At 64.5% G+C, this 57,362-nt stretch carries 57 protein-coding genes, 1 pseudogene and 3 riboswitches (2 of these 61 only partly in view); of the genes and pseudogenes, 28 read left to right on the top strand and 30 right to left on the bottom strand.

Translation table 11 applies throughout. The features are described from left to right. Positions 1-170 carry the 3' portion of an O-methyltransferase gene (locus ATJ78_RS13075; protein WP_098408646.1) on the top strand. Its footprint begins 460 nt before the window's first position, so 170 of the gene's 630 nt are visible here — the last part of the coding sequence; its start codon lies beyond the left edge, outside the window; the stop codon is at positions 168-170. 82 nt (positions 171-252) lie between these two features. On the opposite strand, the gene ATJ78_RS13080 is transcribed toward ATJ78_RS13075, so the two are convergent. The 3 genes from ATJ78_RS13080 to dapE form a co-directional block, all read right to left on the bottom strand. Continuing rightward, entirely contained in the window at positions 253-423 is a 171-nt protein-coding gene (locus ATJ78_RS13080) for a DUF3117 domain-containing protein (protein ID WP_098408647.1), read from the bottom strand. 82 nt (positions 424-505) lie between these two features. Next, complete coding sequence (locus ATJ78_RS13085) at positions 506-1,708, bottom strand: hypothetical protein (protein ID WP_245836324.1); 1,203 nt, start codon at positions 1,706-1,708, stop codon at positions 506-508. 7 nt (positions 1,709-1,715) lie between these two features. Continuing rightward, positions 1,716-2,798, bottom strand: coding sequence for a succinyl-diaminopimelate desuccinylase (gene dapE / locus ATJ78_RS13090; RefSeq protein ID WP_098408648.1), 1,083 nt, complete (start codon positions 2,796-2,798; stop codon positions 1,716-1,718). 75 nt (positions 2,799-2,873) lie between these two features. Between dapE and dapD the strand changes: the two genes are divergently transcribed. Both dapD and ATJ78_RS13100 read left to right on the top strand, forming a co-directional pair. Continuing rightward, positions 2,874-3,836, top strand: coding sequence for a 2,3,4,5-tetrahydropyridine-2,6-dicarboxylate N-succinyltransferase (gene dapD / locus ATJ78_RS13095; RefSeq protein WP_098409381.1), 963 nt, complete (start codon positions 2,874-2,876; stop codon positions 3,834-3,836). A 49-nt stretch (positions 3,837-3,885) separates the two neighbouring features. Beyond that, complete coding sequence (locus ATJ78_RS13100; RefSeq protein ID WP_098408649.1) at positions 3,886-6,444, top strand: penicillin acylase family protein; 2,559 nt, start codon at positions 3,886-3,888, stop codon at positions 6,442-6,444. 91 nt (positions 6,445-6,535) lie between these two features. On the opposite strand, the gene ATJ78_RS13105 is transcribed toward ATJ78_RS13100, so the two are convergent. The 8 genes from ATJ78_RS13105 to typA all read right to left on the bottom strand — a co-directional run bounded on the left by ATJ78_RS13105 (position 6,536) and on the right by typA (position 13,402). Beyond that, the gene (locus ATJ78_RS13105; protein WP_281253395.1) at positions 6,536-7,843 is read right to left on the bottom strand and encodes a citrate synthase; all 1,308 of its coding nucleotides are present in this window, start codon (positions 7,841-7,843) and stop codon (positions 6,536-6,538) included. Between the two features lie 136 nt (positions 7,844-7,979). Next, positions 7,980-9,101: a succinyldiaminopimelate transaminase gene (dapC, locus tag ATJ78_RS13110; RefSeq protein WP_098408650.1), complete on the bottom strand. Its 1,122-nt coding sequence runs from the start codon at positions 9,099-9,101 to the stop codon at positions 7,980-7,982. 7 nt (positions 9,102-9,108) lie between these two features. Beyond that, complete coding sequence (fdxA, locus tag ATJ78_RS13115) at positions 9,109-9,432, bottom strand: ferredoxin (protein WP_098408651.1); 324 nt, start codon at positions 9,430-9,432, stop codon at positions 9,109-9,111. Positions 9,433-9,467: 35 nt separating this feature from the next. Next, on the bottom strand, positions 9,468-9,926 hold the full coding sequence (locus ATJ78_RS13120) for a hypothetical protein (protein ID WP_141897078.1): 459 nt from the start codon (positions 9,924-9,926) through the stop codon (positions 9,468-9,470). A gap of 59 nt (positions 9,927-9,985) precedes the next feature. Then, the gene (locus ATJ78_RS13125; protein WP_098408653.1) at positions 9,986-10,297 is read right to left on the bottom strand and encodes an AzlD domain-containing protein; all 312 of its coding nucleotides are present in this window, start codon (positions 10,295-10,297) and stop codon (positions 9,986-9,988) included. Next, positions 10,294-10,998, bottom strand: a complete 705-nt coding sequence (locus ATJ78_RS13130; protein WP_098408654.1) for an AzlC family ABC transporter permease — start codon at positions 10,996-10,998, stop codon at positions 10,294-10,296. The genes ATJ78_RS13125 and ATJ78_RS13130 overlap by 4 nt, the downstream gene beginning before the upstream one ends. Before the next feature lies 1 nt (position 10,999). Then, a complete protein-coding gene (locus ATJ78_RS13135; protein WP_098408655.1) occupies positions 11,000-11,440 on the bottom strand; it encodes a hypothetical protein in 441 nt (146 codons plus the stop codon). 54 nt (positions 11,441-11,494) lie between these two features. Further along, the gene (gene typA, locus ATJ78_RS13140; protein WP_098408656.1) at positions 11,495-13,402 is read right to left on the bottom strand and encodes a translational GTPase TypA; all 1,908 of its coding nucleotides are present in this window, start codon (positions 13,400-13,402) and stop codon (positions 11,495-11,497) included. A gap of 459 nt (positions 13,403-13,861) precedes the next feature. On the opposite strand from typA, the gene ATJ78_RS13145 reads away from it, so the two are divergent. The 5 genes from ATJ78_RS13145 to ATJ78_RS13165 all read left to right on the top strand — a co-directional run bounded on the left by ATJ78_RS13145 (position 13,862) and on the right by ATJ78_RS13165 (position 20,267). Then, on the top strand, positions 13,862-14,845 hold the full coding sequence (locus tag ATJ78_RS13145; RefSeq protein WP_098408657.1) for an ABC transporter permease: 984 nt from the start codon (positions 13,862-13,864) through the stop codon (positions 14,843-14,845). 1 nt (position 14,846) lies between these two features. Then, on the top strand, positions 14,847-15,767 hold the full coding sequence (locus ATJ78_RS13150; protein WP_098408658.1) for an ABC transporter permease: 921 nt from the start codon (positions 14,847-14,849) through the stop codon (positions 15,765-15,767). Beyond that, on the top strand, positions 15,764-17,824 hold the full coding sequence (locus tag ATJ78_RS13155) for a dipeptide ABC transporter ATP-binding protein (RefSeq protein WP_098408659.1): 2,061 nt from the start codon (positions 15,764-15,766) through the stop codon (positions 17,822-17,824). Before ATJ78_RS13150 ends, ATJ78_RS13155 begins: the two co-directional genes overlap by 4 nt. Positions 17,825-17,933: 109 nt before the next feature. Beyond that, positions 17,934-19,646, top strand: a complete 1,713-nt coding sequence (locus tag ATJ78_RS13160; protein ID WP_098408660.1) for an ABC transporter family substrate-binding protein — start codon at positions 17,934-17,936, stop codon at positions 19,644-19,646. 102 nt (positions 19,647-19,748) lie between these two features. Further along, positions 19,749-20,267, top strand: coding sequence for a PH domain-containing protein (locus ATJ78_RS13165; RefSeq protein WP_098408661.1), 519 nt, complete (start codon positions 19,749-19,751; stop codon positions 20,265-20,267). 1 nt (position 20,268) lies between these two features. On the opposite strand, the gene ATJ78_RS13170 is transcribed toward ATJ78_RS13165, so the two are convergent. From ATJ78_RS13170 to ATJ78_RS13190, 5 genes are all read right to left on the bottom strand, one after another. Further along, the gene (locus ATJ78_RS13170) at positions 20,269-21,981 is read right to left on the bottom strand and encodes a dipeptide ABC transporter ATP-binding protein (RefSeq protein ID WP_098408662.1); all 1,713 of its coding nucleotides are present in this window, start codon (positions 21,979-21,981) and stop codon (positions 20,269-20,271) included. Beyond that, a complete protein-coding gene (locus tag ATJ78_RS13175) occupies positions 21,978-22,916 on the bottom strand; it encodes an ABC transporter permease (RefSeq protein WP_098408663.1) in 939 nt (312 codons plus the stop codon). Before ATJ78_RS13175 ends, ATJ78_RS13170 begins: the two co-directional genes overlap by 4 nt. After that, complete coding sequence (locus tag ATJ78_RS13180; protein WP_098408664.1) at positions 22,909-23,835, bottom strand: ABC transporter permease; 927 nt, start codon at positions 23,833-23,835, stop codon at positions 22,909-22,911. The genes ATJ78_RS13175 and ATJ78_RS13180 overlap by 8 nt, the downstream gene beginning before the upstream one ends. Positions 23,836-23,959: 124 nt before the next feature. Beyond that, positions 23,960-25,570: a peptide ABC transporter substrate-binding protein gene (locus tag ATJ78_RS13185; protein WP_098408665.1), complete on the bottom strand. Its 1,611-nt coding sequence runs from the start codon at positions 25,568-25,570 to the stop codon at positions 23,960-23,962. A 298-nt stretch (positions 25,571-25,868) separates the two neighbouring features. Further along, a complete protein-coding gene (locus ATJ78_RS13190) occupies positions 25,869-27,656 on the bottom strand; it encodes an ABC transporter family substrate-binding protein (protein WP_098408666.1) in 1,788 nt (595 codons plus the stop codon). Positions 27,657-27,719: 63 nt separating this feature from the next. Here ATJ78_RS13190 and ATJ78_RS13195 point away from each other — a divergent pair, with 63 nt between their 5' ends. The 5 genes from ATJ78_RS13195 to ATJ78_RS13215 all read left to right on the top strand — a co-directional run bounded on the left by ATJ78_RS13195 (position 27,720) and on the right by ATJ78_RS13215 (position 31,340). Then, complete coding sequence (locus tag ATJ78_RS13195; RefSeq protein WP_098408667.1) at positions 27,720-28,505, top strand: CPBP family intramembrane glutamic endopeptidase; 786 nt, start codon at positions 27,720-27,722, stop codon at positions 28,503-28,505. Positions 28,506-28,650: 145 nt separating this feature from the next. Further along, positions 28,651-28,980 carry a DUF485 domain-containing protein gene (locus tag ATJ78_RS13200; RefSeq protein WP_434061514.1) on the top strand — a complete coding sequence of 110 codons (330 nt, stop codon included), beginning with the start codon at positions 28,651-28,653 and terminating at the stop codon, positions 28,978-28,980. Beyond that, entirely contained in the window at positions 28,977-30,590 is a 1,614-nt protein-coding gene (locus ATJ78_RS13205) for a monocarboxylic acid transporter (protein ID WP_098408669.1), read from the top strand. The genes ATJ78_RS13200 and ATJ78_RS13205 overlap by 4 nt, the downstream gene beginning before the upstream one ends. A 145-nt stretch (positions 30,591-30,735) precedes the next feature. Beyond that, complete coding sequence (locus tag ATJ78_RS13210; protein WP_098408670.1) at positions 30,736-30,981, top strand: AbrB/MazE/SpoVT family DNA-binding domain-containing protein; 246 nt, start codon at positions 30,736-30,738, stop codon at positions 30,979-30,981. Continuing rightward, positions 30,978-31,340 carry a type II toxin-antitoxin system VapC family toxin gene (locus ATJ78_RS13215; protein ID WP_098408671.1) on the top strand — a complete coding sequence of 121 codons (363 nt, stop codon included), beginning with the start codon at positions 30,978-30,980 and terminating at the stop codon, positions 31,338-31,340. Before ATJ78_RS13210 ends, ATJ78_RS13215 begins: the two co-directional genes overlap by 4 nt. A gap of 8 nt (positions 31,341-31,348) precedes the next feature. Here the strand turns inward: ATJ78_RS13215 and gcvP are convergent, their stop codons facing one another. Genes gcvP through gcvT form a run of 3 tightly spaced genes read right to left on the bottom strand, consistent with a single transcriptional unit; the run spans position 31,349 to position 35,780 of the window. Next, positions 31,349-34,348, bottom strand: coding sequence for an aminomethyl-transferring glycine dehydrogenase (gene gcvP / locus ATJ78_RS13220; protein ID WP_098408672.1), 3,000 nt, complete (start codon positions 34,346-34,348; stop codon positions 31,349-31,351). After that, entirely contained in the window at positions 34,267-34,641 is a 375-nt protein-coding gene (gene gcvH / locus ATJ78_RS13225; protein ID WP_098409383.1) for a glycine cleavage system protein GcvH, read from the bottom strand. The genes gcvP and gcvH overlap by 82 nt, the downstream gene beginning before the upstream one ends. A gap of 5 nt (positions 34,642-34,646) precedes the next feature. Further along, positions 34,647-35,780, bottom strand: a complete 1,134-nt coding sequence (gene gcvT / locus ATJ78_RS13230; protein ID WP_098408673.1) for a glycine cleavage system aminomethyltransferase GcvT — start codon at positions 35,778-35,780, stop codon at positions 34,647-34,649. Between the two features lie 44 nt (positions 35,781-35,824). After that, positions 35,825-35,915, bottom strand: a riboswitch (glycine riboswitch). Continuing rightward, a riboswitch (glycine riboswitch) is annotated at positions 35,916-36,003 on the bottom strand. Between the two features lie 209 nt (positions 36,004-36,212). On the opposite strand from gcvT, the gene ATJ78_RS13235 reads away from it, so the two are divergent. Continuing rightward, the gene (locus ATJ78_RS13235; RefSeq protein ID WP_098408674.1) at positions 36,213-37,772 is read left to right on the top strand and encodes an HNH endonuclease signature motif containing protein; all 1,560 of its coding nucleotides are present in this window, start codon (positions 36,213-36,215) and stop codon (positions 37,770-37,772) included. Positions 37,773-38,049: 277 nt separating this feature from the next. Here the strand turns inward: ATJ78_RS13235 and ATJ78_RS13240 are convergent, their stop codons facing one another. Further along, positions 38,050-38,607, bottom strand: coding sequence for a TetR/AcrR family transcriptional regulator (locus ATJ78_RS13240; RefSeq protein ID WP_211288468.1), 558 nt, complete (start codon positions 38,605-38,607; stop codon positions 38,050-38,052). 133 nt (positions 38,608-38,740) lie between these two features. On the opposite strand from ATJ78_RS13240, the gene ATJ78_RS13245 reads away from it, so the two are divergent. The 7 genes from ATJ78_RS13245 (at position 38,741) to ATJ78_RS13275 (ending at position 45,559) form a co-directional block, all read left to right on the top strand. Continuing rightward, entirely contained in the window at positions 38,741-39,652 is a 912-nt protein-coding gene (locus ATJ78_RS13245; RefSeq protein WP_098408676.1) for an aldo/keto reductase, read from the top strand. A gap of 115 nt (positions 39,653-39,767) precedes the next feature. Next, a complete protein-coding gene (locus ATJ78_RS13250) occupies positions 39,768-40,445 on the top strand; it encodes an NUDIX hydrolase (protein ID WP_098408677.1) in 678 nt (225 codons plus the stop codon). 25 nt (positions 40,446-40,470) lie between these two features. Continuing rightward, entirely contained in the window at positions 40,471-41,751 is a 1,281-nt protein-coding gene (gene nadA, locus ATJ78_RS13255) for a quinolinate synthase NadA (protein WP_098408678.1), read from the top strand. Between the two features lie 2 nt (positions 41,752-41,753). Next, positions 41,754-43,262, top strand: coding sequence for an L-aspartate oxidase (gene nadB, locus ATJ78_RS13260; RefSeq protein WP_098408679.1), 1,509 nt, complete (start codon positions 41,754-41,756; stop codon positions 43,260-43,262). Continuing rightward, positions 43,256-44,113, top strand: a complete 858-nt coding sequence (gene nadC / locus ATJ78_RS13265) for a carboxylating nicotinate-nucleotide diphosphorylase (protein ID WP_098408680.1) — start codon at positions 43,256-43,258, stop codon at positions 44,111-44,113. Before nadB ends, nadC begins: the two co-directional genes overlap by 7 nt. A gap of 1 nt (position 44,114) precedes the next feature. After that, positions 44,115-45,248, top strand: a complete 1,134-nt coding sequence (locus ATJ78_RS13270; protein ID WP_098408681.1) for a cysteine desulfurase family protein — start codon at positions 44,115-44,117, stop codon at positions 45,246-45,248. Positions 45,249-45,316: 68 nt separating this feature from the next. Then, complete coding sequence (locus ATJ78_RS13275) at positions 45,317-45,559, top strand: hypothetical protein (RefSeq protein ID WP_098408682.1); 243 nt, start codon at positions 45,317-45,319, stop codon at positions 45,557-45,559. 50 nt (positions 45,560-45,609) lie between these two features. Here ATJ78_RS13275 and ATJ78_RS13280 read toward each other — a convergent pair whose 3' ends face one another. Continuing rightward, positions 45,610-46,203 carry a TetR/AcrR family transcriptional regulator gene (locus tag ATJ78_RS13280; protein ID WP_098408683.1) on the bottom strand — a complete coding sequence of 198 codons (594 nt, stop codon included), beginning with the start codon at positions 46,201-46,203 and terminating at the stop codon, positions 45,610-45,612. Between the two features lie 83 nt (positions 46,204-46,286). On the opposite strand from ATJ78_RS13280, the gene ATJ78_RS13285 reads away from it, so the two are divergent. The 6 genes and pseudogenes from ATJ78_RS13285 to ATJ78_RS13300 all read left to right on the top strand — a co-directional run bounded on the left by ATJ78_RS13285 (position 46,287) and on the right by ATJ78_RS13300 (position 50,886). Further along, positions 46,287-47,510, top strand: a complete 1,224-nt coding sequence (locus ATJ78_RS13285; RefSeq protein ID WP_098408684.1) for an FAD-dependent oxidoreductase — start codon at positions 46,287-46,289, stop codon at positions 47,508-47,510. 160 nt (positions 47,511-47,670) lie between these two features. Continuing rightward, the gene (locus ATJ78_RS16235; protein ID WP_342744799.1) at positions 47,671-48,156 is read left to right on the top strand and encodes a hypothetical protein; all 486 of its coding nucleotides are present in this window, start codon (positions 47,671-47,673) and stop codon (positions 48,154-48,156) included. Between the two features lie 21 nt (positions 48,157-48,177). Further along, a pseudogene (locus tag ATJ78_RS16240) lies at positions 48,178-48,789 on the top strand (chorismate-binding protein); the annotation flags it as partial. 153 nt (positions 48,790-48,942) lie between these two features. After that, positions 48,943-49,518: an aminodeoxychorismate/anthranilate synthase component II gene (locus ATJ78_RS16245; protein WP_342744810.1), complete on the top strand. Its 576-nt coding sequence runs from the start codon at positions 48,943-48,945 to the stop codon at positions 49,516-49,518. A 4-nt stretch (positions 49,519-49,522) separates the two neighbouring features. Further along, positions 49,523-50,122: a hypothetical protein gene (locus tag ATJ78_RS13295; RefSeq protein ID WP_098408685.1), complete on the top strand. Its 600-nt coding sequence runs from the start codon at positions 49,523-49,525 to the stop codon at positions 50,120-50,122. 119 nt (positions 50,123-50,241) lie between these two features. Continuing rightward, positions 50,242-50,886, top strand: coding sequence for a hypothetical protein (locus ATJ78_RS13300; RefSeq protein WP_098408686.1), 645 nt, complete (start codon positions 50,242-50,244; stop codon positions 50,884-50,886). A gap of 93 nt (positions 50,887-50,979) precedes the next feature. Here ATJ78_RS13300 and ATJ78_RS13305 read toward each other — a convergent pair whose 3' ends face one another. From ATJ78_RS13305 to thiO, 9 genes are all read right to left on the bottom strand, one after another. After that, entirely contained in the window at positions 50,980-51,360 is a 381-nt protein-coding gene (locus tag ATJ78_RS13305) for a VOC family protein (protein WP_098408687.1), read from the bottom strand. Positions 51,361-51,392: 32 nt separating this feature from the next. Beyond that, a complete protein-coding gene (locus ATJ78_RS13310) occupies positions 51,393-51,860 on the bottom strand; it encodes an NUDIX hydrolase (RefSeq protein ID WP_169923459.1) in 468 nt (155 codons plus the stop codon). Continuing rightward, positions 51,857-52,390: a GNAT family N-acetyltransferase gene (locus ATJ78_RS13315; RefSeq protein ID WP_098408689.1), complete on the bottom strand. Its 534-nt coding sequence runs from the start codon at positions 52,388-52,390 to the stop codon at positions 51,857-51,859. The genes ATJ78_RS13310 and ATJ78_RS13315 overlap by 4 nt, the downstream gene beginning before the upstream one ends. A 12-nt stretch (positions 52,391-52,402) precedes the next feature. Then, the gene (locus tag ATJ78_RS13320) at positions 52,403-52,939 is read right to left on the bottom strand and encodes a hypothetical protein (protein ID WP_098408690.1); all 537 of its coding nucleotides are present in this window, start codon (positions 52,937-52,939) and stop codon (positions 52,403-52,405) included. 33 nt (positions 52,940-52,972) lie between these two features. After that, complete coding sequence (locus ATJ78_RS13325) at positions 52,973-53,560, bottom strand: dienelactone hydrolase family protein (protein ID WP_098408691.1); 588 nt, start codon at positions 53,558-53,560, stop codon at positions 52,973-52,975. Positions 53,561-53,736: 176 nt separating this feature from the next. Beyond that, complete coding sequence (moeB, locus tag ATJ78_RS13330; protein WP_098408692.1) at positions 53,737-55,008, bottom strand: molybdopterin-synthase adenylyltransferase MoeB; 1,272 nt, start codon at positions 55,006-55,008, stop codon at positions 53,737-53,739. Beyond that, a complete protein-coding gene (locus ATJ78_RS13335) occupies positions 55,005-55,832 on the bottom strand; it encodes a thiazole synthase (protein WP_098408693.1) in 828 nt (275 codons plus the stop codon). Before ATJ78_RS13335 ends, moeB begins: the two co-directional genes overlap by 4 nt. Before the next feature lies 1 nt (position 55,833). Beyond that, on the bottom strand, positions 55,834-56,085 hold the full coding sequence (gene thiS, locus ATJ78_RS13340; RefSeq protein ID WP_098408694.1) for a sulfur carrier protein ThiS: 252 nt from the start codon (positions 56,083-56,085) through the stop codon (positions 55,834-55,836). After that, a complete protein-coding gene (gene thiO, locus ATJ78_RS13345; RefSeq protein ID WP_098408695.1) occupies positions 56,082-57,209 on the bottom strand; it encodes a glycine oxidase ThiO in 1,128 nt (375 codons plus the stop codon). Before thiO ends, thiS begins: the two co-directional genes overlap by 4 nt. After that, positions 57,202-57,302: riboswitch (TPP riboswitch) on the bottom strand. It overlaps the preceding gene by 8 nt. Before the next feature lie 12 nt (positions 57,303-57,314). Here thiO and thiE point away from each other — a divergent pair. Then, a protein-coding gene (thiE, locus tag ATJ78_RS13350) for a thiamine phosphate synthase (protein ID WP_211288469.1) crosses the window boundary here: on the top strand, positions 57,315-57,362 show its 5' portion. The gene runs 636 nt beyond the window's last position; 48 of the gene's 684 nt are visible here — the first part of the coding sequence; its start codon is at positions 57,315-57,317; its stop codon lies off the right edge, out of view.

Below are 57,362 nucleotides of genomic sequence, written 5' to 3' on the forward strand. Positions count from 1 at the left end.
TTCTGATTCCACGCGCCCTGCACAAGGGAAAGGTCGCAGACCCGGTGCAGCGCGACGACGTGACGAGCGCCTTCCGCTCGGTCATCGAGGAGGTCGCCACCTCCGATGCCGTCGTGAGCGCCATTAGTCCCGTCGGAGACGGCCTGCTTCAGCTGACAAAGCTCGGCTGACGCTACCGGCGAGTTCGCGCACAAACGCTGTGGGCGCGCGATCCCCATCGAATCGCGCGCCCACAGCGTTGCCTTGCCAGCTCTAGCTGGCGACGACACCCGCAAGGGCGTCGTGGAGCTCTTTGGCCTCGTCATCGTTCACCGAAACGACGAGTCGTCCGCCCCCTTCCAACGGCACACGGACAATGATCAGCCGACCTTCCTTTACAGCCTCCATAGGCCCATCTCCGGTCCTCGGCTTCATTGCTGCCATTCGGCTCCCCTTTCGTGCAGTGTGTCCCCATTATCCCGTGAATTCGGAATCCGTGCCAATCCCGACGTCATGCGAGCACATGTTACGGCGGCGTCCAGTCATAGCCGCTCACACTCCAGCACGCCCACAGCCACGCCCACTGCAGCGCGAGACTGACGGCGACGGCTGCCACGCGATATGCGCGTGACCGTGGAACCGCGAACGCCCCAGCGATCGGAAAGACGGGCGCCAGAAGCCGGAACGTGCTCGACTGCGGAAAGAAGACGGCGAGCAGGTACACGAGGTACGAGACGACCCACAGTCTCAGAGTGACCCCGATCCGTCTCGCGGGTCTGCTAACCAGGCCGATGGCGACGATCGCCAGAATCGGCACGAGCGCGACAGCCCCGAAGTCGACGCCGAACCAGCGCTGCGCCCACCAGTTCGCGCCGTCGATCCACGGCTCGAATGGTACGAGGGGCCCGTAGCCGACGTACGACGACCGCCACGCCAGCTCGGTGTCGGTGTATGCCGTCATCGACCCCGTCACAGCCCAGGCTATGAGAAGCCAGGCGACTCCCATGACGGCGCTGACGATTCCCGCCACGCTGAGGCACACGAATTCAGAGAGGGAGAATGGATGCCGCGAGCGCGTCCACACGCGATGCACGAGGTGCAGCAGCAGAAAGAGCGCGAACGCCAGCCCGCTCGGGCGCGTCAGTGCCATGACCGCGATCACCGGGATCGCCGTGAGATATCGGCGTCTCATCACCAGCAGCAGCGCAAAGCCCAGCAGAAGCAGATACAGCGACTCTGCGTAGGCGACCTGCAGGATCGGCGATACGGGTGCCACAGAGAAGAGCACGACGGCGAAAAGCGCCGTCCGCCGGTCGAGCACCTCGCGCATGAGCGTGAAGAACACGACGGCGGCGCCGAAGCCGCAGGGCACCGACACGACGAGCGCTGCAACATCCCACGGCAGCTGAGTAAGGCCCATCACGATCCGCACGACGCCCGGGTACACCGGCATGAATGCCCACGCGTTCTCAGCGATGTGGCCGTCGTCGGTCACCGGAAGGTCGCTCGGGTAACCCGAGAACGCGACGATCTGATACCAGCGTCCGTCCCAGATCGACGCGAACGCCGCGTAGTCGGGCGATGGCCCTGTCCATGCGTTCGCCCGCTGGTTGGCGGCGAACCACAGCATCATGAGCGTCGTGACGAGGCGAGCGGCGCCGTAGATGAGAAGCACTCGCCCCCAGTCGGGCGTTCGCGCCCAGCGGGCGACGAGGCGCGGCACCGTCACCGGATGATCACTCTCCGAGGAGCCAGTGCCTCAGACCCGTCTCGCAGGCGCGGATCTCATCTGTCGCGCAGCGCTCATCATCGGTGTGAGCTTTCAACGGGTCGCCTGGCCCATAGTTCACGGCCGGTACGCCGAGCGCCGAGAAGCGCGCCACATCCGTCCAACCGTATTTCGGCTTTGCCTGCCCGCCGACCGCGGCGAGAAACTGCTGAGCAAGTGGAGCGTCGAGCCCCGGTCTGGCGGACTCTGCGCGGTCGACGACAGTGATCTCCATGTCCGGGAACAGGTCGCGCACGTGCTCAAGCGCCTCATCCACGGTCTTGTCTGGCGCGAAGCGATAGTTGACGTGGATCATTCCCTCGTCGGGAATCACGTTTCCCGCGATGCCTCCCGTGATGCCGACGGCGTTGAGGCCTTCCCTGTAGGCAAGACCGTCGACGTCGATCGTCTTCGGCTGGTAGTCGGCGAGCACGGCGAGCGCGGGCGCCAGCTTGTGGATGGCGTTCTCCCCGACCCATGCCCGGCCCGAATGCGCTCGGGTTCCGAAAGCGCGCAGCTCGACCCTGAGACTTCCGTTGCATCCTCCCTCCACCTGGGCGCTTGTCGGCTCCCCGAGAATCGCGAAATCTCCCGCAAGCAGTTCAGGGCGCGTGCGCGCGATTCGACCGAGACTGTTGAGTTCGGCGGCCACTTCTTCGTGGTCGTACCAGATCCAGGTCACGTCGACGAGCGGAGCAGACAGCTCGACAGCGAGCTTGAGTTGCACGGCGACCCCCGCCTTCATGTCAACGGAGCCACGTCCCCACAGGTACTCGCGGTCATCGATCGTCTCGACGTGCGAGGGCACATTTCCGGCGATCGGAACGGTGTCGAGATGCCCGGCGAGCACGACGCGCTGGTCGCGGCCGAGATGCGTGCGCGCGATCACGGTATCGCCATCGCGAATGACCTCGAGGTGCTCCGCCTGGCGAACCGCCGCCTCGACAGCATCCGCTATCTGCCCCTCATGTCCCGACTCCGAGGGAATGTCACAGAGCGCGCGAGTGATATCGATCGACGAGGCCGTGAGGTCGAGAACCGGTTGAGGCATGCACTCAGTCTATGGGCGCGCACTGCGTCAGCGACGAATGCGGGAGGGGCCGCCGTGTTCGGTAATCTGGTGGTCATGACCAGCGCTTCACAGGGAAATCCGACAACCGCATGGGGGTACGGCCTCGCCACCATCGCTTCTGACGGGACGGTGCTCGACACCTGGTTTCCCTCGCCGCAGCTGGGTTCCATTCCCGAGAACCGCGAGAAGTGGATCGCACCGGCCGAACTCGAGCAGCTCGCCGTTCCCGACCCTCGCCGCGCTGTGTCCGTGGACATCGTCACGATCGAGTCAGATCTGGAGCAGCCGATCTCGAGCACATCAGACGCGTACCTGCGGCTCCATCTGCTGTCGCACCTGCTCGTGCGACCCAACACGATATCGCTCGACGGCATCTTCGGGCACTTGCCCGTTGTCGCGTGGACGAACGCTGGTCCTATGCTTCCCGGCGATTTCGAGCGCATGCGGCCGGCGCTTCTGCGGCAGGGCATCCACGCGGTGAGCCTCGACAAGTTTCCGCGCCTCACCGACTATGTCCTGCCCGAGCGCGTGCGCATCGGAGACGCGTCTCGTGTCCGACTCGGCGCGCACCTCGCGCCGGGTACGACGGTCATGCACGAGGGCTTCGTGAACTACAACGCGGGAACACTCGGATCCTCCATGGTCGAGGGGCGCATCTCGCAGGGCGTCGTCGTCGGCGACGGAAGTGACATCGGCGGTGGAGCATCCATCATGGGAACGCTGTCTGGCGGAGGTTCTCAGCGGATCACCATCGGCGAGCGCGCGCTTCTGGGAGCGAACTCGGGCATCGGCATCTCACTCGGAGACGACTCGGTCGTCGAGGCGGGTCTCTACATCACCGCGGGCACGAAGATCACGGTGATCGACCCCGGCTCGACGGAGACGCGCTCCGTCAAGGCCGTCGAGCTGAGCGGAATGCCTGCCCTGCTGTTCCGGCGCAATTCGGTGTCGGGCGGGGTCGAGGTTCTGCCTCGCTCCGGTTCTGGCGTCACCCTCAACGACGCACTTCACGTCTGACCTGTCCCCCTCGCGCTCTCGCGAATCCTCGTCCCCGCTAAGGAGCACCGTGGCTCATTCCCTGTCCCGCCGCATCGGGCGCGTCGTCCTCTGGATCATCGTTGCCCTGCTGGTGCTCGGCCTGATCGGCGCCGGTTTGGCGTTCTGGACCGTCCAGCGCTCGTTCCCGAAGACTGAGGGCACCATCGACATCCCCGGTCTCGAGCACGAGGTCACGGTCACGCGCGACGCGTACGGCATTCCGCAGATCACCGCCGAGTCGGCACATGATCTGTTTTTGGCGCAGGGCTTCGTGCAGGCGCAGGACCGCTTCTGGGAGATGGACTTTCGCCGGCACGTGACGTCGGGCAGGCTGAGCGAGATGTTCGGTGAGAGCCAGGTCAGCACCGACACGTTCATCCGCACGCTCGGCTGGCGCAAGGTAGCCGAGAAAGAGGTTGACGCGCTCGACGACACGTCGCGCGCCTACTACGAGGCCTACGCCGACGGCGTCAACGCGTACCTCGACACGCACTCGGGCGCCGACATCTCGCTTGAGTACGCCGTGCTCGGCTTTCAGAACCCCGAGTACTCCCCCGAACCGTGGACTCCTGCCGACAGCGTGGCGTGGCTCAAGGCGATGGCGTGGGACCTGCGGTCGAACCTCGAGCAGGAGATCGACAGGGCGATTCTCTCAACGTCGATGAGCTCGAGCCAGATCGCGACGCTCTACCCGGAGTACCCGTACGACATACACCCCACGATCGTCAGCGAGCCGAGCGTGCAGAGTGCCGCGCCGCATGACACGCAGGGAACGGATGCTGTCGCCGACAACGCCGCGACAGACGCCATTGCGCCTCAACTCGCACAGCTCTCGGAGCTGCTGCGCGGAATGCCGACCCTGCTGGGCGACGCGGGAAGCGACATCGGGTCGAACTCGTGGGTCGTGTCCGGTGATCACACGGCCACGGGAAAGCCTCTGCTCGCCAACGACCCTCACCTCGGCCCCGTCATGCCCTCCGTCTGGTACCAGATGGGACTGCACTGCAAATCGGTCTCTGAGCAATGCCCGTTCGACGTCTCGGGCTACACCTTCTCTGGTCTGCCCGGCGTGATCATCGGTCACAACGACTCCATCGCGTGGGGCTTCACGAACCTCGGGCCCGACGTCGCGGACCTCTACATCGAGAAGATCGATACGCAAGAGGGAACGTATCGGCTCGACGGCGAAGACGTTCCGCTCGATGTGCGCACCGAGACCATCTCGGTGGCGGGAGGCGACGACGTCGAGATCACTGTGCGCTCAACAGAGCGCGGTCCGCTCGTGAGCGGTCTCACGGGTGACTACACGACGATCGCCAATGACGCTGCCAACACAATCGATCTGTCCGAGGGTGAGAGCCTCGGCGTCTCGCTGCAATGGACGGCGCTCACGCCGGGAAACACCGCCAGCGCCGTCTTCGCCATGAACGAAGCACGCGACTGGGACTCCTTCCGCGACGCCGCGAAGCTCTTCGACGTCCCCAGCCAGAACTTGATCTTCGCCGACACCGAGGGCAACATCGGGTACCAGGCGCCAGGGCTCGTTCCCGTGCGCAAAACGGGCGACGGCACGACGCCGCTGCCCGGCTGGACGAGCGAGAACGGCTGGAGCGGCTACGTCGACTTCGAGAAGCTGCCGAGCACCTACAACCCGCCGCAGGGCTACATCGTCACGGCCAACAACGCGGCCGTCGGGCCGGACTACCCCGTCTTCATTACGAGGGACTGGGATGCCGGCTACCGTGCCGAGCGCATCACCGAGCGCCTGACAGACCTCATCGACTCGGGCGACCCGCTAACGGCGCAGGACATGTCTGACATTCAGGCGGACAACCACAACGCTATCGCCGAGGTGCTCGTCCCCTACCTGCTCGAGGCGACGCCGAGCGAGCACACCCTTCAGGCGCGTGCGCTGCTCGCGGAGTGGGACTATTCCGACGACGTCGACAGCGCAGCATCCGCCTATTTCAATATCGTGTGGAAGAACCTTCTCGAGCAGGTCTTCGCCCCGAAGCTGCCCGAGACGCAGGCTCCCGAGGGCAGCGCCCGCTGGTTCCAGATCGTCACGAACCTTCTGCCGTTGAGCCAGTCGGCGTGGTGGGCCGACGACGATGTGTCGACGCGTGATGAGGCGCTCGCGCGGGCGATGGACGCCGCGTGGGACGAAGCCGTCGACCTCATGGGCGATGATCCGAGCGCGTGGACCTGGGGCGACCTGCACACCCTCACGGTGCGCAACGCGAGTCTCGGCGAGTCGGGAATCGGACTCATCGAGCAGCTCTTCAACCGCGGGCCGTACGCGGTCGGCGGCGGTTCGAGCGTCGTCAACGCGAACGGCTGGAGCGCCTCGCAGGGGTACGAGGTCAACTGGGTGCCGTCGATGCGGCAGGTGATCGATCTGTCAGACTTCGATGCCTCGACCTGGATCAACCTCACGGGTGCGTCAGGGCACGCGTATCATCCGCATTACGTCGATCAGGCACCGCTCTGGGCCGACCACAAGACCCTCCCGTGGGCGTTTACGTCCGATGCGAGGGCGGATGCTGCCGAGCACACTCTCACGCTGGCCCCGGCCTCCGAAAAATGAGTTGCAGAAAATGGCTGCCGGCTCGCATCGAGACGACAGCCATTTCCTGCAACTCACGTCACACCCCGCCGACGCGGGATAAGACTGGCGCTCAGCGCTGCGGGTACTGCCGTTCGCCCTCACCGATGTACAGCTGCTGAGGGCGACCGATCTTGGTCTGCGGGTCGAGGCTCATCTCGCGCCAGTGGGCGATCCATCCGGGGAGGCGCCCGATCGCGAACAGCACGGTGAACATGCGCGTGGGAAAGCCCATGGCCTTGTAGATCACGCCCGTGTAGAAGTCCACGTTCGGGTAGAGGCGGCGCTCCTTGAAGTAGTCGTCCTCAAGCGCGATCTGCTCAAGCTCCTGCGCGACGTCGAGCAGCGGGTCGCTGATGCCGAGCGAATCGAGCACGGCGTTCGCAGATTCCTTGACGATGCGCGCGCGGGGATCGTAGTTCTTGTAGACGCGGTGCCCGAAACCCATGAGCTTGACGCCGTCTTCTTTGTTCTTCACGCGCTCGACGAAGCGGCGAACACCCTCGCCCGACTCCTGAATCTGACCGAGCATCTCGAGAACAGCCTCGTTCGCTCCCCCGTGCAGCGGACCGGAGAGCGCGTTGATGCCGGCCGAGATCGACGCGTAGAGGTTCGCTCCCGTCGACCCGACGAGGCGCACTGTCGAGGTCGACGCGTTCTGCTCGTGGTCCTCGTGCAGAATGAGCAGCCGCTCAAGCGCCTTCGAGAGAACCGGGTTCACCTCGTAGTCTTCGGCCATGTTTCCGAAGTTGAGGCGCAGGAAGTTGTCGACGAAGCTCAGATTGTTGTCGGGGTACAGGAACGCCTGCCCCTGGGACTTCTTGTGCGCGTACGCGGCGATCACGGGCAGCTTCGCGAGAAGCCGGATGGTCGTCATCTCGACGTGCTCAGGGTCCTTGGGGTCGAGGCCGTTCTCGTAGTAGGTCGACAGCGCGCTCAGGGCGCTCGACAGCACGGACATCGGGTGCGCGGTGTGCGGCAGCGCCGAGAAGAAGTGCTTCAGGTCTTCGTGCAACAGCGTGTGACGGCGCACGCGCTCGTCGAAGTCGGCAAGCTCATCGGCCGTCGGAAGCTCGCCGTGAATCAGCAGCCACGCGACCTCAAGGTATGTCGAGTTGGAGGCGAGCTGGTCGATGGGGTACCCGCGGTAGCGCAGAATCCCCTGGTCACCATCAATGTACGTGATGCGCGACTTCGTCGCCGCGGTGTTCACGAAGCCGTAGTCGAGGGCGGTCAGGCCGGTCTGTTTTGTCAGCGTCGAGACGTCGAGGCTCGAGGCCCCGCTCGTCGCGTCGACCATCGGCAGTTCTGCCGTGCCGCCCGGAAACGTCAGCGTCGCCTTGTGTGCCTCGTCACCCGTCTGCTGTCCGACGTCGCCCACGGCGCCTCCTCTTACCTGTCCGTCACGTGTTGAGTGATGTATCGCGGCGCGCACATGGTGACGGCGCGCTGCTCCTCTTACAGCCTAATCGTGCACAAGGGCTTCTGTCACAACCGACAACTGTTCACAGCATCGCTTAGAGGGTTTCTCCACCGGATGCTGCTCGCAGCCGTGCCGCACCGGCATCGACGCGCTCGTCCGACGCCGTCAGCGAGAGGCGCACGAAGGTCGGATAGTGGTCGCCGTAGAAGTGACCGGGGCCGCCGATGATGCCGAGTCCCGCAAGTCGGTCAATGCTCTCCCACGCGTCGCGGCCCTCTGTGACCCACAGATACAGGCCGGCCTCGCTTCGCTCGATCCGAAACCCGGCTGCCGTGAGCGCAGGAACGAGAACGTCGCGCCGTCGCCGGTACAGCGCCTTCTGCTGCGCGACGTGCTCATCGTCGCGCAGGGCGACCGCCATCGCGTGCTGCAGCGGTGCGGGCACCATGAGTCCCGCGTGCTTGCGCACGTTCGTGAGCGAGGCGATCACCCGAGCGCACCCGGCCGCGAAGGCCGCACGGTATCCGGCCATGTTCGACTGCTTGCTCAGCGAATAGATCGAGAGGATGCCGCGACGGTCGCCGTCCGTCACGCGCGGATCGAGAATGCACGGCGTCGGCTCACTCACCCACGGCCCCTCCCACCCCAGCTCGGCATAGCATTCGTCGTTCACGATCACGGCGTCGAGCTCTCGAGCGCGGGCGACAGCCAGGCGAAGACTCTCGATGTCGTGCACGCGCCCGTCGGGGTTCCCCGGCGAATTCAGCCAGATGAGGCGCGTTTCGACGGGCCATTCCGCAGGGTCGTCCGACGCGAGAGCCTCCGCACCGCAGAGCGCAGCACCCATCGCGTAGCTCGGGTACGCGGCCGTCGGGTGAACGACGACGTCGCCCTCCCCCAGGCCGAGCAGAAACGGCAGTAGGGCAACGAGCTCTTTCGAGCCGATCGTCGGCAGCACATTGCGGAGCTCGAGGTCGGGCACGTTTCGCCGGCGCGCGTACCAGTCGACGATGGCCTGGCGCAGCTCGGGAGTGCCGACCGTTGTCGGATAGCCGTGAGCATCCGTCGCCGCCTTCAGCGCATCACGCACGATCGCCGGCGTGGGATCGACGGGTGAGCCGATCGACAGGTCGACGACTCCGCCCTGGTGCTCCGCCGCTTTCTCACGGTAGGGAACGAGAGTGTCCCAGGGGTACTCCGGAAGCTCTCGGGTCACCTCGCGCTCACTCGGCGTTCTGGGGCGGCAGTGCGGCGATGACGGGGTGGTCGTGGTGGATCACACCGACCTTCGCAGCGCCTCCGGGCGAGCCGATCTCGTCGAAGAACTCGACGTTCGCCTTATAGTAGTCGGACCATTCGTCGGGAAGGTCGTCTTCGTAGTAGATCGCCTCGACGGGGCATACGGGCTCGCATGCACCGCAGTCCACGCACTCGTCCGGGTGGATGTAGAGGCTGCGTTCACCCTCGTAGATGCAATCGACCGGGCATTCGTCGATGCAGGCGCGATCTTTCACGTCAACGCACGGAAGAGCGATCACATAGGTCACTGTGCTGAAACTCCTTCTCGCCGGGTCTGCCCAGTCTACGCCGGAGTGCCCGTGCGAAGGTTCCGCTCGGGCAGCCGCGGCCACGCGAGCACGATCGCGGCGACAAGCGGCACGCCGAACAGCCAGACCAGTCCGAGAACGCTCTGCGTGATCAGCACAGACCCCCCGGGACTCGGCAGCGAGAAGAGCGCGACGATGCCGACGATTCCGATGCCCGCCGCGATCGAGGGAAGCCTCTCGGCGATCACGAGACGCAGACCGAGCAGCAGGGCGAGCACGCCGATCAGGCCGAGCACGAGACCGTAGGGAATCGTGATGCCCAACGGTGTGAGCGTGAGTGTGTGTCCGACAGTTCCGACGATTCCATACACGACCCCGAGCACGAGTGTGATCAGGGCGGTGACGATGCGCGAGAGCGTGCTGGGCTCTCCGCCGACTGGTGCGTCTGCATCATCGTGGGCGTCTGGATGCTGCCATTCCGGTGCTGTGCTCACGAGAGAATCGTATCGGTGCGTGCTGTGTGCGCCGTCCGCGCGGCGGCTGGGCTCTGCCGTCACGGCATGCCAGCCATGCGCAGCAACGCGGCCACGACCGCGGCGGCGATGACGACGACGAGAAAGGGGGCACGCATGGCGAGCAGGCCCGCCGCGACCACGAGAGCCGGAAGCCGGGCATCGACGACGATCGCCTGGCCATCGCCGAGCGCCTGCACCACGATGAGCGCCGCGAGCATCGCCACGGTCATGAGGTCGGCGACGCGCGAGACCACGGGTTTCTCGAGAACGCGCGGCGGAATCGAGTACCCCGCGAGCTTGAGGGCGACACACGCGATGGATGCTGCGAGCACAATGTGCCACAGGGTCACGACTCCGCCCTCCTCGCGTGCGAAAACCAGTTGAACACCCCGACGACCACCGCCACAACGGCGGCGAGAATGACGGGAAGCCCCGGTGCGAGCACCGGAGTGAAAGCAGCCGCGACAATCGCTGCGCCGCACGCAACGGCAACGGGCTGAAGCCGCGTGAGGCGAGGCCACAGCAGCGCGAGAAACGCCGCAGCTGCCGCTGCGTCGAGCCCGTACGCGCGCGTGTCGCCGAGCACATCGCCGATGAGCGCTCCGATGAGCGTCGTGAGGTTCCAGCCGACGAACACCGCGAGTCCGGTCACCCAGAAGCCCACGCGGCGCGCCTTCGGGTCGGATTGCGCGAGCGACACGGCCGTCGACTCATCAATCGTCACCCACGCCGCGGCCACGTTCCTGAACACGCCCGCGCCCACGATCGGCTTCATGCGGATGCCGTAGGCGGTGTTGCGCACGCCGAGAAGCGCGGCACTCGCGATCGCCGAGCCGCCTGCTGCGGCACCGCCCGAGGCGAGCACTCCGACGAGGGCGAACTGCGATCCGCCCGTGAACATCAGAAGGCTGAGAACGCAGGTCTGCCAGATGTCGAGGCCCGAGGCGACGGCGAGGGCGCCGAACGAGACTCCGTATGCGGCAGTTGCAGCGCCGACGGCAAGACCCTGCTTGAGAGCAGTCTGCTCCGCCGCGCTTCTGCTGCCGCCCACGTCATCCTCGAGGCGTGACGGTGTAGAGCAGGCTGTCCGACGCCGCCACGACAGTCACGTCGTACTCGTCGCTCGAGAGGTTGACGACGCTGCCGAGCTCTGCCGTCGAAACTTCGTCGTCGACGGCGAAACCAGCATCGGACAAGCGCTGTTCGGCGTCATCCGCCGACACGTCTCCGCTCACGAGCACGACCCAGTGCGTTGTCGATCCCTGCGTCTGCGTCGCACCGCGGATCGAGCCGTCGACGAGAGGAACGGCGTCGGTCGGAAACCCTTGCGGAACGCCCTCGCTGAGTTCGACGTCACCGCCCGTGGCTTCGCGCACAGCATCCTGAACCGTCTGACTCATCGTCTGCTCAACGAGGCTGCACCCCGAAAGCGCAGGCGCGGCCACGACGGCTAGTGCGATCAGAGCGGTGCTGGTGCGACGACGAAGACTCACGGTTCAAGGGTAACCAGCGGATGCTGAGCCACACCCGAATGCCCACGGCGAACCTCAGGCGTCTTGACGCTTCTGCCGAGCAGCGGCGCGGCCGCGCTCGTGTGCATCGAGAATGACCTTGCGAATGCGCACGGCGTCGGGCGTGACTTCAACGCACTCGTCTTCGCGCGCGAACTCAAGGCACTCCTCGAGAGAGAGCTGGCGCGACGGCGTCATCGACTCGAAGGAGTCGGCCGTCGACGAACGCATGTTCGTGAGTTTCTTCTCCTTTGTGATGTTCACGTCCATGTCGTCTGCACGCGAGTTCTCACCGATGACCATGCCCTCGTACACCTCTTCTGTGGGGTTCACGAAGAATGTCATGCGCTCTTGCAGGTTGATGATCGCGAAGGGCGTCACGACTCCCATGCGGTCGGCGACGATCGAACCGTTGTTTCGCGTCGCAATCGAACCCGCCCACTCGTCGTAGCCGTGAGAGAGCGTGTTGGCAATGCCCGTGCCGCGCGTCGTCGTCATGAACTCCGAGCGGAAGCCGATGAGTCCGCGGCTCGGGACAATGAACTCCATGCGGATCCAGCCGGTGCCGTGGTTCGTCATGCCCTCCATGCGGCCCTTTCGGGCGGCGAGCAGCTGGGTGATCGCACCGAGATACTCCTCGGGAGCGTCGATCGTCAGCTCTTCGAACGGCTCGTGAATCTTGCCGTCGACTGTCTTCGTGACGACCTGAGGCTTGCCCACCGTGAGTTCGTAGCCTTCTCGCCGCATCTGCTCAACGAGAATGGCGAGTGCGAGCTCTCCTCGACCCTGCACCTCCCACGCGTCTGGCCTGCCGATGTCGAGAACCTTGAGCGAGACGTTTCCGATGAGCTCGCGATCGAGGCGGTCCTTGACCATGCGGGCCGTGAGCTTGTGCCCCTTGACCTTGCCCATGAGCGGCGACGTATTTGTTCCGATCGTCATGGAGATCGCGGGATCATCGATGTGGATCGTAGGTCGCGGCCGCACATCATCGGGATCACACAGGGTCTCGCCGATCATGATGTCGGGGAATCCGGCGACGGCGACGATGTCTCCGGGTCCAGCGCTCTCGGCGGGGAATCGGTCGAGAGCCTTGGTCATGAGCAGCTCAGTGATGCGCACGTTCGATACCGTGCCATCGCGCTTCGCCCAGGCGACGGTCTGTCCCTTGGTGATGGTGCCCTGGAAGATGCGCAGCAGTGCGAGGCGGCCGAGGAAGGGCGACGCGTCGAGGTTCGTCACGTGCGCCTGCAGGGGGTGCTCGTCATCGTACGTCGGCGCCGGGATGTGCTCGAGGATGGCCTCGAAGAGGGGCTCGAGGTTCTCATTGTCGGGAAGCGAGCCGTCTGCGGGCTTCGTGAGAGACGCGCGGCCGGCCTTGCCCGACGCATACACGACGGGCACATCGAGAATGGCGTCGATGTCGAGGTCGGGAACGTCGTCGGCGATGTCACTCGCGAGACCGAGAAGGAGGTCCTGGCTCTCGGCGACGACATCGTCGATGCGGGCGTCGCCGCGGTCGGTCTTGTTCACGAGAAGGATCACGGGAAGCTGGGCTTCGAGCGCCTTGCGAAGCACGAACCGGGTCTGCGGAAGGGGTCCTTCGCTCGCGTCGACGAGCAGGACGACACCGTCGACCATGGAGAGACCGCGCTCGACCTCTCCCCCGAAGTCGGCGTGCCCCGGCGTGTCGATGACGTTGATCGTCACGGGGCCGTGGGCGGCGTGGGCGCCGTTGTACGAGATCGCCGTGTTCTTCGCGAGAATGGTGATGCCCTTTTCCCGCTCGAGCTCGTTCGAGTCCATTGCTCGTTCTTCGACGTGCTCGTGGTCAGAGAACGATCCGGTCTGACGAAGCATGGCATCGACGAGTGTCGTCTTGCCGTGGTCGACGTGCGCAACGATAGCGACGTTTCGGAGGGTTTCACGCGTGGCGATCGCCATGGCTGTGTCCTGTCCTGCAGAGTGTGCGGTTGGTGCGCCGAGCGACGCAGCTGGCGTCGATATGAGCTCGGTGGGCTGAAGCCGGCACCGGCGGGCGCTGATGGGAAATTCACGCAGGCTTGAGAAAGCCCGACGTTTCATTCTACTCCCTCAGCTTCGCGGCTGCTGAATACGCGCTCGCTCACCGCGGTTCCACCGTGCATCGAGGGCATCCACACCCCGTGCACAGGCACGCGGCGGTTGCGCTTTCCAATGCGGGACTGCGGCGATTCAGTGATAATGTGTCGACGTCGAAGCGGCACCCTCCGCACTCGACTCGGGTGCGTTGTGTGCCTCGCCATACACGACAGGGATCTCGGTTTGCTCATTCACGAGCCTTCCGGGAAAGTGAATAACAGTTCGACCCAGCGTTGTGTCGGTCGCCGAATCAGGCGCCTGTTAAAAAGAAAGAACACCAACTTGATCAAGTACCTGACCCGCCGCTTACTGGGCTGGTTGCTGATGATCGTGGTAGCGACGAATGTCACGTACTTCCTTGCGTGGGGCTTCCTCGATCCCCGAAGCAATTACGTCGGCCGGCGACCGCCTCTCAGTCCAGAGGAAGTCACGCAGCTTCTCGAGCCGCGCAATCTGAGCGACACCGTTCCGCTTGTGGAGCGCTGGTGGAACTGGTTCAGCGGCATTCTGTTCCGCTGGGACTGGGGTGTGAGCGCGGTCGGCGAGTCGGTGAACGAGCAGGTCGCGTACCGCATGTGGATCAGCGCCGAGCTGGTTCTGGGAGCGACGATCATCACGGCCGTGCTCGGAATCGCGCTCGGCGTATACACGGCATCCCGCCAGTACAAGCTCGCTGACCGCGTCGGACAGGCGACCTCGGTCGTCACCATGAACATCAACATCGTCGTGGCGGCGCTCGGCATCGTGCTTCTCGCCATCGGGTTCAACGATCTCGTCGGCGCTCGCGTGTTCTACGTCACGGGGTCGCACAGCCGAGACGTCAGCGGCTTCTTCCCCGTCGTTCTCGACGCGCTTCAGCACCTCACTCTTCCGACGCTCGCCCTCGTGCTCGTGGGCTACGCGCAGTATCACCTGCTGCAGCGCACGCTCCTGCTCGACAACATCAATGCTGATTACGTGCGCACGGCGCGCGCAAAGGGACTCACAAAGCAGAAGGCGATTCGCAAGCATGCGCTGCGCACATCGCTCATTCCCGTCGCCACACAGGTCGCCTTCACGATCCCCGCGATCTTCACGGGCGCGATCCTCACCGAGCGCATCTTCGGCTGGAATGGAATGGGCCGGTACTTTCTCGACACGATCGGCGACAATGATATCCACGGCGTCGTCGCCATCGCGGCGTTCGGCGCCGTGCTGACCGCGGCGGGCGCGATTCTTTCAGATATCGCAATCGTCGTTCTCGACCCGAGAGTGAGGGTGAGCTGACATGTCACTAGACCAGGTCCAACCGCCCGTCGGTCCCGCGACCACGGCCACGCGGATTCCCCGCAAGCGCATGTCGCTCTGGAGCTTGTACACCCGGCGGTTCGTGCGCAACAAGCCTGCGGTCGCCGGAATCGTCATCTTCATCCTGCTCGTGCTGTTCTCGGTGGTTGCACCACTCATCGCGAAGTACGACCACGTGGAGCTGGACTTCCTCAACCTGAGCTCGCCGCCGTCGGCCGAGCACTGGTTCGGCACGACGAGCGCGGGAAACGACACATTCGCGCAAGTGGCGATCGGGCTTCAGCGCTCGCTCATGATCGCGGTTTCCGTCTCGGTCGGAACAACCATCCTCTCGGCGATCGTGGGGACGGCAGCCGCATACTTCGGCGGCATGATCGAACGCGGCATCCTTCTGGTCATTCACTTCCTCATGGTGATTCCGACCTTCCTGATCCTCGCGCTCATCTCGAATGACGCGGGCGGAGACTGGCGGGTGATCTCGCTCATTCTGATCCTGACGGGCTGGTTCTTCCCGGCTCGCGTGATCTGGACGATGGCGCTGCCGCTTCGCGAGAGCGAGTACGTGAACGCGGCGCGCTACATGGGCGTTCCCGGCATGAAGATCGTGATGCGGCACCTGATTCCCAACATCGGTTCACTGCTCGTCATCAACTTCGCACTCGGAGTCGTGACGGCGGTCATGGCCGAGACAGGCCTGTCGTTCCTCGGCTTCGGCGTGAAGATTCCCGACGTGTCACTCGGTTCGCTCATCGGCTACGGTGCGAACACCATCACGAGCGCGCCGTGGCTGTTCTACTTCCCTGCAGGTGCACTCACCCTGCTCACGGTCTCGATGGCACTCGTCGCCGACGGTCTCCGTGACGCTCTCGATCCCACGTCGGCGGCAGGAGGACAAGCATGACCGCCCCGCTTCTCTCTGTCCGCGATCTTCAGGTCAGCTTCGCCTCTGAGGCCGGTACCGTCAACGCCGTGCGCGGCGTCAACTTCGACCTCGAACCCGGTCGCACGCTCGGCATTGTCGGGGAATCCGGCTCGGGCAAGTCGGTCACGTCGATGGCGATCATGGGCCTTCTCGATGAGAACGCCAAGATCACCGGATCCATCGAGTTCGACGGGCAGGAGCTCCTGGGCAAGACCGACAAGCAGATGTCGACCATTCGCGGCAACGACATTGCCATGATCTTCCAGGATCCGCTCGCGGCTCTCACTCCCGTCTTCACGATCGGCGATCAGATCGTCGAGGCGCTCGTCACGCATCAGAAAATGTCTCAGGGCGACGCGTGGAAGCGCGGGATCGAGTTGCTGGGACTCGTCGGCATTCCGACGCCCGAGCGGCGCATGAAGTCGTTCCCCCACGAGTTCTCGGGCGGCATGCGGCAACGCGTCGTGATTGCCATGGCGATGGCGAATAATCCCAAGCTGATCATCGCCGACGAGCCGACGACAGCCCTCGACGTTACGATCCAGGCGCAGATCCTCGATCTCATCGCGACGGCGCAGCGTGAAACGGGTGCCGCTGTCGTCATGATCACGCACGACATGGGTGTTGTCGCGAAGACGGCAGACGACGTGCTCGTAATGTACGCGGGCAAGCCCGTGGAGCAGGCGCCCGTCGACGAGCTGTTCCATCGCACGCGTATGCCGTATTCCATCGGCCTTCTGGGCGCGATCCCCCGCGTCGATAAGAAAGACAAAGAGCCTCTCATTCCGATCAAGGGAAATCCTCCCTTGCTCGTGAACCTTCCCGACGCGTGCCCCTTCGCGCCTCGCTGCCCGATCGCCGTCGAGGCCTGCGTCAAGGGCGAGCCGCAGCTTCTGCCCGCCAATACCGACGCCGGCGATCGGCACAAGGTCGCGTGCATCCGAGCGGATGAGATCGACAACGACGGGCTCATCGACGGCGAACCGGTGTACCCGCCGCCGCCGGTGCTCGAGAGCAGCCTCGATCGCATTCCGCGTGAAGAGCGCGACATCACCCTCGATGTCGACAATCTGTCGAAGACGTTCCCCCTGCTCAAGGGCGCCTTCCTCAAGCGGCGCGTGGGCGACGTGCACGCCGTGCGCGGCATCTCGTTCGACATCCGCAAGGGCGAGACGATGGCAATCGTCGGTGAGTCAGGATGCGGTAAGACGACGACGCTGCTGCAGATCATGGACCTCGTCAAACAGTCGAACGGCGAGATCACGATCGGCGGCACCAAGGTGTCTGAGCTGCGCGGAGCGCGCCAGGAGCGCGCGCTTCGACGCGACATCCAGATTGTGTTCCAAGACCCGATGGGCGCGCTTGATCCGCGCATGACGGTCTCTGATGTGATCGCTGAGCCGCTGCGCGCGATCGGACGGTCTCGAGAAGAAACCGACGCGCGCGTCGACGAGTTGATGGATCTTGTCGGGCTCGACCCCGCGCACAGCGCGCGGTTCCCCTCGGCGTTCTCGGGCGGTCAGCGCCAGCGCATCGGCATCGCCCGAGCACTGGCCACGAATCCGCAGGTCGTCGTGCTCGACGAGCCGGTCTCAGCCCTCGACGTGTCGATCCAGGCTGGCGTCATCAACCTGCTCGACGAACTCAAGGCGAAGCTGGGGCTGTCGTACCTGTTCGTTGCACACGATCTGTCTGTCGTGCGCCACATCGCCGACCGCGTCGCCGTCATGTATCTCGGTGCGTTTGTCGAGCACGGCGACGTCGACAAGGTATTCGACGACCCGCAGCATCCGTATACCCGAGCGCTTCTCTCGGCGATTCCGGTGCCGGACCCCGAGATCGAGCGCACGCGAGAGCGCATCGTACTCGAGGGCGACCTTCCCAGCCCGACAGAGTGGCGCGAGGGATGCGCGTTTGTCTCGCGATGCCCGCTCTATAAGACGCTGAGTCCCGAGAAGCAACGACGCTGCGAGGGCGAGGTACCTCTGCTCACGGGAGAAGAGGGCGTGCACGTCAACGCCTGCCACTGGCGATAACGGTTCCGAAACAGTTTGCTGATTCCGGGAGGGTCCGTAGTTTATGACCCCTAACTGGATATAGTCTGCAATCAACCCTGAACAAGCCGAAAGGCATAGAAGGAGCACCATGAAAAGGCACCAGAAGCTGATGAGCATTGCCGCCGTCAGCGGGGCCCTCGCACTCGTCATGAGCGGTTGTGCGTCGGGCGATACCGGTGACAGCACCGGAGGTAATGACAAGAAGACTGAGGTCTCGCAGGCGGACTACAACCCGCAGCCGCGAGAGAATCTCAAGCAGGGCGGAGACGTCGCCTTCGCGATCAACGAGATCACCCCTCAGATGAACCCCTTCCACGGAGATGCGAGCGCCGACACCACGCGCCTTGCTTCCTGGTATACCCCTCAGGTCTTCCTGATGGACCCGGACGGCACTCCGAAGCCGAACCCCGCCTACCTTGAGTCGTGGGAGATCGGCGAAGAGGGCGGCAACACCGTCATCAACGGCACGGTCAACGCAGACGCCGTGTGGAACGACGGGTCGCCCATCGACTGGACCGCGTTCGAGCAGACGTGGATCGCCAACCGCTCCTACGACGAGGGCTACACGCCGAACGCGACGGACGGCTACAAGGAGATCGCCTCGGTTGAGCAGGGCGAAACGGCAAAGGACGTCGTCGTGACGTTCGACGGTCAATTCGCGTGGCCGCAGATGGTATTTCTGACCGGCATCATCAACCCCCACGTGAACACCCCGGAGATCTTCAACGAGGGATTCATCGAGGAGCCGCACGCCGAATGGGGTGCCGGGCCGTACAAGGTGGAGGAGTACGACTCCAAGGGCCAGGTCATGACGTTCGTTCCGAACGAGAACTGGTGGGGCAACGAGCCTCTTCTCGACGAGGTGACGTTCCGCGGTCTTGATGACTCCGCGTCGATCAACGCGTTCAAGAACGGCGAGATCGACATGGTCGGCGTCGGCACCAAGGACCGCCTTGAGCAGGTTTCGGACATGGAAGGCATCGAGATCTACCGTGCCATGCAGACGGCGAACACCCTTCTCGAGGTCGACTCCGAGAAGCCGCAGTTCAAGGACCTCGAGGTTCGCAAGGCGTTCTACATGGGCCTCAACGTCGAACAACAGATGAAGATCGCCTGGAATGGACTCGACTACACCGAGGAGCCGGGCGGATCGTTCGTGCTCTACTCTTTCCAGCCGCACTTCAAGAACTCTGTTGTGGAAGCCGGATGGGAGTACAACCCCGACAAGGCGAACGAGATCCTCGACGAGGCCGGCTGGACCCTGAATGACGACGGCGTCCGTGAGAAGGACGGCGTCAAGCTCGAGGTCACGTACCCGATCTTCGGTGACGACCCGACGCTCAAGGCTGGAGCGCAGTCGCTGCAGCAGATGATGAAGGAGATCGGTTTCAAGGTCAACATCGATGTCCGCTCTCCCCAGGACTTCTCGACGGACTACACGTCGAAGAACTGGGACATCATGTCGCTGCGCTTCACGGCGTCCGACCCCTTCGGTGCTGCCTGGTTCTGCCAGCTGTACTGCTCGAACAGTGGTCTGAACCTGTCGGCGACGGGAACGGAAGAGATCGACAAGCGCATTCACGAGGAGCTCGAGTCGATCACCGATTCCGAGGAGCAGACGGTCAAGGCCATGGAGATGGAAGCAGAGATCATGTCGGAGACATGGGGCATCTTCCCGCTCTACAACGGCCCGTCGATCTCGGCCGTCAAGGAGGGCCTTGCCAACCTGACCCCCGAGCCCTACGTGGGTCTCGACCTCTTCGGCGTCACGCCCGTTGAGAACGTGGGCTGGGAGAAGTAAGCACCTCTCATTCAGCACAGCGGGGCCGGTGGTTCAAACCACCGGCCCCGCTTTCGTGTGCCAATACAACGTCGGGCTCAGTGCAGCCGATACTCTAGAAGGATGCCGCAGCGCTCCGTCACGTACCGCTCATCGTTCAGCATCGGCCTCGTCATCATCGTGGCCGTCCTCGCCGCGTTTCTCACCGTCGATGCCGCTGTCAGAGGCTTCTGGAACATCGCGCTGCTCACGGCACTGTGGTCGATCGCGGTTGTCGCTCCCCTGACGCTGTTCCTCGCACTGCCGCGCCTCACGGCCGACGAGGCCGGGCTGACGTGCGTCGGACCCTTCACGACCTGGGTGATCCCGTGGAGCAAGGTCGACACGATTCGCACGCGCCGCCTGCTTCTCGTCGAGACGACGGAAGGCACAGTCGTCACGCTCTTCTCCGTGCCCGGACGACCGACGGGAGCTCGCGCAGCACAGTCGACGGACCTCGGCGACGAGGTCGAGGCGATTCGTCGCGATTGGGAGGGACGCAGCAGCCCCGACGCGGTGATCACGCGACGTCTTCACGTGCGCGGACTCACCATCGTCGGGGCTGCGGTGCTCGCCGCGGTTGCGGCGTCGATTGTGCTCTGAGTCAGGCTCCGAGCGGAATGTTGGCTCCGGGAATCGCGTCGAGCAGGTTGCGGGTGTAGCTCTCGCGCGGATTGCCGAATACCTCGTCAGTGGATCCGGTCTCGACGATCTCCCCCTTCTGCATCACCACGACGTTGTCAGCGATGACGCGGACGACAGCGAGGTCATGAGTGATGAACAGGTACGTCAGGCCCAGCTCCGACTGTAGCTCGGCCAGCAGCTGCAGAATCTGCGCCTGCACGAGCACGTCGAGCGCAGAAACAGCCTCATCGAGCACGACGATGTCGGGTTTGAGCGCGAGAGCACGTGCGATCGCGATGCGCTGGCGCTGCCCGCCGGAAAGCTCATTCGGGTAGCGGTTGATGAGCTGCTGCGGCAGAGCAACCTGGTCAAGCAGCTCACGCACACGCTTGCCGCGGTCTGCTGCCGAGCCAACCTTGTGAATGCGCAACGGCTCCCCGATGATGTCGGCAATGTTGCGCATTGGGTCGAGCGACCCATACGGGTCCTGGAAGACCGGCTGCATTCGCCGCCGCAGAGTCATGAGACCCGAACGCGACATCGCCGCCAGGTTGTCCCCGTCGATCGCGATGCTGCCGCTCGTGATGGTCTCGAGCCCGAGTGCCATTTTCGCGATCGTCGATTTACCGGAACCCGACTCCCCCACGAGCGCTGTCGTGGTGCCCTTCGCGACGGAGAAGCTCACGTCGTTGACGGCCGTGAAGTTCTCAGACCGGAAATTTCCCCGTCTGATCTTGAACACCTTCGTGAGGTTCGACACTTCGATGACCGGCGTCGTCGTGTCGGCGATGTCTTCGATCTCTTCGGCCCGCTCTTCTGCAGCCTGAGCGAGGTCGAACTCCCCGCCGAGGTCTTCGACCGGCTTGTGCTCGACGGCCGCCTGAATGCGCTGCGAGGCAAGACTCGGAGCGGCGGCGACGAGACGCTGGGTGTACGGATGCTGCGGGTTCTGCAGAATCTCCCTGCTGTCGCCCGCTTCGACGATGTTTCCCTTGTACATCACGATGAGCTTCTCGGCGCGCTCCGCCGCAAGCCCGAGATCGTGAGTGATGAAGAGAACAGCGGTGTTGTTGAGCATCGTGAGCTCAGCGAGGTTGTCGAGGATCACGCGCTGCACGGTCACGTCGAGGGCCGATGTCGGCTCGTCGGCGATCAGGAGCTTCGGGCTGGCCGAGAGGCCGATCCCGATGAGCACACGCTGACGCATTCCCCCCGAGAACTGGTGAGGAAACTGCTTGAGGCGCCGCTCGGCGTCGTCAAGACCGGCCTGTTTCAGCACATCGACCGCGTGCTTCTCAACGTCGCGCTTCGATGTCGCGACGCCGTTTGCACGGATCGCCTCCTTTACCTGGAAGCCGACCGACCACACGGGGTTGAGGTTTGACATCGGGTCTTGCGGAACAAAGCCGATCTCGCGCCCTCGAACGGACTCGATCTCTCGCGACGAGAGCTTCGCGAGATCACGCCCCTCGAACATCACCTCGCCGCCCGTGATTTTTCCGTTCTCGGGCAACAGGTTGATGATTCCGTGAGCGGTCGTGGACTTGCCCGAGCCCGACTCGCCGACGATGGCGACGGTCTCGCCGGGCATCACGTCGAAGGAGACGCCGTGCAGCGCTTCGGCGAAGCCGTTCTGCGTCGAGAACCCGATGGTGAGGTCTCTGATGCTCAGCAGTGGTTCTGAGGCGTTCATCGCGTCCTCGCTTTCGGGTCGAGGGCGTCGCGCAGCACTTCGCCGAGCATGATGAATGCCAGTACGGCGACCGTCAGTGCGATCGAGGGATAGATGAGTGCCATGGGCGCCGTTCGCAGCGTGGTTTGGGCATCGCTGATGTCGTTGCCCCACGACATGACAGAGGAGTCCATTCCGACACCGAGGAACGACAGCGTCGCTTCACCCACCATGGCAAGCCCGAGGTTCAACGTCGTGACCACGATGACGGGCATGAGCGAGTTGGGCAGAACGTGCGACATCATGGTCGTGAAGCGCGAGCGCCCGAGAGCGATCGCTGCCATGACGTAGTCCTGGTTCTTCACGCGGAGCACCTCGGACCGCAGAATGCGGGCGACGGAGGCCCAGGCGAATCCACCGATTGCCAGGGAGATCGTCCACACGTTGCGGTAGTCGGAGAAGACCGACATCACAACGACAGCGGCAAGGATGTACGGGATTGAGAAGAAGATGTCGCCGATGCGCGAGAGCACCGAGTCGGTCCAGCCTCCGTAGAATCCCGCGAAGATGCCGAAGAGCACGCCGAGAAAGCTTCCGAGCAGCGTCGAGATGATTCCGACGGCGAGCGATGTCTGAGCCCCCCAGACGATGCGTGCCCAGATGTCGCAGCCCTGGCGGGTGAACCCGAGGATGTGATCGCCCTGCGGTCCCGCGTTGCTGTTGGCAAGGGTGCAGCCCTGGGTCGGCGACACGTGCGTGAACCAGGTCGGGAAGAGCGCCATCGCGATGAAGACGAGAGCGATAACAGCGGAGATGTAGAACAGCGGGCGCCGACGAATGGACCGCCAGGCGTCGCGCCACATGCTGCCCGGCTTCTCTCCGAGCTTGACGGAGTCGACCTCGACGACGGGGGTCTTGTCGACGGGTGCGACATAGTGAGGTATCTGCTTAGACATAGCGAATCCTGGGGTCGAGCACGGCGTAGAGCAGGTCTACGAGAATGTTGAGGAAGACGTAGAAGATCACCAGAACGGTGACGAACGACACGACGGTCGGGCGCTCCCCTCGAACAATCGCCTGGAAGAGGGTATTTCCGACGCCGGGAACGTTGAAGATTCCCTCGGTGACGGTCGCACCCACAATGAGGATTCCGAAGTTCGTCGCAGAGTTGGTGACGACGGGAATCAGGGAGTTGCGCAGCACGTGCACGGGAATGACGCGTCTGCGACTCAGGCCTTTGGAGTACGCGGTGCGCACGAAGTCGTTGCCGAGCGTCTCGACTGTCGATCCGCGCATGAGACGCATACTCGTGGCATAGAGACTCAGCGCAAGCACGATCGCGGGAAGAAGCATGTTCCACCACGCGGTGTTGCCGCCAACGGTCGGACTCGCCAAGCCCCACTGGATCGCGACGAAGAACTGCGCGAGAAACGCAATGACGAAGATCGGGAGCGACATGAGCACGAGGCTGACGACGAGCATCGCGTTGTCGAAGAATTTGCCCTTGCGGATGCCGCTGAACAGTCCGATCGTGATCGACAGAATCAGCTCGAGCGCGACCGCCATGACGGCGAGCTTGAGAGTGACGGGGAACGTCTTGACGAGAATCGCCGAGACCTCTCGACCCGAGTAGCTGATGCCGAGGTTGCCCTGGAAGATATCGCCGATGTACAGCAGATACTGCACGATGAAGGGCTTGTCGAGGTTGTACTGGGCTCTCAGCGCTTCAAGAACCGCCGGGTTGGGGGTCTTCTCGCCGAACAGGGCCAGGAGTGGATCTCCCGGCATGGCGAAGACCATGAAGTAGATGAGGAAGGTCGTGCCGAAGAAGACGGGAACGGCCTGCAGAAGTCGAAGCAGGATGTATCTGAGCATGTGGCGCTCACCCTGCCGTTCGTCGTGGGCTCATAGGTGTACTGCCGTTTCGAGGGGGTTGTCGGGCGGCTCGCAGGTGGGGTGGTGCAGCAGAACTGCACCACCCCACGCTACGCCAGGCTCGTTATGCCTGCTTGGTGATCTGGTAGTAAAGCGGAACGGAGTTCCAGCCGAACTCGACGTTGTCGACAAGTGTCGAGTACCCGCCGACCACGTTCTGGTACCAGAGCGGGATCGCCGGAAGGTCCTTCAGAAGCACTTCCTGTGCCTCCTGGAACTTCTGGTTGGCGACCTCGGGATCGGTCGTGCTGATGCCCTCCTGGATCAGCGAGTCGAATTCCTCGCTGGAGTAGTCACCGTCGTTCGAGCCTGCGCCCGTGGCGTACAGCGGCCCCAGGAAGTTGTACAGACCCGGGTAGTCAGCCTGCCAGCCGCTGCGTGCGGCGCCGTCGATCGTGCGCTCCGTCACGTCAGTGCGCAGCTCAGCGAACGTGGGGTACGCCTTGCCCTCGGCCTTGATGCCCAGAACGTTCGAGATGCTGTTGCACACAGCGTCAACCCACGCCTGGTGGCCTCCATCGGAGTTGTATGCGATGGAGAAGGTACCCTCCCACGGGCTGATCTCGTCGGCCTGTGCCCAGAGATCCTTGGCCTTCTCTTCGTTGAACTCGAGAACCTCAGAGCCCTCAAGGTCATCGCTCCAGCCGTCGATGACCGGCGACGTGAAGTCGCTGGCCGGCGTGCGGGTTCCCTGGAAGATCACGTCGGTGATCTCGTCACGGTTGATGGCCATCGACAGCGCCTGTCGACGCAGCTGGCCCTCTTCGCCGTCGAAGTGCTCGAGGAACTGCCCGATCGTGAACGACTGGAACAGCGCTGACGGCTGGTTGACGGCGCGGTCGCCCAGGTCGCTCTCGTACGAGGCGAACGCCGAGTCGGGGATCTGGTCGAGCACGTCGAGCTGATCCGAGAGCAGGTCTGCGTAGGCAGCATCCTGGTTGGCGTAGAACTTGATCGTCAGACCACCGTTCTGTGCCTCACGCTCGCCCTTGTAGTCCTCGTTCTTGACGAGGTCGATCTTGACGTCGTGCTCCCACGCGTTCTCACCCGCGAGCTTGTACATACCATTGCCGATCGGGTTCTCACCGAACGCGTCCATGTCTTCGAAGGCGACCGAGGGAAGCGGGTAGAACGCCGAGTAGCCGAGGCGCTGACCGAAGTCAGAAGCCGCGTGCTTGAGCGTCACCGTGAAGTGGTAGTCGTCGATGATCTCGAGACCGGTCAGCTCGCTGTCTTCGTCCCAACTGAAGCCCTCGATGTCTTCGAAGAAGTACGACGACAGCTGCTCGTTGCTGAGAAGCGCGCCGTAGTTCCATGCGTCGACGAAGGACTTGGCCGTGACCTCTTCACCGTTGGTGAACTTCCAGCCCTCGTTGAGCTTGATGTCCCACACGATGCTGTCTTCGGTCTCGATCGACTTGGCGACCTCGTTGTGCACGGCGCCTTCGGCGTCGTAGTAGATCAGCCCGGCGAAGATGGCGTCAAGAATCTTGCCACCACCGACCTCGTTGGTGTTTGTAGGGATGAGCGGATTCTGGGGCTCGTTTCCGTTCGTGGTGATGATCGCAGCGTCGTCGCTCGATCCACCACCTTCGCTGCCGCCGCCATTTGAGCAGCCAGCAAGCGCGAGAGCCGCAACGCTGGCCACCGCTGTAGCGGTGAGCAGGCGCCGCATCCGCGACGTCGTATTTCTCACTGTTCCTCCTGTGCAAGGTGAATGCTGCAGCGCAAAGGGCCGCACTGCCGCAAAGTAATAGCACGACACTAGGCGCAACAGACACGTGCGCACAACGCGCACCGACGGGAATGTTACCCCCCATCCACGTATTTGAAAGAATTTTGTTTGAAATGCACGAATAGTGCGGGCTGAGGCGTCGCCGTGAAGATGCTTCGATCAGTCCCGCTTCGTTCGGGATTTCCGCCATTGATTCACGACTGCTGCTCAGCAAGCGACCAGTTACGGGTGGCGTTCGTCATGGCGCGTGCCATTTCCAGACGTTCCAGTACAGAGTCGGCGCGAGCACGATCGGGTCGACGCCCGTGACAGCATCCGGGTTGAAAGCCGTGATCGACGGAAACTGATACAGCGGCATTCCGTAGAAATCGGACCAGAGCGTCTCGTCGACGCGCGTGAGAAGTTCGGTCTTCTTCTCGGCATCCTCAAGTGTCGCGAGTTGCCGGTACGCATCGTCGATCGCGCTGCTCGCGTACCCGTTGAGGTTGTTGCGACCGTCGGTGACGTACCGGCTCGCTGAATCCGCGATGCTCGTGCTCGTCGACTCCCACGCGAACAGCGCTGCATCGTACTTGCCCGGCACGCCGAGAAGCTCGCGCCAGTTCTGCGTTCCGCAATCGGTCACCGCGAACCCGGCCTTCTTCGCCGACTCGGCGATGAGAGAGAACTCCGTCACCCGGCGAGGGTTGTTCGCAGCATAGAGAATGCAGACCTCTGGCGACTCGGTCTTTGCCTGATCGAGCAGCCGCTTTGCTCCCTCAATATCAACGTCAGCGAAGGCGGATGCTGCGTCATCTGCGTTGTCGTAGCCGGCCATGCCCGGTGTGAAGACGAACGAATTGCGAACCTGCGCGTCTGCCCCGGCGATCGGTGTGACGAGTTCGTCGACGATCTTCTGCCGCGGAATGGTCTTGAGAAACGCCTCACGCACACGGGGATCGTCGAAGACAGCGCTCGATGAGCCGTCGAATTGCAGATCGATGTGCTCAAAGCTCGCGACGAAACCCGTCAGCACGCTCGCGCCTTCGACGCTCGAGAGCGCCTCGGTCACCTCTGGCGTCGCCTGTGGCGAGATCACGTCGACATCGCCGGCCGCGAGTGCATCGACGGCTTGGGACGGCGACTCGTGATAGTCGAGCTGCACGCGCCGGATCGCGGGCGAATGGTCTCCGCGGTACTCGGGGTTCGCCGTGAGCGTGATGCCGGAGTCGGGGTCGATGTCATCGACCATGTAGGGACCGCTTGAGAGCATGACCGCACTCGGGTCGTCGACGTTCTTGAGTGAGAACCCCGTGTTCCAGAACGAAGCGATGCTGCTGAGGGCTTTGTCGTCTCCCGACGTGATCGCCTGAACAACCGCCTCTTTCGCGGACTCGGCATCGTCTTCGCCCAGCGCCTTCTTCGCAACGACGTGCGCCGGCAGCGGCGGGGGCAGCGCGATCTTCCAGCCGGTGATCGGCTGCGAATACGTGACCGTCATCGAACGGCCGTCGTCGCCCAGTTGCGGAACATCACGTGCGAGGCCCAGTCCCATGTCGGGCCGCGCCCCGGAGTCGAAGAAGACCGTGCCATCGGGAAGCGCGGCAGCGGGGTCGTCGTCGAGCGCACTTCGGTACTCCTGAACGTCGACGCCTTCTGAATCGAGAGCTCGCGAGTTCGCGGCCCAGTCGAGAAGCAGATCAGCGGCATCGACGGGCGTGCCGTCAGACCACGTTGCGTCGTCGCTGATCGTGTACCGCACGACGAGAGGCTCGTCTGAGATCTTCTCGACAGTGCCGAACGAGGTGTCCTCGACGACGTCGAGGTTCGCGTCGTATGACGTGAAATTCGACAGAGTCATTGCCGTGACGTTGCCGTTTCCGCTCGCGGCACCGGTCGGCGTCATGGTGTTATATGAACTGAATCGCTCGGCGGTCCCGATCGTGACGTCGGACTCCGGGTCCGGCTGCGGCGACGTGCACCCCGCCAGGGTGGAAACCGCGATGAGCGCGGCTGCCGCCACGGCGAATATTCGCCTGACTCGCATTCGACCTCCCCTGACGAAACGCTACACTGGCGCCATCCCTCGACCCTGGACGGAATCTCCAGAATGACATCTGCCGGCATCGAACGCTCTCGCCCCGAACGCGCTCGGCTGTGGTGGGAGATCGGGATCGTCCTCGCGCTTTCTGTCGGAGCATCCGCCGTCTACTCGATCCTCACAATCATTCGTCGCGTGGCAGCGGAAGCGGCACTCGCAGACCAGTCAGCGGCGCTCAATACGTCGCAGAGCACCGATGAGTGGGTTGACCTCACATACCAGCTCGTCGGCATCGCTCTCGGCCTCGCCCCGGTCGCGCTCGCGCTCTACCTGCTGTGGCGCCCCGGAGTTTCGGCGTTCTCTCGCGTCGGTCTCGATCTGAGCCGTCCGGCACGGGATCTCGGCTGGGGTTTCGCCCTGTTCGCCATCATCGGCGTTCCCGGAATCGCGCTATATGCCGTCGGGCGCATGCTGGGAATCACGGTGGCTGTTCAAGCATCGGGGCTCGGCGATTACTGGTGGAGCATTCCCGTACTCGTGCTCTCGGCTTTGCGCGCGGCACTCGTCGAGGAGATCATCGTCGTCGGGTATCTGTTCACGCGTTTGCGCGAACTCGCGTGGAATCGCTGGGTGATCATCGGAGCTGCGGCCGTGCTGCGGGGCAGCTACCACCTCTACCAGGGCTTCGGTCCGTTTATCGGAAACGTCGCCATGGGCGTCGTTTTCGGCTGGATGTACACACGCTTCGGACGAGTTGCGCCGCTTGTTGTCGCGCATCTTCTGCTCGACATCGTCTCGTTCGTCGGGTACCCGATCGCGGTTGCGCTCCTCCCGGGCATCTTCGGCACCGCGTAGTTTCGAAAACGCTCTTTCGCCTCACTGCTGGGGTTCGGTAGTCTCCCCACACGACACATCGTTGTGCCGCCCGATAGCCGGGTGCACATGATCAAGGAGGATCGTGGTTCCAGCAACCGACCCGCCCCGCGACACGCAGACTGCGATCGATTACCCGGCCGTTCAGGCGTCGGAGGAATTCGGCGAACTGCGCAAAAGGCATCGCAGCTTCGCCTTTCCGCTCGCCGTCGCGTTTCTCGTCTGGTATTTCGCCTACGTACTGCTCGCTGACTACGCGCACGACTTCATGTCGACGCCCGTGATCGGCAACATCAACGTCGGCGTCATCCTCGGACTCGCGCAGTTCGTCACCACGTTCGGCATCACCATGTGGTACGTCAGCTACGCGAATCGAAAGCTCGACCCATTGGCAACGAGCATCAGGAGCGACCTCGAGAATCAGGATCCGCAGGCGCGAGAGGAGGCGCGTTCATGAGCGACCATGTCGTCGCGGCCGCCGCAACGGAAACCATCGGCGAACCGCTGCTGAACATCGGCATCTTCGCCGCGTTCGTCGCCATCACGCTCATTGTCGTGCTGCGTGCGAGCCGCAACAACAAAACGGCGGCCGACTACTACGCCGGCGGACGATCATTCTCCGGGGGCCAGAACGGAACGGCAATCGCGGGTGACTACCTGTCGGCCGCGTCGTTCCTCGGAATCTGCGGCGCCATTGCCGTGAACGGATACGACGGGTTCCTGTACTCCATCGGGTTTCTCGTCGCGTGGCTCGTCGCTCTGCTGCTCGTCGCCGAGCTGCTGCGCAACACCGGCAAGTTCACAATGGCGGATGTCCTGAGCTTCCGCCTCAAGCAGCGTCCCGTTCGCATGGCCGCAGCGCTGTCGACTCTCGCGGTGTGCCTGTTCTACCTGCTCGCGCAGATGGCGGGAGCCGGAGGGCTCGTCTCGCTTTTGCTCGGTATCCACGAAGAGATCGGGCAGTCGATCGTCATCGCCGTAGTCGGGACGCTCATGATCCTCTACGTGCTCATCGGAGGCATGAAGGGAACCACGTGGGTGCAGATCATCAAGGGCGCACTTCTGATCACGGGAGCCGCGGTCATGACCGTCTGGGTTCTTGCGCTCAACGGCTTCAACCTCTCGGAGCTGCTCGGAAACGCCGCAGCTGTTGCCGGGCCGGAGATTCTCGAACCGGGCATGAAGTACGGCGCCAGCGAAACGTCGAAGCTCGATTTCGTCTCGCTCGCCCTCGCCCTCGTGCTGGGAACGGCGGGACTCCCCCACGTGCTCATGCGCTTCTACACCGTTCCGACCGCAAAGGAGGCTCGTCGAAGCGTTGTCTGGGCGATCTGGCTCATCGGGCTCTTCTACCTGTTCACGCTGGTGCTCGGGTACGGCGCCGTCACGCTCGTGGGCGCTGACCGCATCCTTGCCGCCCCCGGTGGAGTCAACTCGGCCGCGCCGATGCTGGCCTTCGAGCTCGGCGGTGCGTGGCTGCTCGGCATCATCGCCGCTGTCGCGTTTGCGACGATCCTCGCGGTCGTCGCCGGCCTCACGATTACGGCGGCGACGTCGTTCGCGCACGACATCTACACGAATGTCGTCAAGCGCGGGCAGGCGTCGCAGGGAAAGGAGGTGCGCGTCGCCCGCATCACGGTCATCGTGATCGGCATCCTCTCGATCATCGGTGGCATCGGCGTGCAGGGGCAGAACATTGCGTTCCTGGTCGCACTTGCCTTCGCCATCGCGGCGAGCGCGAACCTGCCGACGATTCTCTACTCGCTGTTCTGGAAGAGGTTCAACACGCGAGGGGCGCTCTGGAGCATGTACGGCGGACTCGGCGCAGCCCTGCTGCTGATCGTGCTCTCACCGGTGTTCTCCGGCACCGACACCTCGGTGTTCTCTGACGTCAACTTCGCCATCTTCCCGTTGCAGAACCCCGGAATCATCTCGATTCCGCTCGGGTTCGCGCTGGGCTGGCTGGGCACGATCACGTCGAAGACCCCGGAAGACCCGCGTATCGCGGCCGAGATGGAGGTGCGTTCACTCACGGGTCACGGTGCAGAAAAGGCCGTGGAGCACTAGGAGCACCAGCGCCCTGAGGCGGCTCAGGGCGAAACAGAGGATGCTGGTGTCGAAGCACTGCTTCGACACCAGCATCCTCTGTCATAACGCTCCCACAGCGCACAACGAAGTACCACTAGCTGTGTCGCGATGGTATTCTTATTCAATGGATGCCACATTCACGACGTCAATGGGGGATCGAGGTCGCCTCGTTATGCCCGCAGAGTTGCGCCGCAGGCAACGGTGGGATCAAGGCACGCCGCTCCTCGTGATCGAAGCCGATGACGGCGTCATCCTCGCCACGCGCGAGCAGGCAACCAAGATGATCCGCGAGCAGCTTGCCGGCACGAGCCTCGTCGACGAGCTGCTGACGGAGCGGCGTGCGACATCGCGCGACGAAGACGAGTCATGACCGTTCTCGATTCGTCCGCCGTCTTGGCCTTCCTCCAGGGTGAGACCGGCGCCGACCAGGCACTCGCGGCATTCGATGGTGGCGTCGTCGGTGCGGCGAACTGGTCTGAAGTGGCTCAGAAGGTGCGTTCGCGCGGCGCCGACTGGGCGCTCGCTCGGAGCCTGCTGATGAGCTACGGGCTTCGCGTCGAATCCGTGAGCATGTCAGACGCAGAGATCGCTGCCCAGCACTGGATACGCGGCTCGGGCCTTTCGCTCGCGGACCGGCTGTGCCTTGCTCTCGCCGAAAGACTGCACGAGAGCGTGCTCACCGCTGACCGCGCCTGGGGAGAATCAGAGCAAATCAAGCAGTTGCGGTGACTGCTCGCCTACTCGAATGCCTCGATCGGCGGGCACGCACACACGAGGTTGCGGTCGCCGTACGCTTGATCGATGCGACGCACCGGCGGCCAGTACTTGCCACGCACAAGCGAGTGCACGGGGTACACAGCCTGCTCACGCGAGTACGGATGCTGCCAGTCGGCCGTCGCGATGGATTCGGCCGTGTGCGGGGCGCCGACAAGCACGTTGTCGTCGGCTGGAAACTCACCTGCCCCGACAGCATCCGCCTCTGCCTTGATGCCGATCATGGCCTCGATGAACCGGTCGAGCTCTGCGAGGTCTTCGCTCTCGGTCGGTTCAACCATGAGTGTTCCCGGCACAGGGAATGACATCGTCGGAGCGTGGAAGCCGTAGTCGATGAGCCGTTTAGCGACGTCGTCAACGGTGATGCCGGTCTGCTTGGTAAGCGGGCGCAGATCGAGAATGCACTCGTGCGCGATGAGGCCGTTGTCGCCGGTGTACAGCACCGGGAAATGGTCACGGAGGCGACGCGCGATGTAGTTGGCGCTCAGCACCGCGGCGCGCGTGGCTCGCGCGAGCCCCTCGGCGCCCATCATGCGAATGTACGCCCACGTGATCGGAAGGATGCTGGGGCTGCCGTACGGCGCCGCAGACACCGGTCCGCCATCGTGCGTGTAGCCCGAGTGGTCGTTCGTCTGCGCCATCGGGTGCCCCGGCAGGTACGGTGCCAGGTGTGCCTTCGCCGCGACCGGACCGACGCCGGGGCCGCCTCCTCCGTGCGGAATGCAGAACGTCTTGTGCAGGTTGAGGTGCGAGACGTCTCCGCCGAAATCGCCGAACCGGGCGTACCCGAGCAGCGCATTGAGGTTGGCGCCGTCGATGTACACCTGGCCGCCCGCGTCATGCACGGCCTCGGTGATGCGTACGACGTCGTGCTCGTACACGCCGTGCGTCGACGGATACGTGATCATGAGCGCGGCAAGCTGATACGCATGCGTCTCGATCTTGGCGCGCAGATCGGTGAGATCGACGTTGCCGTTGTCATCGCACGCGACGACGACGACCTTCATGCCCGCGAGTACGGCGGATGCTGCATTGGTACCGTGTGCGCTCGATGGAATGAGGCACACCGTGCGCTGATCATCACCGTTCGCACGGTGGTATCCCGCGATCGCGAGCAGACCGGCGAGCTCGCCCTGGCTGCCGGCGTTCGGCTGCAGCGACACCGTGTCGTAGCCGGTGACGTCGGCGAGCCAGGCCTCGAGCTGCCCGATGAGCTCGAGCGAGCCCGCGGCATCCGCGGCCGGAGCGAACGGATGCAGACCGGCGAACTCGGGCCACGTGATGGCCTCCATCTCGGTCGCCGCGTTGAGCTTCATCGTGCAGCTTCCGAGTGGAATCATGCCGCGGTCGAGTGCGTAGTCCCGGTCGGCGAGGCGCTTGAGGTAGCGCATCATCGCGGTCTCGGAGTGGTGGATGTTGAAGACCGGATGGGTGAGGAATGCGCTGCGGCGACGCAGTTCGCGAGGGATGCGCACCGGGCTTCCGGCGCTCACCGTCTGGCCGTCGCTGCTCGTGCCGAGCATATGCCGTCCGTCATCGAGACGCGGGAGCGGTTCACCCTGTTCGGCAGAAAACACCTCGACCAGGCGCGCAACGATGTCATCGTGCTGTGCAGTCACTTCGTCGAGGCTAAGGCGCACCGTCTCGTCGTTGACCGTGTGAAGCAGAAGTCCCTGCTCTGCAGCGCGCGCTCGTACGGCATCCGCGTTCTGCACGGCGACAGTGAGCGTGTCGAAGAAGTGCTCGTTCGCCACGCGCACACCGTGTTCCCGAAGCGCTCCCAGCACCAGCGCTGTTTTCTCGTGCACGGCGTGAGCGATGCCGAGAATCCCGTTTGGGCCGTGGTAGACGGCGTACATCGACGCCATCACGGCGAGCAGCACCTGAGCAGTGCAGATGTTCGACGTCGCCTTCTCACGACGAATGTGCTGCTCGCGCGTCTGCAGGCTCAAGCGGTATGCCGGCTGACCGTCGGCGTCTTTGCTCACGCCGACGAGACGGCCGGGAAGCTGCCGCTCGAGACCACTGCGCACTGCCATGTAGCCCGCGTGCGGACCGCCGAATCCCGTAGGCACGCCGAAACGCTGCGTGGTGCCGACCGCGACGTCAGCACCGAATTCTCCGGGCGATGTGATGAGCGCAAGCGCGAGAAGGTCTGCGGCAACGACGGCGATGCCCTTCTGCGCGTGCGTCGCCTCGATCGTGGCCGCCGGGTTCCAGATCTCACCGGACGCGCCCGGGTACTGCACGAAGACGCCGAAGTGCTCCGGCAGCTCTACTCCCCCGCGCAGATCGGCGACGACAAGTTCGATGCCGACAGCCGTGGCACGCGCTTTGAGCAGCGCGAGTGTCTGCGGAAATGCGTCGGCGTCCGCGACGAAGACGTTCGACGTCGATTTCGACGCGCGTCGCGCCAGCAGCATCCCTTCGACCACTGCCGTGCCCTCGTCGAGCATCGAGGCATTTGCCGTGTCGAGACCGGTGAGGTCGGTGACCATGGTCTGAAAGTTGATGAGTGCTTCGAGCCGGCCCTGCGAGATCTCGGGCTGATACGGCGTATACGCGGTGTACCACGACGGGTTCTCGAGCACGTTGCGCGTGATGACGGCTGGCGTAACAGTGTCGTAGTATCCCTGGCCGATGAGGCTCGTGCGCACCGTGTTCTTGTTTGCGAGGGCGCGCAGCTCCGCGAGAGCCTCGCGTTCTGACGCAGCATCCGGAATCAGGCTTTCGAGGCTCTCGTCGACACGGATGCCCGGGGGTATCGCCGAGCTGACGAGATCGTCCATGCTCTCGAACCCGAGCGTCGACAGCATCTGCTGCCGCGCAGACTCGTCGATGCCGATGTGGCGGTCGGCGAAGACGTCGCCGACGGGGCCGGTCACTCGCTCACCAGCTTCGCGTATGCGTCGGCGTCGAGCAGGCCCTCGGGCAGTTCGGGAACGTCGATCGTCAGCATCCATCCCTGATCGAACGGGCTGGAGTTGACGAGCGACGGGTCGTCAACCACGGCATCGTTGATGGCGGTGACGGTTCCGGTCGCGGGTGCGAAGAGCTCGCCGACGGACTTCGTCGACTCGATTTCGCCCACGACCGTGCCTGCCTCGACCTCGTCGCCGACGTCGGGCAGCTCAACGAACACGACGTCGCCGAGCTGCTCCGCGGCATAGTCGGTGATGCCGACGGTGACAGAGGATCCCTCGATGCGGAGCCACTCGTGATCTTCGGTATAGGACAGTGCGCTGGTGTCGGTCATGACGTTCACTTCTTCCGTGAGTAGAAAGGCAGGGTGGTTACGGTGGCGGGAATGCGCTTGCCGCGCACTTCGATGTCGAGTGCTGTGCCCGGCTCGGCCTGTGCCCGGTCGACAAAGGCCATGGCAATCGGGTGTCCGAGGGTGGGCGAAAGGATGCCGCTGGTCACAGCGCCGACTTCGGAGTCGCCGGCAAGCACGGTGTATCCCGCGCGGCCTGCACGACGCCCTTCTGAGACCAGGCCGACCAGCACGCGCGCGTCGTCGTCAGGCGTGACGGCGTCTTTGCCGACGAATGCGTCTTTCGCCGTCACCACGACGCGACCGAGACCCGCCTGCGCCGGCTTGGTGTCGCGCGACAGTTCGTGACCGTACAGGGGCATGCCTGCTTCGAGGCGCAGCGAATCGCGGGCCGCGAGTCCTGCTGGGACGAGACCGTGCGACTCGCCGGCTTCGGAAACGGCGTTCCACAGGTCGGCGGCCGCGTCTGCGGCAACGAGCAGCTCAAACCCGTCTTCGCCGGTGTAACCGGTGCGCGCGAGCAGCAGCGGCGACCCCCGGAACGACGCGTTGGCCCAGGCGAAATACTTCTGTTCGTGCCACGGCACGCCGAGGTCTGTGATGTCTGCGGTCGCGGCGAGGATCTCTTCGGCACGCGGGCCTTGCACGGCGATGAGAGCGTAGTTGTCGCTCACGTCGGCGACGGCGGCATCGAAGCCGGAGGTACGCGTTGAGAGCGTTGTGCTGACAGCATCCCTGTTGCCTGCATTTGAAATGATCAGGTACTCGGCATCATTGAGCCGGTAAACGATGACGTCATCGATGACGCCGCCGTGCTCAGTGAGAAGCAACGAATACTTTGCGCGGCCCACTTTCAGGGCAGAGAGCCGCCCGGCCAGTGCGTAATCGAGAAAGTCGCCGGCCTCAGCGCCGGTGACCGTGAATTCGGCCATGTGCGAGATGTCGAAGATTCCAGCCGCCTCGCGTACGGCTTTGTGCTCGGCCAGATCACTCGAGTAGCGCACCGGCATCTGCCAGCCGGCGAAGTCGGTGAACGTGGCGCCGAGAGCCGAATGCACGTCGTACAAGGGGCTGTGACGCGGGGCATCCGCGAGTGTGGGTGACTGATCGTTGTCGGGCACGAGTTCTCCAATGTCGCTGTCTGCACAGCGTGCGAAGGTATGGGAACTCCCCCTCTGTCATGAGCCTGAGAGCTTCGCCGCTGCTGAGCGACTTTCACCGTGGGCGGGAGCAGTCGCTCCGCTTTTCAGAGTGGCCAGATCGATGCGGTATGAGACCTGAGAGATTGGCGGGGAGGCTTGCTCCTTCGGTGCTCGACGTATCGAGCTCTCCCGCATCGTGCGTGCGGCCCAGTATTCGGTTGCACGCACAGCTTATCTTGCTGCGCGACGAAACTCGATGGAGACTCTGTCGGGGTCTCTGCCCGGTTATCGCGGGCACCCCTTCGCTCGTCACTTCTCCACAGGATCGAAGAGAACACACGTTCGAGCCAAGTTATCCACATTCATAGTCTTTCTCGAATAAATGTCGGTGGTTCGTGGTGGAATTGGTGCATGGATGAGTTCAGAGATTCCCCTCCGGACCCGGGCAATTGGGGTCCGGCGGATGGGAGAGATGAGTTATATCGACCGCCGCCGACAGATTCGAACGAGCAGCCATGGGGCGATCCTCGATTCGAAGAATCCGAGCCTGACGAGTCGGCACATGCGGAATCCGAACCAGAGACGACCGGCTCGGATCAGTCGCCGCAGCCCTCTGGAGCGGATGCTGTAGCGAGCGCGTTGCGTGAGCAGTTGGATGGTGTTGTTGCTGATTCTCGTGCGATCTCGGCGGCGGAAGCGTCGCGCATGCGCGGCATCTACGGGATGCTGCAGGACGCTTTGGCACACCCGGGCGTGTTCATTCCGATGCGGGATGGGGCAACGCAGGCGGATCTTGACGCGGAGGCTGAGGGGTGGGTGCGGTCTTCTTTGGCGCAGGAGATCGGTGCGGCGATCGGTGTCACGAAGGGTCACGCGCAAGGCCTGCTCAACGATGCCGAGTTGCTGTGCGAGAAGCTCTCGTCAACATTCGGCGCTTTAGAGGCTGGTGAGATTACGCGGCAGCATGTCGACGCGATGCTGCGTCAAGCCGTCAGTCTCGATGCTGGTGAGGCGGCCGCGTTCGAAGCGGAAGCACTGCCGAAAGCAATGGTGCAGTCGGCGACGCAGTTTGCTCGTGCTGCGGTCAAGATTCGGGAGGGTTTGTTTCCGGAGACGATCACGGAACGTCGCACGGAGGCGGTGAAGCAGCGTCGGGTGGAGTGTTACGGCACCCAAGACGGCATGGCAGTCCTGTCTTTGTATGGTCCGGTCGAGGTGGTGCAGAGCCTTGTGAATGCGGCCACGCGGACGGCGCGGGCATTGAAAACCGCCGGCGACGACCGCACACTGGCGCAGATCGAAGCAGATGCTGTCACTGATGCCCTGATGAAAGGCTTCACCACCGACGGGCCTAAACCCGGTGTTGGTGCGTCCGGGGTGGGCGCTGACCGTCTGGGTGGGATTCGTCCGACCGTGCATGTCACCGTCCCCGTCATGACGTTGCTCGGACACTCCAACGAGCCGGGGCAGTTGGACGGATACGGCCCCATCGCCCCCGACATCGCACGCGAGTTGGCGGCACGGGCACCGAGTTTCACCCGGTTGTTGACGCACCCGGAGACCGGGGCGGTGCTGTCGGTGGGGCGTGACAGTTATGCGGTGCCGGCGGATCTGAAACGAACCGTGCGACTGCGCGATGAAACGTGCACCGGCATCGGCTGCGACAGGCCTGCCACGATCTGTGACCTGGATCACATCGAACAATGGCAACACGGAGGCGAAACAAAGTTGTCGAATCTGCAGCCCGGATGCGAACAGCACCACATGCTCCGACACCACACCATGTGGCAGGTCCACACCGACGGCGACCGGATCGAATGGGTCTCACCACTCGGCATCACCTACCAGGTGCCACGCACCTCCAACGTCCAATTCCTGAAGACGGGCGCCGAGGACAAGGCGACGGTGAGCGGCGAGGCCGCAGCAGATGATGATCAGCGGGAGGCGCTACCCGAAGAACCCCTGTTCTGACGAGCCATCCCCGGCCGACCATGGGCTGGCCGACGATGTCGTCGGCGGCACTGCCTGCCAGTTTTGCAGGACCGCACCGGGGAGGCGCTAAGGGAAGTTCCTGGGCCTGAACCTGAGCAGAGCCACTGCTCGGGCGGTCAACGCTATCCCAAACCTGAGCGACGAAAGCCGCCAGAGCGATCAGCGCTGCCCGGGCAATGGGCATTGCCGGAGCGATCAGCGCTGCCCGGGCAATGGGCATTGCCGGAGCGATTAGCGCTGCCATCGCAGTCGGCACTCACGCATGAACTCGAAGAGTACCGATCACAAGGTCAAGCATCCGTGAACGTTGAGGCGCATCATCGTCCGTCGGCGTTGCCAAACACACACCGAGCAGAAGTGCCGTCACGTCGTCTGCAGCAACATCGCCTCGAAGGGTGCCCTCTCGTACTCCAGCACTCAGAATGGTGTCAATAGCCGCAGTAATACGCTGCCGCGTCGATGGCGTCGCAATGCGCCCAGCCGCCCAGCCCGACCGAAGCGTCTCAATGATCCCACGCTTCGCCATCACGAATTCGGCATAGCGCCTCACCCAAGCTTCAAGCGCCTTTTCCGCTGGAAACCGCTGAAGGAGGTCGTCTGCACTCGCCGTGACTTCGTCGAGTTCCGCTGCATACACCGACTCCACGAGAGCTTCACGCGTCGCAAAGTGCCGATAGAGGGTGCCGATTCCCACACCAGCCTCGCGAGCAATGCCTTCGAGCGAGGCATTGCCATCCGTCGCAAACGCTCGACGAGCGACTGCGACGAGGTTATCTCGGTTGCGCTTCGCATCTGCCCGCAACGGCTTCGCCACGTCTCCCCCTATCTGTGCACCAGAACGCACGTCTGGAAAATCTCTTTAAGTGGAGGCGCCTCCGTTAATGCTACCGTTCGATTAAGCGGAGCCGCCTCCGCTTCTCATCATGACATATCGAAAGAAGCCACGCATGCACACGGACTCACTCTCCTCACGCCACACCACGTCGCTCCACGCCGGCGGCACCGGCAGGTTAGCGAATCACACGGTCTCACGAATCGGCTACGGCGCTATGCAACTCGAACGTTTGGCAGACGATCACCGCGCGGCCGTCGCGCTCCTTCGCCGCATCATCGAACTCGGTGTGACCCACATCGATACGGCACAGTTCTACGGTGATGGCGTGGTCAACGACATGATCCGCGATGCCCTCACACCTGACGACAACGTTGTGGTTGTGACGAAAGTCGGAGCAGACCCCAGCCACAACAGCGAGCACCCGATTCGCACGGCCCAACGCCCAGACCAGCTGCGATCGAGCGTCGAAGACAATCTGCGAAGCCTCGGGCTCGATCAGATTCCCGTCGTGAACCTGCGCCGGTTCGACGTGGGCCCCGGACTTACCGTCGAAGGCGATCAGATTGTGGATATCGACGATCAGATCGAGGTCATGACGAACCTGCGCGACGAAGGAAAGATCGGCGCCATTGGCCTGAGTTGCGTTTCCCTCGACAGTCTGCAGCGCGCACTCCCCGTGGGAATCGCGTGCGTTCAGAACTGGTACAGCCTCATAGCCCGAGACCACGAAGACATGCTCGAGCTCTGCAGCGCCGAAAATGTCGCGTGGGTACCGTTCTTCCCGCTCGGAAGCGCGTTCCCGCAGCACGCCAAGGTGACAGATGAACCACGGGTGCGCGCCGTCGCCGACAAGCTCGGCACGTCACCGGCACTTGTCGGCCTCGCCTGGCTGCTTCGCCACTCCCCCAACACGCTCCTCATTCCCGGAAGCGCGAACCTCTCACATATGGAGACGAACCTCACTGCGGGCGATGTGCCGCTCACCGACTCCATGATGAGCGCACTCGGCGCAATACCGTCGTGATAGCAGCGACACCGATTGTTACGGGATGCTGACCGGCTCCATTTTTCGTTCTGGTCAGAATGACAGTAAGATGGTTCCCGAGTAAAAGTCAGATTGACTTTAACAGGAGGTGACCATGGCGGAGTCCATCAATCTCGCCGTATCCACGGTCATCTTCGCCCTGCGTCCGCACCCGGACACACAGCATCCGGTTCTCTGGCTTCCGCTCGTACGACGCGTACGCTCGCCCCACAAGGGCCTCTGGGCGCTGCCGGGTGGACCCCTCGGCAGCACAGAGGATCTCGCAGCATCCGCTCGCCGCAACCTGCACGAGACGACGCAGCTGACCCCCCGCTACCTTGAGCAGCTCTACGCGTTCGGGCGTCCCGACCGCTCCGATGACCGGACCGTATCGATCGTGTACTGGGCCCTCGTGCACGCCGATGTGGCAAGCGCGGGCGTCGAAAGCGACAACGTGCGCTGGTTTCTCGCCGATGAGCTGCCCAAACTCGCTTTCGACCACTCACAGATCGTCGAGTACGCGCTGTGGCGCCTGCGCAACAAGATGGAGTACTCGCGCATCGCCGCCGCGCTGCTCGGTGAGACGTTCACGCTCTCAGAGCTGCGTGAGGTTCATGAGGTCGTGCTCGAACGAACGCTTGACCCCGCGAACTTCCGTCGGCAGATCGAATCGACGGGCCAAGTAGTGGCGACCGAGCAGTTCCGCACAGGCGGAAGACATCGTCCCGCGCGGCTCTATCGCCACGATCACTCGATCGAACTCGCAGACAACGGACCCCTCACCGGCCGATGACGGCCACCTCCCAAAGGACACAGCCATGAACACGACGGCATCTGTCGACCTGACCATCCGAGACATCTCAGCAGCATCGCCGGACGGTGTCTGCACGACAGACCTCCTGACTGCGCCGTGGGACGTCGACGTCTCCCCCGGCTACGGTCCGGGCGCATCGATGGACGACGCCATTCCCGCCGCCGCACCGCGTCAGGGTGAGCTGCCCGACGAGTACCGCCGGGCATCTGACGATGAGCTGGATCTGAGAATCCGCGCAGCCAAACAGACGCTCGGCGACCGCGTCGTCGTGCTCGGCCACTTCTACCAGCGCGACGAGGTCGTGCAGTACGCGGACTACGTCGGCGACTCGTTCCAGCTTGCCAACGCAGCTAAGGCTCGAACGGATGCTGAAGCCATCGTGTTCTGCGGCGTGCACTTCATGGCAGAGACCGCCGACCTGCTCTCGGGTGCCAACCAACGCGTGATCCTGCCGAACCTTGCCGCCGGCTGCTCGATGGCCGACATGGCCAACATCGATCAAGTCGAAGAGTGCTGGGAGCAGCTCGCCGAGGTCTACGGCACGGAGCCCGACGCCGACGGGCGCGTGCCCGTGATTCCCGTGACGTACATGAATTCTTCTGCGGCGATCAAGGGCTTCTGCGGGCGCAACGGCGGAATCGTGTGCACATCATCGAACGCCGAGACCGTGCTCGAGTGGGCGTTCGAGCGAGGACAGCGCGTACTGTTCTTTCCCGACCAGCACCTCGGCCGCAACACGGCAAAGCACATGGGCATTCCACTCGAGCAGATGCCGCTGTGGAACCCTGCACGCCCCCTCGGAGGCAACACGACCGAGGCACTCAACGACGCGCGAGTGCTGCTGTGGCAGGGGTTCTGCTCCGTGCACAAGCGCTTCACGGTGAGTCAGATCGAGAAGGCCCGCCAGGACGATCCGAACGTGCGAGTGATCGTGCACCCGGAATGCCCCATGGAGGTCGTCGACGCAGCAGACGAGTACGGGTCAACCGACTACATCACCAAGGCAATCGCCGCGGCGACGGAACCCACGACATTCGCGATCGGAACCGAGATCAATCTCGTGCAGCGTCTCGCTGCCGAGTACCCGCAGCACACGATCTACTGCCTCGACCCGATCGTGTGCCCGTGCTCCACGATGTACCGCATCCACCCGGGCTACCTCGCCTGGGTGCTGGAAAGCCTTGTCGGCGGCGTCGTCGAGAACCGCATCGAGGTCTCGGACGATGTCGCTGAACCGGCGCGAATCGCGCTCGAACGGATGCTCGCGGCAAAGCCGAAGGCCTGACCGTGTCACACGTGATCGTCGTGGGTTCCGGCATCGCCGGACTTACGGTAGCGCTGCGCGCCTCAGCCGAGCACGACGTGACGATCGTCACGAAAGATGCTCTCGGAGACGGCAACACTGCACGGGCGCAAGGCGGCATCGCCGGGGTGCTGTGCGATGATGACTCGGTCGACGCACACATCAACGACACCGTGCGCGCCGGGGCAGGGCTCTGCGACGAAGACGCCGTTCGCGTGCTGTGCAGCGAGGGCCCCGAGCGCATTCGCGGCCTCGCGGCAGCTGGCGTGGACTTCGATACCGACGGCACCGGTTTTGCCCAAGGCCTTGAAGCCGCACACTCGTATCCGCGCGTCGTGCACGCGGGAGGCGATGCCACAGGGCGAGCAATCGCACGCACGCTGGCACAGCGCGTGCGGGAACGCCGGATACCCGTGCTCGAGAACTCCCTTCTGATCGACCTCGTCGTGCGGGACGACGCTGTCGTCGGAACGGATGTTCTCACGCCCACCGGCCCCATCCGGATGCTGGCCGAGACCACGGTCATCGCCACGGGTGGCAGTGGACAGCTGTATGAACGAACGACGAACCCGCGCGGCGCTACCGGGGACGGTGTGGCCGCCGCCCTGCGCGCGGGCGCCCGCATCGCCGACGCCGAGTTCTATCAGTTTCACCCGACCGCCCTCGCCGGCAGCGGATTTCTCATCTCGGAGGCCGTACGAGGCGCCGGAGCTGTTCTGCGCGACAACACCGGCCGACGATTCATGCTCGACGTCGACCCACGCGCCGAACTCGCCCCGCGAAGCACCGTCGCGCTTGCTCTCGCACGCACGATGGCCGCGCAGGACGGCGCGCCGGTGCTGCTCGACGCCACGGGCGTGCCGCGGCTTGCCGAGCGCTTTCCCACGCTCACCGCGGCTGTTGCGCAGGCCGGTCTTGACTGGACGAGTGAGCCCGTGCCGGTCACTCCTGCGGCGCACTACTGGATGGGCGGCATCGAGGTGGACCTCGAGGGACGGACGACCGTTGAGGGGCTCGTCGCCGTTGGAGAAGCCGCGCACACGGGTGTGCATGGCGCAAACAGGCTCGCATCGAATTCTCTGCTCGAAGGAGCGGTCTTCGCCGAGCGCGCGGCCGCCGCTGTGCCGCGCGGCAACAAGCGACAGCATCCGCCCCTGTCACCTGCCGTGACCGAGATCGTGGCGCCTGCGCTCGACCGCAGCGATCTTCAGCGCCTCGCCTGGAGCGCGCTCGGCCTCGAGCGATGCGAATCGTCACTCAACGACGCCATCTGTCGGCTCAATGCGTGGGATGCAGAGGCATCGCTCACGCCGATCACGCGTGAGGGCCTTGAGAACCGCAACCTTCTGCTCGTCGCGCGCGTCATTGCGCGACAGGCACTCGCCCGGCGTGAGACCCGCGGGGCGCACGCGCGCCTCGACTACCCCGACGCCGACCCCGAACAGGCGCGATCCGTCACCACCGCACTAGCCCAGGAGGCTCTCGCATGCTGACCGCATCCCACATCGACCGTGTCGTTCAGCTGGCGCTCGACGAAGACGCGCCGTGGGGAGACATCACGAGCGAGACGTTCATTCCCGCAGGGACCCGAGCCACAGCCGTGCTGAGCGCTCGTGAGCCCGGCGTGCTCGCGGGCGGCGACGTCTTCGCTGCGGCTTTTCGCCTGACGAGCACTGACACCGGGGTCACGGTGCACGTCGCCGACGGCGAGCGCTTCAGCGCGGGCGAGACGCTCGCAACCGTGTCCGGCCCCGCGAGAGGACTGCTTCGAGCCGAACGCATCGGACTCAACTTCTGTCAGCGCCTCTCGGGCATTGCGACCGTGACAAGCGCTTTCGTTGCCGCCGTCGACGGAACGGGCGTGCGCATCGCCGACACGCGCAAGACGACGCCTGGGCTTCGCGCACTAGAACGTCACGCCGTGCGATGCGGCGGCGGCCACAATCACCGGTTCAGCCTCTCGGACGCCGTGATGGCGAAAGACAATCATCTCGCCGTGCTGACCTCGCGCGGCATGTCGGTGACCGAGGCGATCCGAGCCGCTCGCGCACGCCTCGGCCACACGACGACAATCGAGGTCGAGGTCGATCGCATTGACCAGATCGAACCCGTGATCGCTGGAGGGGCCGACATCATCATGCTCGACAACTTCACACTCGACGAGCTGCGCGAGGGCGTCACTATCGTCGACGGGCGCGCCGTCGTCGAGGCGAGCGGGAATGTAACGCTCGAGACGGTGCGCGGCATTGCGGAGACAGGCGTCAACGTGATCTCGTCAGGGGCGCTGACCCACAGCATCCGGTCGCTCGATCTGGGCCTCGACATGATCGTCGACGGAGTGTGACGTGTATCTCGACACCGCCGCGACATCGCCTGTGCGCCGAGAGGCACTCGAGGCGGCTTGGCCCTTTCTCACGGGCGAGTTCGGAAATCCGTCGAGTCATCATCGACTCGGCGAGCGTGCTGCCGAGGCCCTCGACGACGCCCGCGCCCGCGTCGCCCGCGTGCTGGGTATGCGTGCCGGTGACGTGTCGTTCACGAGCAGCGGCACCGAGGCCGACAATCTCGCGGTGATCGGCATCGCCCTCGCCTCAACGCGGGGCCGGCATCTGGTGACCTCCCCCATCGAGCACGAGGCCGTCTTGGAGTCGGCTGACTACCTCAGACGGCATCACGGCTTCGAGGTCACGCTCGTCGAGGTGCTTCCGGACGGAACCGTGACTCCTCAGGCGCTGCGCGCAGCTGTGCGCTCCGACACCGCCGTCGTGTCGCTCTCTTACGCGAACAACGAGATCGGCACGGTCGCCGACGTCGGCGGGCTCGCGACCGTCGCCCGCGAACACGGAATCCCGTTTCACACGGATGCTGTTCAGGCGGCCGGCTGGCTGCCTCTCGCCGATCTCGGCGCCGATGCCGTAACACTGGCGGGGCACAAGGTGGGCGCTCCGAAGGGCATCGGGGTCGCCGGTATCAGGGGCAGAGTGCCTGTCGAGCCGCTCATTCACGGCGGAGGGCAAGAGCGCGGCCGGCGGTCGGGCACCGAAAACGTGGCGTTCGCCGTCGCCCTCGCAACCGCGCTCGAGCTGGCGGAGTCTGAACGAACGGATGCTGCCGCGCGCGCTGCGCGCGTGCGCGACGCGTTCATCGCCCGCGTTCTCGCCGACGCTCCCGGAGCATTCCTCACGGGAAGCTCAACGTCGCGGCTGCCGAACCACGCGTCGTTCTGCTTTCGGCAGACGAGCGGCGAAGCCGTTCTGCTCGAACTCGAACGACGGGGCGTCACAGCGTCGTCTGGATCGGCGTGCGCGGCGGGAAGCGACGAACCGTCGCACGTGCTCACGGCGCTCGGCATCGAGCCTGACCTCGCGCAGACGAGTGTGCGTTTTACATTCCCCGCGACCGCGGAGCCGCAGCACGCCGAGGCTGCGGCGGCTGCTGTCGCAGCATCCGTCACCTCGTTGGCGTCAACGTTCCGCTGACCATCGCAAAACCGACACTCGCTCACGAAATCTTGTCGGTGACGGTGGTCGGGAGTACCGTGAGAAATATGAGCACGGCACATGAGCCGGTTCGCCGGCATGACGCAACAGCCCAGGGCGCCGGACTGCACGACCAGCAGGCCCGGCCGTCAGAGTTCGACGCCTTTCGGCAGTGGGTTCCCATTCCGACTCCTACCGAGGGACAGCCGTATCGGGCAATGAAAGAGCTCAAGGAGCATCCGCCGAGCGAGACCGATCATCCGCACATTGTGCACCCGCGAGGCATCGACGCGCACGGGTCTCTCTTCTGACCCGCGGGACTCAGCCGAGACGCCCTGCGCGCCGGTGAGAGCCGCGCCTCCTACGGGGCGAAGAGCCGCCGCAGGGCCGCGAGCTGCGCGTCGACGAGCGCCGGCAGGTCGTCTGGGGGAAGGGTATCGAGATTGCGCACGCTCCATTCGTCGAAGGTGCGCAGCATGGTGAACGCGAGCTCCCCCTGCAGCGAGACGGGGAGGTCAGCGCGCACAGCGCCGCAGTCGCGCCCCACGTGCACCAGCTCGCGGATCCAGGCACTCGCCGCGTCGAGAACGCGGTCTGCCTCGTTGGGCTCGTCGGGCGCCTGGGTGTCGTAGAGCATTTGGGCAAGGTCGGTGTAGACGTCGTCGCTCGTGAGCACCTGCGTGAGTCGCACGATGACGTCGACGACCGTCTGCCAGTACGCGGAGTCGCCGAACGACGTGGGAGCGGGCAGGTCGAGATCGCGCACGAGCCGTTGCGAGATATCGCGCACGACGAGGTCGTACAGCGCCAGTTTGGAGTCGAGGATGTTGTAGAAGGAGCTCTTGCTCAGGCCACAGTCCCGAATGATCGCGTTGAGCGACGCGCGCTCGAACCCCGCTCGCGCAAATTCGCGCGCGGCCGTTCTCACCAGCTGATCTCTGCGCTCGTCGGACATTGCCACACGACGATGATATCCACTCTGGACCGCGCGGTCCAGCACGATGTACACTTGGACCAGGCAGTCCACGAGGAGGCGACATGTTCATACCAACCCCGTTGTCGGAACAGCTGCGTGCCAGTGCTGACGACCCGCTGCGGGTTCTCATCGTCGGAGCAGGCATCGCCGGCACGACGGCCGCACAGCTCCATCGCGCGCGCGGGCTTGAGCCCGTGCTCGTCGACCGGGTTTCGTCGTTCGACAACGCGGGATACATGCTCGCCCTCATGCCGATGGTGGATGCCGCCATCGATGACCTCGGAGTGCGCGACGCCTACGTGCAGGCGAGCACGCACATCGACCGCTACCGCGTGCTCGACCACCACGGGTCCACGCTGCGTGAAGACTCGCTCGGCGCGATCCTGAGCGACTTCGGGGACTACCGCGGCATCAGCCGCGCCGCTCTGCTCGATGTGCTCACGACTTCGGGGGCGCCGGTCTCGCTCGAAACCACCGTGCGTTCCCTGAGCGACGGCACCGAGTCAGCGCATGTGCGCTTCGACTCCCCCGACGGTCCGAATGAAGCGACGTTCGACGCCGTCATCATCGCTGACGGCATCCACTCGCACACGCGCCGCTTCGTGCCCGGAGGCGCCAAGCCCTCCGAAACGATCACCGGGTGGGGCGGCTGGGTCGTGTGGACGGATGCTGACGCCGACACCGATCTCGGTGAGGAGATGTGGGGGAACGGGTTCTTCGTCGGCAGCTACCCGGTCGCCGGGGCCGTCGGCGCGTTCATCGGAGGACCGCGAGACGACACGGCGGTCGGTCCCGTGGCGTTCGTCGACAGCATCCGTTCCCGCCTGACCTCGCACACACCACGCCTTGAGCGCGTTCTGGACGCCGTGACTGCTGCAGAGGACCCGTTCTACTGGGTGCTCGACGACGTCCGCGCACGTCCGTGGGCCAGCGGCCGAACCGTTCTGCTCGGCGACGCAGCAGCGGGGTTCCTTCCCACGGCAGGAATCGGCGCAGGAATGGCCATGGAATCGGCATGGGTGCTGACCGGCGTGCTGGCAGACGCAGTGAGCACAGACGTCGGTGCAGCACTGACCGCCTACGAAGCCGAGCAGAGACCGCGCGTCGAATCTGCTCAATCCAACTCGCGACAACTCGCCCGACTGATGTTCCGGCGCAGCACTCTGCTGGCTCACGTGCGCAACATCGCGATGAGGCTCATGACCATCGAGGCCGCACTCGGTCCGATCAAGAAGCTCCTGCAGAAGCCAGCGCGAATACCAGAGGTGACCGCAGTGGTCGATTGATGCGCTACGATCAGCACATGCACGTCGAAACGACTTTTCAGTGGTGGACCGCCTGACAGGCGGTTCGCTCATCGTATTCGACGCACGACGACCGCCCCTCGAGGCGGTCGTTTTGCGTGTATCGACGGCAGCCGGCAGGGGCCAGACCAGAAAGTGACCCATGCCTTCGCCCTCGCTCCTCCCCCGGCTCCTCGCCGATGACGTTCCGTTCGCGATCATCCGCCGCGAGAACGACCCGACCATCGATGTCCTCGCGGGATCGGTCATCGATGTGCCAACCCTCGCCGACATTCCGCTGACGGGCGCTGAGGTGCTCGCGCTCGTGCCGTTCCGGCAGGTCGCGGAGCGCGGCTACGACGCACACGACGACGGCACGCCGCTTCGGTGTCTCGTCGTCGCACAGCGCGAGACGCTGCACATCGACGACGTGCTCGCTGCTCTTCCACAGCATCCTGCTGACGTGTCTGACGTGACCACAACGATCGACGACGAGACCTACGCGCAGATCGTGCAGACCGTGATCGACGATGAGATCGGCCGCGGCGAGGGCGCGAACTTCGTGATTCGCCGTGACGTCACCGCTCGTACGGCCGAGACCGGCGTCGTCGCCCTCCTCAGCTGGCTGCGTGAGCTCCTCGTCAGTTAGCGCGGAGCGTACTGGACGTTCGCCGTTCGCACGCCGGGCATCTCGCTCGTCGGAGCCACGCCTGAACGGCATGTCAGCGTCAGCGACGGCGTCGTCGGCATGAATCCCATCAGCGGAACCTATCGTCACCCCGCAGGCGGCGCGAGTACCGACGGCATGCTGCGATTTCTTGAGGATGTGAAAGAGAGCGAAGAACTCGTCATGGTCGTTGACGAGGAGCTCAAGATGATGAGCACCGTATGTCCCGACGGCGGACGAATGCGTGGACCGTTCCTCAAACGCATGTCGCGGCTGACGCACACCGAGTACCTTCTCGAGGGGCACACGCCGCTCGACGTGCGAGACGTGCTGCGGGAGACGATGTTCGCTCCCACCGTCACCGGCTCCCCTATGCAGAACGCATGCCGCGTCATCACACGGCACGAAACGACGGGGCGTCGCTATTACTCGGGAGTGCTCGCGCGCTTCGCGCCGACAGCGTCGGGCTACGACCTCGACGCCCCGATTCTGATTCGCACGGCTCACCTCGACGACGATGGGACGGTCACGGTCTCCTCGGGGGCAACGCTCGTGCGGCACTCGACGCCTGAGAATGAGGTCGCCGAGACACGGGTGAAAGCGGCCGGAGTGCTCAGCGCCCTCGGCGTGCTCCCGCGCGGCACCGCCGGGGCACCCCTGCCGAATGACGCTCGATTCGACGATCTCCTCAACGCGCGCAACAGCGACATCGCACCGTTCTGGAGGCAGCCGCAGCAGCAGAGACCTTCGCGGGGGCAGACCGCGCTCGTGATCGATGCCGGCGACGACTTCACTCGGATGCTGGTGCATCAGCTCACGCACCTGGGCTTCGACGCGCGAGTCGTCGGCTGGGAGCGCGCAAATCCGACGGCGAACGACGATCTCGTGGTCTTCGGACCGGGCCCCGGCGATCCACGTTCGACAGAGCAGCGAATCGGCAGGCTGCGTCGGCTCATGAGCGACCGTATATCGAGTGGGCTGCCAATGCTGGCCGTGTGCCTGAGCCATCAGATCCTGTCGCTCATGGTCGGTCTCGATGTCGTGCCGCTGGCCGCCCCGCGCCAGGGCGTGCAGCACACCGTTGATCTGTTCGGCAAAGATGCGCGCATTGGCTTCTACAACACGTTCGCCGCCGTGTCGGAACAGGGCGATCTCACACCTCGCATGTCCCTGGAGATCTCCCGCGACACCGAGACCGGAATCGTGCACGCGCTTCGCGGTCCCCGCATCGCTTCGGTGCAGGGTCACCTCGAGTCCGTGCTGTCTCCCGACGGTCTCGACGTGCTCGATCGACTTGTTTCCGAGCTGCAGGTTCCCCAAGTCGCCACAACCCAGACACAATAGAGGTGTGTCGTTCTTCTCTCGTCTCCGGCGCCGCAAGCGCACCCGCGATGTGGGCCGCTATGTGCCGCCCGCGTCGACGACGCTCGCGCCCATCGAGCGTGTCGTCGAGGAAGGCGTTCTGATTGCGATGTCTTCGGTGCGCATGGCGGTCAAGAACACGCTCATCGTCAACGCCATTCGCAACGACGAGCGATTCGACATCGACAAGCTCGCCGGCTCCGCCAGGCAGCGTGTGCTTTCACTCGCCGCAGAGAACGATCAGACGGCGTCGCGGCTCGAGCGCGCACGCGGGTTCCGCAAGCCAGGGCCAGACGACGACGAAGCACATCGGAGGCGGCCGCAAGTGCATCGGATGGTCGCCGAGCGACTTCGCGAGCGGGCAGACGACGACTCTGAGATGACCGAGATCATTGAGCGCGCTCGCACGGACGCGTGGGAAGACATCGGCCGCGAAGTGCGCAAACGCGTCGGGCCCCCTGGTTTCGTTCCCGACCAGGGCGACGTCTACGACCGCATGCGCAAGAGCCGCATGAAGCGCCTCGTCGACGTCGACCTCGCGGCTCTCGCGCGCGATCAGAAGCGCGCCGCGAGGGAGAAGAGCTGACGCCGACTCTTCGTCCACACGCGGCCATCGGCACGGGCTTTCCACTCTCACACGCATCGCCCCGCTCACAGGACGGTTGAAAACGCAATACTTGCGAGACACCGTTGAGAGGAGACACGATGACCTTGCCATTTCCGCAGGTGAAGATGCCGCAGCAGCCAGCGCGCTCTGGGAAGCCATGGACCGATTCCGATTACGAGCGGCTGATCGCTGCGGTACGCAGCGGACTCGATGCTGTGCAGATCGCTGAATCCATAGACCGTCCCCAGAGCACCATCGCGTCCCGCGTACGGATGCTCTTGCCCGTGGACGTGCGACAATGCCCGAGCGACCGGGTCCTCCCTGCCGCACGTGAGGCCTTCGAGAGCGACGACTACGACTGGCGCGTCACAATTCTTCAATCACCGCCACCGCGACCGATTGTCACGCCACCTCCTGTCGTGCGGCGTGGCGTTGCCGGGCTTCAGGCCGACGACCTCGGCACCATTGCGTTCTCGCTCGCGCAGACAGGCGGAACTCGATGCGCTGAGCTGCTCGCACGCGTGTGCGCGGAAATGCCGAGCGCGCCGGGAGCGCAGGGCGTGGCAGAAGATCTCGCCATCCGATGGTTACGACGTTCAGGTGCCCTCGTTGGCCGGCATGACAGCGCCGAGTGTGCAGCACACGAATGGCTCGCGTCGGCTGACGGATGGACGCCTTCTGCGACGCTGCCACCGACAACATGGGAGTACGACTCCCACATCGGCGCTGAGTCTCCCTACTGAGTTTTGCCGCTGAGTTTGCCCGCTGAGCTTCCATTACTCGCAATCTCGCTACCGCTTGGACGGCGGGAATCGCATCGTTAGTGCTTGGCTTCGCTACGCCAGCGGAGCTTTGAGACCGACGAGGTTGCCATCGGGGTCGGCGACGACGGCATACCGGCATGCGAAGAACGTGTCGTTCGGCGGCTGCCGCACCGTCGCTCCCGCCTCGACGAGTGACGTGAAGGTGGCATCGACATCGTCCGGCGAATCGCAGTCGACGTCGATGACCGTGCTGCCCCCGCATCCGCCCGAGTACGCGCGATCCCACGCCTGAACGAACTCGGGAAGATGAAATGCGACAACGAGATCGTCGCCGGAGAACCGGGCCGCACGGTCGCCCATCGCCAGGAGCTCCCACCCCAGGTGCCTGTAAAATTCGCGCGTTCGCGTGAGGTCCGACACGATGAGATTGACCTGGACGACGCTGTGGGACATGCGCTCTATGCTTGTCGCCGAGAGCCATTCCGTCAAGCTGACGGAGGGTGCGATCCGGATGCTCGAAATCGCTCGACGATGTCGACGATGTTCGTCGGGTAAATCGTTTCGTCTGTCGCGCGCATCTCGTGAACGCTCCACCACGCCGCCTCGCTCAGCGTCCGCTTTTCCAACGGCGTCCAGCCGGCGTTCGACGATACGAAGGCGGGCACCGTCGCCGTGAAGAACAGCTCGTGCTGCACCAGATCGCGCCCGGCGAACCGAAACGACTGCACCTGCTCGAAGACGGGGCCGTCTACGTGCTCAAGAACGAGTCCCGTCTCTTCGCGAACCTCCCTCATGGCCGCCTGCACATGCGTTTCGCCCGCTTCGCATCCCCCTCCCGGGGTGAACCACCACGTGGGCGAGCCGGGAGGCTCGGGATCGGAGCCGCGCAGCAGCAGAATGCGCTGCTGCTCGTCGCTCACGATCACGCGGCCTGCCTCTCGGGGCGTCGTCACAGCACCGCAGGCACGAAGAAGCGCAGCTTGGCCTCGCCGTCGCGTACGGCTCGCGGACGTCGCGCATCGCGAACGCCGCCCGCGCGCGCGATGACGCCTTTCGAGGCAACGTTGTCGTCGTCGCACGTGATGAGCGCGCGTTCCGTGCCCCGAGCGGCAAGCTCGTGCAGTCCGCGGCGCAACAGCGCTGAGGCCACCCCGCGCCGGCGGAATCGGGGTACAACGCCGTACCCGATGTGACCGCCGACGTCGGCAAGGTAGTCATTCAGCTCGAAGCGCACCGACACGCGTCCGGCGATGCGCCCGTCGACTTCGGCGACGAGGAACGCAGCGGGCACGCGCCCCGGCGCCAGTCGCTCGCCGCGTTCGATCTCGGCAAGACGCTGCACGTAATCGTGCCACGACTGCCCCTCGACCTGCTCGAGAAGAAACGAGAAGCCGTCTGCGGCCAGCGCTTTGTGCGCCGCCTGCGCCTCTGCTTCGTCGTCGACGGCGAGGGGGCGGATCGTGACATCTGATGCTGCGAGCATGCTCTTATCTTTTCACGCGCCCTCGGGAGGATGCCGCAGAAGCTCTATTCGCTCGGTGAGATAGGCGTCAATCGGCATCGCCGCGTCGTCCCCGACGTGCGCAGACCATCGCACCCGAATGACGCCCTCGCGAAGGAACACCGGGCCGGCAGCATCCGTCAGTCCTTCTTCGGTCACGTCGATCGGCGTCGCTGTGATGTTGATCGTCGTTCCTGTCGCGAAGCCACCGCGTAGCGCGGCGCCGCGATACTCTCGGCGAATCTCCATGGACGTGGCCTGATGCTGCGGCCATCCCGGTTCGACGGCTCGCGTCGTCTCACCGGCGGCGTAGAGCCCAGCGCCGGTATCGATGAGAAGCACTCCGAGCCGCCACACGCGGGCGGTCTCGACGAGTCGTGAGTCACGGCGGAACACGAGGGCGACCCTGCGCGGGGGCACATAATCGGCGAGCGGCTCTGTGGGAACCTGGGCGTCCGACAGTTCTCGGGCAATGTCTGTCAGCTGGTTCCGCAGCGAAGCCACCGCGCTGACAGCATCCGCTTCACCCATGCACCAACGATATCGGTGCCCGTGTGCGAGAAATCAGTCCCCGTCGCGCATGTCGAGCGACGTCAGAAACGAATCGATGCGACTCATCGCGAGCTCGGCGGCCTCGTCGTCGTAGTCGCTGTGACTGCGTTCAAGAAAGAGATGGCCGTCACCGGGATACAGAAACAGACTCACTTTCTCGTGCGCGGCGTCGAGAGCCTTCGCCGCCGCTTCGTCGTCACCCACGAAGAACGGGTCGGACTCCATCGCGTGGATGTGCACCGGAACGTTGTCTGGCCACGGCCCGAAGGCGTCGGGATCGACGCAGCCGTACACGAGAACTCCGCCGCGCGCTCCAGGTCGAGTCTGCACGAGGTTCTGCGCGAAAGCGCTGCCCATCGAGAACCCGATGTACACGATATCTTCGGGAAGGCTCTGCACCTCGGCCCGGGCACGGGCCAGAAGCTCGTCGGAACCGACGGATTGAGCGAAAGCGATTCCGTCGTCGATCGAGTCGAACGTGCGGCCGTCGAAGAGGTCGGGCACATGAATGACGTGCCCCGAGTTTCTGAGAGTCTCGGCGATCGACTCGATCGCGTCTGTACGGCCGAGCACGTGGTGGAACATCACAACTTCGGTCATCACCGCTTCTCCTTCACGTTGTCGGTGTCAGCTCCGCCGCCGTCGCTCTTGGCGCGCTGAACCCTCTTCACGCTATGGCACTGGGCCGACAGTGTCGAGACGTGCAGGGTCGAGCTGTGCAGTGTCGGCTGTGCAGTGTCGAGATGCGCGACATGCATGGGTGACGTCCGGCGACGTCAGCGGGTGCCACGGCCCCGCTCCCACGCGTCGATTCCCCCGGCCAGCGAACGCACGGTGACCTGATCCGGTGACTCTGCAGCGAGCCGGTCACGTGCTCGCGCCGAGCGCACACCGCTCTTGCAGTAGAGCACCATTTCGCTGGCGCCGTCGCATACATCTGAAACCGCGCTCCAGCCCTCGCGCTCAATGCGCTCGAGCGGAACGTGCATAGACCCGGGAATCGCCGACAGCTCGCGCTCCCAGTCGTCACGCACGTCGACAACGGCGAGCAGGTCGTGAATTTCGGATGCTGCGTCGAGCCGCACCGCGAGCGAGGCCACGTCGACAGTGCTCAGGTCGTCAGTGCTCAGGTCGTCAGTGCTCAGGTCGTCAGTGCCCACGTCAGGCTCCCCGGCATCCGTCCCTTTGATGTTTGCACCCCCGGACAGAGCCGAGCATGCCTCCTCGGCCTCCCGAAGATCTGCGACGATGGGGCGCTGCGGATCCACCGTGAACTGCAAGGTGGAGTAGTCGGCGGTGAGAGCGTCATAGCGCAGGAGCCGCCCGACAAGCGGAGCGCCGATCCCGCAGATGAGCTTGATCGCCTCGGTCGCCATGGCGGACCCAACCGTGCCGCAGAGCACCCCGAGAACACCGCCCTCGGCGCAGTTCGGCACCGAATCGGCTGCGGGAACGTCGGGAAACAGATCGCGAAGCATCGGCCCTTTTCCCGGCCAGAAGGTGCTCACCTGCCCCGCGAACCGAATGATGGTGCCCCAGATCAGCGGGGTGCCCGTCAGCTCGGCCGCGTCGTTCGCGAGGTACCGCGTGGCAAAGTTGTCTGCCCCGTCGAGAACGAGATCGTGCCGAGAGAACAGCTCACGTGCGTTGTCCGCCGACAGCCGATCATTCAACGCTGTCACCGTCATGGTCGGGTCCAGGCGCAGCAGAGCATCGCGTGCCGAATCGACCTTGCGCCGCCCGACATCGGCCTCGCGGTGCAGCACTTGCCTTTGAAGGTTGGATGCTTCGACGACGTCGTCATCGATCACCGTGATCGCACCGATGCCCGCCGCCGCGAGATAGTGCAGGATCGGCGCGCCGAGACCGCCGGCGCCGATGACCAGCACCGAGGCGTTGCGCAGTCGCCGCTGCCCCACGCTGCCGAGTTCAGGAAGCGCGAGGTGCCGCGAATAGCGTTCGATCTCCCGGCGCGTCAGCGTGGGATGCGGCTCGACGAGCGGCGGGAGCGCGCCCGTCCCCGCTGCATCGGCGGCGAGCCGCGTCACAGGTCGGCCTCAGACGGACGTCGCGTCACCATGCCCTCGAAGGGCGATGAGGCGCGCGCGAGCGACCGCTTGGGAATGCGCCCGGCAGCGCGCGCGGTACGACCGGCATCCACGGCAAGGCGCATCGCCCGCGCCATCGCGGGGGCATCGTGCGCACGGGTGACAGCGCTGGCCAGCAGAACCGCGTCGCATCCGAGCTCCATCGCGAGCGCAGCATCCGACGCGGTTCCGATCCCGGCGTCGAGCACGATGGGCACCGTCGCTCGCTCGACGATGGTCTCGATGTTGTGCGCATTGAGGATGCCGAGCCCACTGCCGATCGGCGAGCCGGCGGGCATCACTGCGGCGACGCCCGCACCTTCGAGTCTCTTGGCAAGCGCAGGGTCGTCGTTCGTGTAGGCGAAGACCGTGAATCCGTCGAGCACGAGCTGCTCGGCGGCAGAGAACAGCTCGACGGGGTCGGGCAGCAGCGTCTCTTCGTCGGCGATCACCTCGAGCTTGACCCACGAGGTTCCGAGCGCCTCGCGCGCGAGCTGCGCCGTGAGCACAGCATCGCGAGCGGTGTAGCAGCCCGCCGTGTTCGGCAGCACGCGGATGCCGAGTCGTTCGAGCAGCGCGAAGACACTCGTCTGCGATGCAGCGTCGAAACGGCGGATTGCGACGGTCGTGAGTTCGGTACCCGAGGCGATGAGCGCGTCTTCAAGAGACGTGAGCGATGTCGCTCCTCCCGTGCCCATGATGAGCCGCGACGAGAGAGTCACCCCGTCGATCTGCAGAGGATCGGATGCTGTCATCGCGCTGGTCCGTGCCGTGTCGAGGGTCATGTCAGCCTCCCTGCACCGCTGTGACGATGTCGATGGTCTGCCCGCTCTCGAGAACGTGCGCGGACCAGCGGCTGCGCGGAACGACGGTGCCGTCGACGGCGGCGGCGACGCCGAGACTCGCGCCGTCCGCGGGCGTTCCGTCCTGGCCGAGGTCCCGACCTGTGAGATCGGCGACGATCTCGACGAGCGTCGTGCCGTTCTCGATGCTGTGCGGGGCACCGTTCACCGTGATGCCGTTCACGTTCGTGCTCATACTCGTTCTTCCTTTCGCGTGGCTGGAGCAAATCGATCCGAGGCGACAATGCTCAGAGTCTCGGCATCCCCGGCCTCGCCCGCCGCGAGGTCAGCCGTCAGCCGGGCTCCGAGAGGCGCGAGCAGGATGCCGTGCCGGAAGTACCCCGTCGAGACGACGCATCCGTCGTCGACGCGTCCGATCAGCGGCAGGTCGTCGGGCGATCCCGGCCGCGCGCGAGCGGTGACGTCGGTGATCTCACACTCGAGTACGCCAGGCACGACCTGCTCGATGTCGCGCAGCAGCTGGTGCACTCCCCCGGCGCTGATTCCGGCGAGTTCGTCTTCTCGCGTCGTTGCTCCGAGCACGAGGCTCCCGTCGGTTCGCGGCACAAGGTAGACGGCGCGTCCTCGAACAAGAGCGCGAATGGTGCGCGTCACGAGCGGCTGAAGTCGCTGCGGGGCGCTGAGGCGCACGACATCGCCCCACACGCGGCGCACGGGCACGTCAGGCATCCCCTCGATGGAGCCGGTGTCAGCGCCCGCGCAGATGACCACCTGGTCCGCCTGAATGTTCTGCCCGTTGTCGAGCGCGACCCCTCTGGTGCGACGTCCGTCCGAGACGAGCGCCACGGCATGGCGACGCACGATGGAGCCGCTCATGAGCGCGATGAGAGCCGCTGTCACTCGGCGAGGGTCTATCGAATGATCGCCACCGATGCGCACGGCAGCGGACACTCCGGGGCCAAGCGCCGGCTCGAGTGTGCGCGCGCTCGTGCCGCTGATGAGTTCAACGGTCTCACCGAGCGAGCGCTGCAGCGCACTGAGCTCACGCAGGCTCGCCATGTCAGCGACATCGGCGGCGCACACGAGCGTCTCCGTCTGCGTGTACCCGAGATCGTGACCGGATGCCGCCGCGAGACGTTCCGCGAACACGGGGTACTGGTCGGCCGACGCCCGCATCAGCGGGTGCAGCGGTGATTGTCCCCAGACCACCTCCGAGGCCGGGGCGAGCATTCCGGCCGCCGCGTAGCTTGCGCCCTCCCCCGGGCGTGGATCGACGATCGTGACCGCCCAGCCGCGGTCCGCGAGTGTCCACGCGGTCGCGAGACCGATGATTCCCGCGCCGACGACGACAGCATGCATGTGCGTTTCTCCCTCCGGCGGCATGATCCGCATCAGGTCTGGCGGTCGGCACGTGGCCCTCTCAGCCTCAACGAGGCTCCCGCGAACTTCCTCTACTCTAGGCACATGCCCACGAATCTGCGACCCGTGACCCTGCACGACGACGCGGTCCGA

Origin of the sequence: Paramicrobacterium agarici (assembly GCF_002563955.1) — a bacterium.
GTDB lineage: Bacteria > Actinomycetota > Actinomycetes > Actinomycetales > Microbacteriaceae > Paramicrobacterium > Paramicrobacterium agarici.

Coding starts and splice junctions, on each gene's coding strand:
- ATJ78_RS13080 (WP_098408647.1), bottom strand. CDS start 423: ATGGCAGCAATGAAGCCGAGGACCGGAGATGGGCCTATGGAGGCTGTA.
- dapE (WP_098408648.1), bottom strand. CDS start 2,798: ATGCCTCAACCGGTTCTCGACCTCACGGCCTCGTCGATCGATATCACT.
- dapD (WP_098409381.1), top strand. CDS start 2,874: ATGACCAGCGCTTCACAGGGAAATCCGACAACCGCATGGGGGTACGGC.
- typA (WP_098408656.1), bottom strand. CDS start 13,402: ATGGCGATCGCCACGCGTGAAACCCTCCGAAACGTCGCTATCGTTGCG.
- ATJ78_RS13150 (WP_098408658.1), top strand. CDS start 14,847: ATGTCACTAGACCAGGTCCAACCGCCCGTCGGTCCCGCGACCACGGCC.
- ATJ78_RS13155 (WP_098408659.1), top strand. CDS start 15,764: ATGACCGCCCCGCTTCTCTCTGTCCGCGATCTTCAGGTCAGCTTCGCC.
- ATJ78_RS13160 (WP_098408660.1), top strand. CDS start 17,934: ATGAAAAGGCACCAGAAGCTGATGAGCATTGCCGCCGTCAGCGGGGCC.
- ATJ78_RS13165 (WP_098408661.1), top strand. CDS start 19,749: ATGCCGCAGCGCTCCGTCACGTACCGCTCATCGTTCAGCATCGGCCTC.
- ATJ78_RS13170 (WP_098408662.1), bottom strand. CDS start 21,981: ATGAACGCCTCAGAACCACTGCTGAGCATCAGAGACCTCACCATCGGG.
- ATJ78_RS13175 (WP_098408663.1), bottom strand. CDS start 22,916: ATGTCTAAGCAGATACCTCACTATGTCGCACCCGTCGACAAGACCCCC.
- ATJ78_RS13180 (WP_098408664.1), bottom strand. CDS start 23,835: ATGCTCAGATACATCCTGCTTCGACTTCTGCAGGCCGTTCCCGTCTTC.
- ATJ78_RS13185 (WP_098408665.1), bottom strand. CDS start 25,570: ATGCGGCGCCTGCTCACCGCTACAGCGGTGGCCAGCGTTGCGGCTCTC.
- ATJ78_RS13190 (WP_098408666.1), bottom strand. CDS start 27,656: ATGCGAGTCAGGCGAATATTCGCCGTGGCGGCAGCCGCGCTCATCGCG.
- ATJ78_RS13195 (WP_098408667.1), top strand. CDS start 27,720: ATGACATCTGCCGGCATCGAACGCTCTCGCCCCGAACGCGCTCGGCTG.
- ATJ78_RS13205 (WP_098408669.1), top strand. CDS start 28,977: ATGAGCGACCATGTCGTCGCGGCCGCCGCAACGGAAACCATCGGCGAA.
- ATJ78_RS13210 (WP_098408670.1), top strand. CDS start 30,736: ATGGATGCCACATTCACGACGTCAATGGGGGATCGAGGTCGCCTCGTT.
- ATJ78_RS13215 (WP_098408671.1), top strand. CDS start 30,978: ATGACCGTTCTCGATTCGTCCGCCGTCTTGGCCTTCCTCCAGGGTGAG.
- gcvP (WP_098408672.1), bottom strand. CDS start 34,348: ATGGATGCTGACGATCGACGTTCCCGAACTGCCCGAGGGCCTGCTCGA.
- gcvH (WP_098409383.1), bottom strand. CDS start 34,641: ATGACCGACACCAGCGCACTGTCCTATACCGAAGATCACGAGTGGCTC.
- ATJ78_RS13235 (WP_098408674.1), top strand. CDS start 36,213: ATGGATGAGTTCAGAGATTCCCCTCCGGACCCGGGCAATTGGGGTCCG.
- ATJ78_RS13245 (WP_098408676.1), top strand. CDS start 38,741: ATGCACACGGACTCACTCTCCTCACGCCACACCACGTCGCTCCACGCC.
- ATJ78_RS13250 (WP_098408677.1), top strand. CDS start 39,768: ATGGCGGAGTCCATCAATCTCGCCGTATCCACGGTCATCTTCGCCCTG.
- nadA (WP_098408678.1), top strand. CDS start 40,471: ATGAACACGACGGCATCTGTCGACCTGACCATCCGAGACATCTCAGCA.
- nadC (WP_098408680.1), top strand. CDS start 43,256: ATGCTGACCGCATCCCACATCGACCGTGTCGTTCAGCTGGCGCTCGAC.
- ATJ78_RS13275 (WP_098408682.1), top strand. CDS start 45,317: ATGAGCACGGCACATGAGCCGGTTCGCCGGCATGACGCAACAGCCCAG.
- ATJ78_RS13280 (WP_098408683.1), bottom strand. CDS start 46,203: ATGTCCGACGAGCGCAGAGATCAGCTGGTGAGAACGGCCGCGCGCGAA.
- ATJ78_RS13285 (WP_098408684.1), top strand. CDS start 46,287: ATGTTCATACCAACCCCGTTGTCGGAACAGCTGCGTGCCAGTGCTGAC.
- ATJ78_RS16235 (WP_342744799.1), top strand. CDS start 47,671: ATGCCTTCGCCCTCGCTCCTCCCCCGGCTCCTCGCCGATGACGTTCCG.
- ATJ78_RS13300 (WP_098408686.1), top strand. CDS start 50,242: ATGACCTTGCCATTTCCGCAGGTGAAGATGCCGCAGCAGCCAGCGCGC.
- ATJ78_RS13305 (WP_098408687.1), bottom strand. CDS start 51,360: ATGTCCCACAGCGTCGTCCAGGTCAATCTCATCGTGTCGGACCTCACG.
- ATJ78_RS13315 (WP_098408689.1), bottom strand. CDS start 52,390: ATGCTCGCAGCATCAGATGTCACGATCCGCCCCCTCGCCGTCGACGAC.
- ATJ78_RS13320 (WP_098408690.1), bottom strand. CDS start 52,939: ATGGGTGAAGCGGATGCTGTCAGCGCGGTGGCTTCGCTGCGGAACCAG.
- ATJ78_RS13325 (WP_098408691.1), bottom strand. CDS start 53,560: ATGACCGAAGTTGTGATGTTCCACCACGTGCTCGGCCGTACAGACGCG.
- ATJ78_RS13335 (WP_098408693.1), bottom strand. CDS start 55,832: ATGACCCTCGACACGGCACGGACCAGCGCGATGACAGCATCCGATCCT.
- thiS (WP_098408694.1), bottom strand. CDS start 56,085: ATGAGCACGAACGTGAACGGCATCACGGTGAACGGTGCCCCGCACAGC.
- thiO (WP_098408695.1), bottom strand. CDS start 57,209: ATGCATGCTGTCGTCGTCGGCGCGGGAATCATCGGTCTCGCGACCGCG.